The following is a 41,277-nucleotide window of genomic DNA, read 5'->3' on the forward strand; positions in this document are numbered from 1 at the left end:
GTGAACCTGTTCGTCCCCGGCCCGCGGGAGATCGACGAGGCGGCCTTCCGCCGCTACGCCCGGCAGATCGCCGCGGAGGGCGAGCCGTACGGGCTCGACCTGGCCGGGGCGCCGCTCGTGCACGACGACGACCACTGGGCCGACAAGCTCGACCTGCTGGTCCGGGACCCGGTGCCGGTCGTCAGCCTCACGTTCGGGCTGCCCGACCCGGCGGCCCTGGCCGCGTTGCGGCGCGCCGGCTCCCGGGTGCTGGTCACCGTGACCTGCGTGGACGAGGCGCGCGCCGCCCAGGACCTGGGCGTCGACGCGCTGGTCGCCCAGGGCACCGAGGCGGGCGGCCACAGCGGCACCCACACTCCGCGCCGGCCGGCCCCGCCGGTGTCCACCCGTACGCTGGTGCGCGACGTGGTCGGCGCGACCGGCCTGCCCGTGGTGGCCGCGGGCGGGGTCGCCGGCCCCGACGACGTGCGGGACCTGCTCGCCGCCGGGGCGTGCGCGGTGGCGGTCGGCACGCTGCTGCTGCGCACCGACGAGAGCGGCGCGAGCCGCACCCACCGTGACGCGCTGGCCGACCCGGCGCGCACCGCCACGGTGCTCACCCGCGCCTTCACCGGCCGTCCCGCGCGGGGTCTGCGCAACGCCTTCATCGACCGGTACGAGCCGGTGGCGCCGCTCGGCTACCCGGAGCTGCACCACCTGACCCGGCCGTTGCGCGCGGCCGCCGCCGCGGCCGGGCACCCGGACCGGGTGCACCTGTGGGCGGGCACCGGCTACCGGCAGGCCACCACCGGCCCGGCGTCCGCCGTGGTCGACCGGCTGACCGCGCCACTCTGACCAGGCCGGGACGGCCGAGTCCTCCGGCTCCGCCGTCCCGGTTCAGCGCCACGGCGGTCACGGTTGCGAGCAGCGCCCGGCCGGCCACGCCCGGAGCGGCGCGGGCCGGGAGCCGCTCCGCCCGTGCCGCGCTACGGTCGCGCCGCCCGCTTCCCGGTGCGCGGCCCGACCGTCGCCCGTCGCGCCCCTCCCTGCCCGGGCGCGTGTGTCGGCGTCCTCAGCTCGCCTCGCGCAGCTCCGCGAGCCGCGCCTCGATCTCGGCCAGCTCGGCGCGCAGTTTCTCCGCCTGGCGCTCCGCCTCGGCCCGCTCGGCGGCGAGGATCTGCTCCACCGCCTCGTGCACTCCGGGCACGTCCACGAGCGCCACCATCTTCAACGCCTCCGCCGGCTTCACCACGTACGGCTTGGCGAGAGCCTTGCTGCCCTGCTGCGCGGCGACCGTCCACTCGCCGTCGGCGTACGCCAGCGTGACCGTCAGGCCGGCCGGCCCCTTCGGCTTGGTCGCCTTCGCCGCCCGGCGTGCCGGCTTGGCCGTCTCCTCCGTCTCCACCTTCGACTCCTCCCGGGGCGCCGGGCGCGGTGCCGGCACCCGGTCCAGTACGAACTCCGGCTCCGCCGGCGTGGCCGGGGGCTCCGGTCGCGGCTCGGGCTGCGGCTCCGCCGCCCGGCGTCCCGCGCCGCGTGGGGCGATGGCCACGTCGGCGGGGGAGAAGGGCAGCTCGTCGCGCCCGAACCGCACCACCACGAACTCGTCGGAACCGGCCGGGTCGGTCAGCTCCACCACCTGACCGACCTGCCCGGCGATCTGCCCGGCCGCGGCGGTGAACACGACCTTCGGCTTGCGGCCCGCCGCCAACGCCTCCCGGATCGTGTGGACGTCGTCATCGGACAGCCCCTGGCCAGCGGCACCCATCAGCAACCTCTTCCGTACACCTGTTTGATTCCTGCCTTGATACCAGCCGGCTGCGACACCGCCACGGCGGGATCACCCACCCAGCGCCCGCAACGCGCGGTCGGCGTGCGCGGTCATGCTGACCTCACTGTGGACCACCTCGATCACCCGCCCGTCGGTGCCGATCACGAACGTCACCCGTCGGGTGCTCAACGGCCCCAACGGCAGTCGCCGCCGCACCCCGAACCGGTCGGCCACCGCACCGTCCGGGTCCGACAGCAGCGGATAGTCGAACCCGTGCAGCCGGGCGAACTCGGCCTGCCGCGCCACCGGATCCCGGCTGATCCCCACCCGCTGCGCCCCGACGGCCGCGAACTCCGCCGCCAGGTCCCGGAAGTGGCAGCTCTCCGCCGTGCAGCCCCGTGTCATCGCGGCCGGGTAGAAGAACAGCACGACCGGCCCCGCCGCCAGGAACTCCGACAGCCGCCGCACCGCGCCCGTCTGGTCCGGCAGCGCGAAGTCCTCCACCACGTCCCCGACACCCAGCACCGCACCTCACCCCTCGACATCGACGCGCGGCGAGCCTAGAGGATCAGCCCCACACCGCCCCGCCCCTCCTCGGCCACCTTCGCCGTCCGGCCCCGCCCAGCCCGCCCCGGGGGCATGTGATCTTCGCCTCCCTGACCGGGCGTGGCGGTCGCGGTAACGTCGCGGCCAGCAGCGAGGGCAGGGGAGAGGTGCGTTGAACCCGCTTACGGTCATCACGGGCGGCAGCCGTGGCATCGGCGCCGCCACCGCCCGCCGGCTCGCCCAGGCCGGCCACGACGTCGCCTTCGCCTACCGCCGCGACCACGACGCCGCGGCCGCCGTCCTCGCCGACATCCGCGCCGCCGGCCGCCGCGGCGTCGCCGTGCCCGCCGACACCACCGACCCCGACCAGGTCGCCGCCCTGTTCGACGCCGCCGCCGACCTCGGCCCGATCACCGGCCTGGTCAACAACGCCGGCGTCACCAGCCCCATCGGCCCCTTCGTCGACCTCGACGTCGCCGACCTGCGCCGGGTCGTCGACGTCAACCTCATCGGGTACGTGCTCTGCGCGCAGCAGGCCGCCCGCCGCATGGACGCCGGCGGGGCGATCGTCAACGTCTCCTCGGCGGCCGCGACGCTCGGCAGCCCCGGCGAGTACATCCACTACGCCGCCGTGAAGGCCGCCACCGACACCCTCACCGTCGGGCTGTCGAAGGAGCTCGCGCCGCGCGGCATCCGCGTCAACGGGGTCGCCCCGGGCATCATCCGCACCGACATCCACGCCGTCTCCGGCAGGCCCGACCGCCCCGACACGGCCGCCGGCCGCATCCCGCTGGGCCGCGCGGGCGAGCCCGACGAGGTCGCGGGCGCCATTGCCTGGCTGCTCGGCCCCGACGCCTCGTACACCACGGGAGCGGTGCTGCGCGTCGCCGGCGGCCTGTAGCGGCCCCGGCCCGGGGAATGCCGGGGCCGGCCGGCGCGCGTCAACTGGTGAACAGCTTCGCCGCCGTGACCGCCGTCTGCGCCACCCCGTAGCCCAGCAGCACCGACACGACCAGCCACGAGACCCACAGGCGGGCCCGCTGCCCGCGCGGTCGCACCTCGTCGTTCATCGCGTCCCGCTCCTCTCCACCGTTTCCGTCCGCGTCGCACCCGGATCCGCCCCGTCCAGATCCGTCGTGTCCGGATCCACGGTCCGCGCCGGCTCGTGGTAGCGCTGCGGCACCGGGCGGATCAGCAGGTTGGCGACGAAACCCACCGCCAGCACGGCGACCATCGTGAACAGCGCCGGCCGGTACGCCGCGGCCGTCAGCGTCCCCGGCTCGCCCTGCGCGTCGAGGAACCCGTTGACGATCAGCGGCCCGGCCACACCGGCCGCCGACCAGGCCGTCAGCAGCCGCCCGTGGATCGCGCCCACCTGGTACGTGCCGAACAGGTCCCGCAGGTACGCCGGCACGGTCGCGAACCCGCCACCGTAGAACGACAGGATCACGCACGCCAGCAGCACGAACAACGCCGTGGCCGCGTGCCCGACCAGCGCCAGCAGCGCGTACAGCACCATGCCCACGCCCAGGTACACCAGGTAGATCGGCTTACGCCCGATCACGTCCGACGTGGACGACCACGCGAACCGGCCGGCCATGTTGAACAGCGACAGCAGGCCCACGAACCCGCCCGCGGCCGCCACCGACACCGACGACACGCCGCCGTCGCGGAAGAAGTCCTGGATCATCGGGCTGGCCTGTTCGAGGATCCCGATGCCGGCGGTCACGTTGCAGAACAGCACCACCCACAGCAGCCAGAACGACCGGGTCCGCAGCGCGTTCGACGCCGACACGTTCGCCGTGGTGACCAGCGGCTTCGCCGCCACCCGCGCCGGGTCGAACCCGGCCGGCCGCCACCCCGGCCCCGGCACCCGCACGTTGACCACCCCGAACATCATGACGAGGAAGTAGCCGACGCCGAGCGTCACGAACAACCACACCAGCGCCGCGCCGGACGCCGTCGAGCCGGCGTCCGCCGGGTCGTACCCCGCGTCGTACAGCGACAGCAACTGCCGCGACAGGGGAGAGGCCACCATCGCCCCGCCCCCGAAGCCCATGATCGCCAGCCCGGTGGCCAGCCCCGGCCGGTCCGGGAACCACTTGATGAGCGTGGAGACGGGGGAGATGTAGCCGATCCCCAGGCCGATGCCGCCCAGCAGCCCGTACCCCAGGTACAGCAGCCACAACTGGCCGGTGGCGATGCCCACGGCTCCGACCAGGAACCCGGCCGCCCAGAAGCACGCCGACACGAACATGGCCTTCCGCGGCCCGTTCGCCTCCACCCACGTGCCCGCCACGGCGGCCGACAGACCCAGCATCACGATCGCGATGCTGAAGATGACACCGATCGCCGTCTGGCTCGTGTCGAAGTGGGCGATCAGGGAGTTCTTGTAGACGCTGGTCGCGTAGACCTGCCCGATGCAGAGGTGGATCGCCAACACCGCCGGCGGGATCAGCCACCGGCTGTACCCCGGCGGCGCGACGGTGTGCCGACGGTCGAGTGCGGACAGCATGCCGGTGCGTCCTTTCGGAAGGGGGACGGGTGCCTCCACCCTTCTTCCCCCTCCCGGCCGTCCGTCGGAAACCCGATCATCGCCGGACGGTCGCTGCGGTGAGCCGAACGGTCGACCCGCGCGCCGGTCGACCGGCGGTCCACACCGTGCCAGGATGGCGGCGTGAGCCTGGTCTTCGGTGAGGTCGCCGACACCTACGACGACGTACGCCCCGGCTACCCCGCCGGCGTCGCCGAGGCCATCCGCGACTACCACGGCACCACCCCGGCGCACGTCGTCGAGATCGGCGCCGGCACCGGCAAGGGCACGAGCGTGCTGCTGCGCCTCGGCGCGCCGGTCACCTGTCTGGAACCGGACCCCCGCATGGTCGCCCGGCTCGCCGCCAACCTGCCGCGGGTGACCGTACGCACCGAGACGTTCGAGCAGTGGGAGCCGCCCACCGGCGGCGTACCCCTGATCGCCGCCGCCCTGGCCTGGCACTGGCTCGACCCCGCCACCCGCAACCGGCGCGCCCACGACGCGCTCACCCCCGGCGGCACCCTCGCGGTGTTCGCCCACACCTACGGCTACGCCGACGCCGCCCAGTCCCGCGCCATCCACACCGCCCTGCGCGCCATCGACCCGGACGTCACCGACCGCCCCGCCGGCTGGTTCCACCTCGACATCACCGCCAGCGGCCTGTTCACCGACGTCCACGCCGAGACCGTCGATGCGGACCTCACCCTGACCACCGGCCGCTACCTCGACCTCGTGCGGACCTTCGGCCCGTTCCGCCAGCACACCCCCGACGAACAGACCCGCGCCCTCGCCGCCGTCGGCTCCCTCGTCGACAGCTTCGGCGGCGCCATCGTCCTGCGGCTGCGCACCACCCTCGTGCTGGCCCGCCGGCCGTGACCCCGCACCCGGCTGCCACAATCGCCTCATGCCGCTGACCGTCGCGCCCGCCGTGGCGCCCGGCACGATGGCCCGCCTGCGCCAACCGGACCTCGACGCCGACGGCGTACGCCTGCGGCCCTGGCGGCCCGACGACCGGCCGGCGGTGCTCGCCGGCTACGCCGACGCCGCCATCCGTCACTGGCACTGCCGCGCCATGACCGACGACGAGGCCCGCGCCTGGATCGACGACTGGCCGCGCCGGTGGCGGCAGGAGAGCGGCGCCGGCTGGGCCGTCGTCGACGACACCGGGGTGCTCGGCCAGATCAGCCTGCGTCGCCTGCACCTGGCCGACGGCCTCGCCGAGGTGTCGTACTGGGTCCTGCCGGCCGCCCGCGGCCGCGGCGTCGCCCCCCGCGCCCTCACCGCGCTCGCCGGCTGGTGCTTCACCACCCTCGGCCTGCACCGGATCGAACTGGCCCACTCCACGGCCAACACCGCCTCCTGCCGTGTGGCGCGGCGGGCCGGTTTCGCCGCCGAGGGCACCAAACGCGGCGAGGGCCGGCACGCCGACGGCTGGCACGACATGCACCTGCACGCCCGCCTCGCCACCGACACCCCACACATCGATAAAGACTGTTTACAGTGCGGTGGCGGGCCGGGTAGCGTGCGGAACTGATCGACAACGACCGATCAGGACGACCGCCTGGAGGTATCCGTGCGTCGCCGCCACATCCTCACCCGACTCCTCGCCACCACCGCCCTCGCCCTCCCGATCACCCTCACCGCAGCCCCCGCCACCGCCGCCCCGGCACCGGCCCGCCACCTCGACGACGTCATCCCCGCCCCCGTCGAGACCCACCCCGACGACCGGGCCACCTTCACCCTGGGCCCCCTCACCGTCATCCGCACCGCACCCGGCTCCACCACCGCCTGGCGGGTCGGCCGCCAGCTCGCCGACACCCTCCGCCCCGCCACCGGCTACCCGCTGCCCGTGCTGCCCGTCCGCGCCACACCCCTGCCCGAGATCGCCCTGCTCCTCGGCGGCGCCGACCCCCGCATCGGCCAGGAGGGCTACCAGCTCGACGTCACCCGCCACCGGGTGACCATCCGCGCCAACACGGCCGCCGGCCTCTTCGCCGGCACCCAGACGCTGCGCCAACTGCTCCCCGCCCAGATCGAGGCGTCCGAACGGCAGCGCACCCGCTGGACCGTCCCCGGCGGACGCATCGTCGACTACCCGCGCTTCGCCTACCGCGGCGCCATGCTCGACCTCGCCCGGCACTTCCACACCGTCGACGAGATCACCGCTTACGTCGACCTGCTCAGCCAGTACAAGATCAACTACCTGCACCTGCACCTGACCGACGACCAGGGATGGCGCATCCAGATCGACTCCTGGCCGCGCCTGACCACCGTCGGCGGCGGCCCCGGCACCGGCGTCGACGGCGTCGGCCCCGGATACCTCACCAAGGCCGACTACACGGCCGTCGTCCGCTACGCCGCCGCCCGCAACATCACGATCGTCCCCGAGATCGACATGCCCGGCCACACCAACGCCGCCCAGTCCACGTACGCCGAACTCAACTGCGACGGCGTCGCCCCGCCACCGCGCACCGACATCGCCGTGGGCTACAGCTCCCTGTGCATCCACGACGACCTCACGTACCGCTTCGTGGAGGACGTCATCCGCGAGGTCGCCGAGATCACCCCCGGCCCCTACCTGCACATCGGCGGCGACGAGGCCCACGCCACCACCGACGAGGACTACCGCACGTTCATGCACCGCGTCCTGCCGCTGGTCACCAAGTACGGCAAACGCCCGTTCGGCTGGAACGAGATCGCCAAGGTGGACCCGCCCACCGACGCCGTCGCCCAGTTCTGGGGCACCGGCACCACCAACGCCGACGTCGCCGAAGCCGCCGCCCGAGGCAACAAGATCGTCATGTCGCCGGCCAACAAGGCGTACCTCGACATGAAGTACGACCCCACCACCCGGCTCGGCCTCTCCTGGGCCGCCTACATCGAGGTCCGCGACGCCTACGACTGGAACCCCGCCCAACGCGTCACCGGCGTGGGGGAGAGCGCCGTGCTCGGCGTCGAGGCGCCCCTGTGGTCGGAGACCCTGCGCACCCTCGACGACATCGAGTACATGGCCTTCCCACGCCTACCCGCCATCGCCGAACTCGGCTGGTCCCCGGCCACCAGCCACGACTGGGAGTCCTTCCGCACCCGCCTGGGCGCGCAGGCCCCCCGCTGGCGCCTGCAGGACGTCGACTTCCACGCCTCACCCCAGGTGCCCTGGCAGTGACCGGCTGACCGTGTCGGGGCCGGGCCCGCCCGGCCCCGACACCGCCGCAGCGGCGCGTGAGCGCCGCCCGACCCGCTCGCCTACGGGCACATGACGAGAACTCACAAGCAGACTTGTCGGAACCCTCCAAAAAACCCGCGACCTTCTTCGTCGGCCGACCCCCTCGTCTCCCTGATCCGCACCGGCCACCATCGTCCTCATGGCACTCCTCGACAGCCTCGTCGACCAGGGACTCCGCGCCGAACCGGCGACACCCGCGCAAGCGCGCGCGATCCTCGCCACCGGCGACGACGACCTGCTCGACGTCGTCGCCGCCGCGGCCCGCGTACGGCACCGCCACTTCGGACGACGGGTGAAGCTCAACTACCTGGTCAACCTGAAGAGCGGGCGGTGCCCCGAGGACTGCGGCTACTGCTCCCAGCGGCTCGGCGCCGACACCGGCGTCCTGTCGTACACGTGGCTCAAACCCGACCAGGCCGCCGACGCCGCGTCCGCCGGCATCGCCGCCGGAGCCACGCGGGTCTGCCTGGTCGCCAGCGGGCGCGGCCCCACCGACCGCGACATCGACCGCGTCGCCGACACCATCGGCGCCATCCGCGCCCAGCACCCCGACGTCGAGGTGTGCGCCTGTCTCGGCCTCCTGCGTCAGGGCCAGGCCGAACGCCTCCACACCGCCGGCGCCGACGCCTACAACCACAACCTCAACACCGCCGAGAGCCGCTACGGCGACATCTGCACCACCCACGGCTTCACCGACCGCGTCCAGACCGTCGACCAGGCGAGGAACGCCGGCCTCTCACCCTGCTCCGGCCTCATCGCCGGCATGGGGGAGTCCGACGACGAGCTGGTCGACGTGGCCTTCGCCCTGCGCGCCCTGGACCCCGACTCGGTGCCGGTCAACTTCCTCATCCCGTTCGACGGCACCCCGCTGGCCGGCAGGTGGGACCTCACCCCGCAGCGGTGCCTGCGCATCCTCGCCATGGTGCGGTTCGTCTTCCCCGACGTGGAGGTACGGATCGCCGGCGGGCGGGAGATCCACCTACGGTCGCTGCAACCCCTGGCACTGCACATCGCCAACTCGATGTTCCTCGGCGACTACCTCACCAGCGAGGGACAGGCCGGCCGGGCCGACCTGGACATGATCGCCGACGCCGGCTACGTCGTCGAAGGCGCCGGCGAACCCACCCTGCCCGCGCACCGCCGCGACCTCGTCCGGCTCCGCCGCCGCGGCGCGGGCACCCCGATCGCCCCCAACGCCTGACCCCGCCGCGCGGCACGCGCCCCAGGGCGGACGCGCCCGCTACCGTCAGGCCGACACGCGCCAAAAAATCGTGGAACGCGGTGTCGAAAACCGCGCCGACCGTTCGACGCGTTGATGAGGGCCGGCACGGAGTCGGCCACCACGTCAGAGGGACACCGACATGCGCTACATGCTGATGCACAAGCTGGACGACAAGGACCCGGCCGCCTGGGCGCCGACCCCCGAGTTCATCGGCCGGATGGGCGCCTTCCTCGAGGAGGCGAACAAGGCCGGCGTCCTGCTCGACGGCGAGGGCCTGCGCCCGACCACCGAGGGCGCCGCGAAGATCACCTCCAGGGACGGCAAGGCGACCGTCGTCGACGGCCCGTTCGCCGAGGCCAAGGAGGTCATCGCCGGGTTCGCCATCCTCCAGGTCCGCGACCAGGCCGAGGCCGTCGAATGGGCCACCCGCTTCGGCGCGCTGTTCGACCACGTCGAGATCGAGGTCCGCCGGGTCGCGGAGATGGAGGACTTCGCCTAGCGGCTGCGCCGTCGTCCTGGCCGCCGCCCGCTGCTGTGGTGCGCCGATGGCGCTTCGCGGCGGCCAGGACGAGCAGGCGCCGACCACCGCGCGCGGGCAGGGGAGACCCTGCCGCGGGCGCCGGTCACGAGATCGCGCTCAGGCCGGTCGTCGCCGCACCGCGTTGGCGAGGACCGCCGTCACCAGCTTCCTGACGGCCGCCGTGGTCGGCGGGCCGGGCTCACGGTCCACGGACAGGAGATGGCCGCCGCCGACCAGGGAGAGGGTGAGCGAGTCGATGTCGGCGTCGGCCGCGATGCGGCCCAGTTCACGCTCGGCGGCCAGGTAGGCGGAGATCGCGGTCGTCGCCTGGGCGAGGATCGCGATGCCGCCACCCGGAGTGGCCTGCCGCAGCCGCGCGCGCAGCTCGTCCCGGAACGTGATGAGCGGGATGATCGCCACCGGGACCGGCCCGAACAGGCCGGTCAGCGCGGCGGTGAGGTTGTCGACCACCGTGCCGGTGCCGGCGGACTCGCGCAGCGCACCCGCCTGCGCCTCCAACTGCGTCGCCCGGTCGAGCACGAGTTCGGTGAGGAAGGCGTCGAAGTCGGGGAAGTGCCGGTGCAGGACGCCCTTGGCGCAGCCCGCCTCGTCGGTGACGGCCCGGCTGGTCAACCCGTTCGGCCCGTCCCGCAGAAGGACGCGCTCGGCGGCGTCGAACAGCTGCTGCCGCGCGTCGCGAAGGTGCACCCCAGTCGGCACTCACAGATCCTCTCGCATATCGACCCACCCGGCGGCCCTTGTTGAGTGGGCACGCGCCCACTAGAGTGGGCACATGCCCACTCTACCGCGTGACCAACCACCCACGCCGCAACCGCACCAGGCCCGCCGGATGGCCGAGTCGTTCGGCGTGGACCCCCACCGATACGACCGGGCCCGGCCCGCCTACCCCGACGCCCTGGTCACCCGCATCGTCGACGGGAGCCCCGGCCCCCACGTGCTCGACGTCGGCTGCGGCACTGGCATCGCCGCCCGCCAGTTCCAGGCGGCCGGCTGCACCGTCCTCGGCATCGAACCCGACGCCCGGATGGCCGACTTCGCACGAGCCCGCGGCCTCCCGGTCGAGGTCACGACCTTCGAAGCCTGGCAGCCCGCCGGCCGCACGTTCGACACCGTCATCGCCGCCCAGTCCTGGCACTGGGTGGACCCGGCCGCCGGCGCGGAGACAGCGGCACACGTGCTGCGCCCAGGGGGACGACTCGCGATCTTCGGCCACGTGTACGAGCCACCGCCCGAGGTCGCCGAACCGTTCGCCGCCGCCTTCCGGCGCGCCGCACCCGACTCCCCGCTCCACCACCAACCGGCCCGCCGCCCCCTCGACCTCTACCAGGCGGCGTACACGAAGTTCGCCGACACGATCCGGCAGACCGGACAGTTCACCGACCCCGAACAGTGGCGATTCGACTGGGAACAGCCCTACACCCGCGACCAGTGGCTCGACCTGCTCCCCACCACCGGCGGCCTCACCCACCTCCGCCCCGAACAGCTCACCGACGTGCTGGACGCCGTCGGCGACGCCATCGACTCCCTGGGCGGACGCTTCACGATGCACTACACCACCCTCGCCACGACCGCCGTACGCCGCAGCGCCTCCTGAGCCCGGCCGCCACGTCACCACCCGGAGCTATCGTGACCCGGTGACGACCACGGAGACGCACCAGACGATCGAGGCCGTCTGGCGCATCGAGGCCCCCCGCGTCATCGCCGCCGCCGCCCGACTCGTCGGCGACGTCGGCCTGGCCGAGGAACTGGCACAGGACGCCCTCGTCGCCGCCCTCGAACAATGGCCCTCCGACGGCGTACCCCGAAACCCCGGCGCCTGGCTCACCACCACCGCCAAACGCCGCGCCATCGACCAGATCCGCCGCCGCGAACGCTTCGAACGCAGCCTGCCCGACCTCGTCACCCCCGACGCGACCGAACCCACCGACCTCGACGCCATCACCGACGACCCCATCGACGACGACCTGCTGCGACTCATCTTCACCGCCTGCCACCCCGTGCTCTCACCCGAGGCACGCGTGGCCCTCACACTGCGGCTGCTCGGCGGCCTCACCACCGACGAGATCGCCCGGGCCTTCCTCGTCCCCTCACCGACCGTCGGACAGCGGATCAGCCGCGCCAAGAAGACCCTCGCCGACGCCCACGTACCGTTCGAGCTGCCCACCGGCGCCGACCGCGCCGCCCGACTCACCTCCGTCCTGGAGGTCATCTACCTCATCTTCAACGAGGGATACTCCGCCACCGCCGGCGACGACTGGATGCGCCCCGCCCTCTGCGAGGAGGCCATGCGCCTAGGCCGCGTCCTCGCCGGCCTCATGCCCGACGAGGCGGAGGTGCACGGCCTCGTCGCCCTGCTGGAGATCCAGGCCTCCCGCACCGCCGCCCGCACCGGCCCCTCCGGCGAACCCGTCACCCTCCTCGAACAGGACCGCCGCCGCTGGGACCGCCTGCTCATCCGGCGGGGACTCGCCGCCCTGGAGCGGGCCGAGGCGCTCGGCGGCGGCCCGTACACCCTCCAGGCCGCCATCGCCGCCGTCCACGCCCGCGCCCGCACCGCCGAGGACACCGACTGGGCGCGCATGGCCGACCTGTACGCCCAGCTCGCCCAGGTGGCGCCATCACCGGTCGTGGAACTCAACCGCGCCGTGGCCGTCGCGATGGGGGAGGGACCGCAGGCCGGCCTCGCCGTGCTGGAACCGCTGCGCGACGAGCCGACGCTCGCCGCCTACCACCTGCTGCCGACCGTACGCGGCGACCTGCTGGCGAAGCTGGGCCGGACGGCGGAGGCGAAGGCCGAGTTCGAACGCGCCGCGACGATGACCCGCAACGAACGCGAACGCGCACTGCTGCTCGACCGCGCCGCCGCCTGCGCCTGACCGGCCGCAGCGGTCCGTCACCGACATACGTCGCCGCGCTCACCTCGCCCTGCGAGTCGGCAACGTTGCGCTGCGTGTGCGACTGCGGCATGGTCTGCCGCCGAACAGGTGTTCGGGCCGGGGGAGAGCGGCCGGTGCGGGCCACCGGTCGCGGCCCTGCCGGAGACCCGGTTCCGGCCCGGACCGGTCAGCCCGGGCCGGAACCACCGGCCGCTCACGACCACCCGGGCGTGACAGCCGCGACTCGGCGACTCAGCCCACCGCGGCGGCGAACATGCCCGGCTCGTACGAGCCCCCGCGCTGGTGCACGATCACGGCGAGCCGGTTCGCCGCGTTGATGAGCGCGACCAGGCACACCAGCGCGGCGACCTGGTCGTCGTCGTAGTGCTTGCGCACCTGGGCCCACGTCTCGTCGGACACGCCCTCGTGGGCGTCGGCGAGCCGGGTGCCCTCCTCGGCGAGCGCGAGCGCGGCCCGCTCGGCCTCGGTGAACACGGTGGACTCCCGCCAGGCGGCGACCAGGTTGAGGCGGACGGCGCTCTCACCGGCGGCCGCGGCCTCCTTGGTGTGCATGTCGATGCACCAGCCGCAGCCGTTGATCTGGCTGGCCCGCAGGGACACCAGCTCCTGCGTGGACCTGGGCAGCGACGACTGGTGGATCACCAGGCCGCTGTTGGCGAACCGCTTGGCGAACTTCGCGCCGATCTCGTTGTGGAACATGTCGAACCGGACGTCCATGGCTCTGTCCTCACTCGTGGTGTTGCACTGGACGACCATGGGATGCCGGCGGTCCGGTCCGTGTGACAGCCCGCGGAGGTGACCCGCGCCACGTGTCCCTTCTCCCTGATCCTGACCCACCCAAGCTGCTCTGACCTGCGGTGGCTCAAGACCCCGGTGGAGCTACCGTACGTAGCCGAGCTGCCAGGCAGGTGGGTTTGACGACGACCTGCACTTGCCAGATCGGCACGATCCCGGACTGCGAGGCGACCAGGGGCATTCGATCCGCTAGTCGGCGGTGGATGCCCTGTTCCGACGCTGGCAGCGCAACGGGGCCCGGCAGCAGGTGCTCACCGCGTTGCAGCTGCCTCACCCCGGCGGTCGATGTCACACCCGTCCGGTAGATCGTTCCTACGCCGCAGCCGCGGCGGAAGGGAGACAGGTGTTGACCGTCCTACGGGGTGGCCGGCGATGATCGTCGGCGCAGGTGAATCGTCAGCAGGGTCTGCCAGCCGGCATCCATCGTCCGGCAGGCTCCATCGTCCACTCTTCGATCACGGGGGATCAGTGCGTCTTCGTCGCGCGGCGGTGGCCGCGTCCACACTGTTGCTGCTCGGTGCGACGGCTCCGGCCGCGTACGCGGCGCAGCCGTCGAGTCCGACGCCGACGGGCCAGCAGCTACCGAGGCCGGAGCGGGCGCGCCAGGCCGCGGACCGCGAGTTCGATCCGCACTCGGTGCTGGTGCGGTTCAAGAAGGGCGCCTCGGCCGCGGCCAAGGACCGCGCCCTGGCGGCCCGTGGCGCCAGCCGCACCCGTGAGGTACGCGGCACCGGGTACGTCGAGGTCCGGTCCGACGCGGCCGCGTCGGACCTGCTGCTCCGGCTGCGTGACGACCCGGCGGTGGCCGACGTGACGCTCGACTACCGGCGGCGGGCCGCGGCCACGCCGAACGACCCGTACTTCGCGGGCAGCCAGTCGTACCTGGAGACGGTGCGCCTGCCGCAGGCGTGGGATCTCGCCAAGGGCTCCACGACCCAGCTCATCGCGGTCGTCGACACCGGCGTCAACGGTCCGCACCCCGATCTGCAGGGCGTGACGGTGGACGGCTACAACGCGATCACCGGGGCGGCCGTCGCGGCCGGCGCGAACTCCGACGACAACGGTCACGGCACGATGGTGGCCGGCATCGCCGCGGCCAACACCGACAACGGCACCGGAGTCGCCGGCGCTGCCTGGACGGCACGGGTGATGCCGGTCAAGGCGCTTGACTCCCGCGGCAGCGGCTACGACTCCGACATCGCCGCCGGCATCGCGTGGGCCGCCGACCACGGCGCCACGATCGTGAACCTGTCCCTCGGCGGCCCCGCCGACAGCCCGCTGCTGCACGACGCGATCCGGTACGCCACCGACAAGGGCGCGCTGGTGGTCGTGGCCGCCGGCAACGAGGGCAGCGACCGGCCGGAGTACCCGGCCGCCTACCCCGAGGTGCTCGCCGTCGGCGCCACGGACCGGGCGGGCAACCTGACCGACTTCAGCTCCTGGGGCGACCACGTCGACGTGGCGGCTCCCGGATTCGACATCGTCTCCACCGGCCCGGAGCAGGACTACCGCGTCGGCGACGGCACGTCGTTCGCCGCGCCGATCGCCTCCGGCGTGGCGGCCCTGGTCCGGGCGGCCAACCCGTCGTGGACCCCGGCGCAGGTGAGCGACCGGCTCCGGGCGACGGCCCGGGACGCCGGCCCGCGGGGCATCGACCCCTACTACGGGCACGGGGTGCTCGACGCGTACCACGCGGTCGGCGGCAGCCAGGGCGCGGAGTTCCCGGCGCGGACGCTGGGCGCGAACGAGCCGAACGACGTGCCGGCCCGGGCAACCGCCTTCGCCACCTCGGTGACCGGCAGCCTGGCCGCCGAGGGCGACGTCGACTGGTACCGCTTCGACGCCGCCGGGCAGGAGTCCGTCCAGGTCACGGTGACGCCGCCGGCGCTCGACGCCGGCCTCGCCCAGAACGCCGACCCCGTCCTGTCCGTCTACGACCGGGACCTGCGACTGGTCGGCACGGTCGACCGGGCGTTCGCGGGTGGCGCGGAGACCCTCCGGTTCGTCGCCGACGCCGGCACCTACTACGTCTCGGTGCGCAACTACAACGGCGCGGCCGACAACCGGTCGTACACCCTCGCGGTCGCCGCCGGATCCGCATCCTCCCTGTTCCAGCCGGCCGTCTCGGTCGGCGTTGGTGGGCAGGCCAGGACCGTCGACGTGGCGGACGTGACCGGTGACGGCCGCGACGACGTGCTGCTCATGACGAGCGGCTACACCGGCTCCGACAACGACGACAAGCTGTTCGTCTTCGCGCAACGGCCGGACGGCACGCTCGCCCCGCCGGTGCGCTACGGCACCGACGCCGTGGCCAAGGCGTTCTTCGCGGTGCTCGACACCAACGGCGACGGTCGGCAGGACGTCGCGATCAACACGGTGAGCGGTATCAACGTCCTGCGGCAGACCGCTTCGGGAACGCTTCAGAGCGCCGGCCTGCTGCCGGGCAAGGGCACCCCGGTGGCCGCGGACATGGACGGCGACGGCGACAGCGACCTGGTCGCCAACGACGACGCGGCGGGACTCACCCTGCTCACCCAGGGCGACGGGGGCACCTTCACGGCGAGCCCCATCTCCAGCGACGACATCGCCGAGGTGGAGGTCGGTGACGTCGACGGTGACGGAGAGCCGGAGGTCGTCGGCGCGCCGCCGCCGTACCTGGGTGGCGCGAAGATCCGCATCTACCACGCGTCGGAGAGCGGATGGACGCGGACCGACCACACGACGGGCATGACGTCGCCGGAGACCGTCAGCGGCATCGAGGTGGCCGACGTGAGCGGGGACGGGCGCGTCGACGTCGTCGCCACGCTGGGCGGCAACAAGCCGAGTTCCCAGGTCAGCGTCCTCGTGCAGAACCCCACCGGCGGGCTCGCCGACGGTGTGCTCCACCCGGTCTGGGACGTGCCCGAGCCGGTCGAGGCGGCCGACGTCGACGGCGACTCCCGGCTGGACGTGGTCACCGTCCACGGGGGGTGGAGCGCGCTGAGCGTGCTGCCGCAGACAGCCGACGGCCACCTCGGCACCCCGATCAGGATCGACGACCTTCCGTACTCCACCAGCTACACCATGCAGGGCCTCGCGCTCGGTGACATCGACGGCGACAGCCGGACGGACGCCGTGATCGCCGACTACAACAACGGCCTCGTGATGCTGCGAAACAACAACGGCCCGACGCGGGGCGGGGCGCAGGTGTGGGTGCGCGACGCGACCCCGGCGGACTTCGCGTCGGATGTGCCGTCGACGGCGGTGCCGTCGGTGACGTTCCAGCGCGCCGTGGACGCCGCGTCGGTGTCGCCGTCGACCGTGCGGTTGGTGAACGGCCGGACGGGGGAGCCGGTGGCGACGTCGGTGTCGTACGACGCCGGCACGCGGACCGCGCGGGTCACGCCGACCGCCGCCTTGCCGGTCGACACCCCGTACCGGCTGGTCGTGGACGGGGTGCGGGACACCGCGGGCGAGACGCAGACCGCGCGGTTCAGCAGTACGTTCCGTGTCTCCGACACCGCACCCGGCCCGGTCACCGGCTTCACGGCGACCGGCGCGGTGCGCGGCGCGAGCCTGTCCTGGACGCTGCCGCCGATCGCCGACCTGGACCAGGTGATCGTGCGGCAGGCCACCGGCACCACGCCGCCGTCGTCGGTGACGTCCGGCACCGCCGTGTACGCCGGCACCGGGTCCGGCGTGACGGTGAGCGACCTGGCCGAGGGAACGACCTACACGTTCCGGGCGTGGGTGCGGGACCTGTCGGGCACGCTGAGCAGCCCCAGCACGGTGACGTTGACCGGCTCGGCGCTGACGATCGCCAGCAGTGCGAAGACCGTCAACTCCGGCCGACCGGTCTCGCTGACCGGCCAGTTGACCCGGCCGGACACCGGCGCGCCGATCGCCGGGGCGGTGGTGCGGCTGTACGCACGGCCCGCGGGCACCACCACCTGGACGCAGGTGGGGACGGCGACGAGCGGCAGCAGCGGGAACCTGTCGCTGAGCCACACGCCGAGCGTCAGCACCGACTACCAGTGGGTCTACCCCGGTTCCACGGCGTACACCGGGGCGGACTCCTCCGCGCAGACCGTGCAGGTCCGTATCCGGTGACGGCGGCGTGGACGCCGTTCCCGCCTGAGTGAGCGGTGCCGTCCGGGACGGCAGCGGGGTTCGCCGGGAGAGGAGGACGTCGAGCGGGCGGCGGCTGCCGCCGCCCGCTCGACGTCCGCGCCCACTGCCCGGGCGCGAAACGGCGCGTCCGGCCCACCTCCTGCCCCGACCGGCGTCGGGCCGCCGGGCCTGACCGCGCGGTCGGCCCCGGCCGTGGGCGCCCGGCCCCCGTCGTCGTGCTGCGCGCCGAAGGCGTCCCACTCGTGGCCTTCGCCCCGCTCGGGTAGGTGATGTCACGCCCCACCGGGCCGCGCCGGCCGCCACATCGGCCACAGCACGGGCCCGCCGTCGGGCAGGGCCAGCGGCCGACCGTGGTCGTGGAAGCCGTGGCGCAGGTAGAGCCGGCGGCTACGCCCGGTCGAGGCCTCGAGGTACGTCGGCAGGCCGTCAGCGTCCGCGGTGCGCAGTCCCTCGGCGAGGATCACCCCACCGGCACCGCAGCCGCGCAGGTCGGGCCGTACGCCGATCGACGCGAGGTAGAGGTGGGGTTCCTTGGGACGGTGGGCGGCCACCGTGTCGGTGACCGTCGCCAACCGCCGCCCTGGGAGGCCGTCCAGGGCCGCGGCCGTCGGTCGCGTGGCGGGCGCCGGTGGCGACGTGGCGTCGACCGGACGCTGCCACACCGACATCCCGGCGAGGGTGCCGCCGGGAAGCTCGGCGACGATGACCTGGCCGTCGTGGACCGCGGCGTGGAGCAGGTCGCGGAACAACGACGCCGTACGCGCGGCCCGGTCCGTCGGGTCGGGAACCACCCAGGACAGGACGGCCTCGTCGGCGAACGCGGCGAGGTAGGCGGGCACGAGAGCGTCGACGTCGGCGGGTACGGCACGTCGCGCGCGCACCGCGAGGGTGGGGGACACGGCACTCCTCGGTCCGTCCGGCGGGTTGGCGCCTTCGATGCTGGCCGTCCGCCCGACCGCCCGGGGAGTACTTTCGTCACGGCGGGTGCGGTGACGAAAAGAGGGGAGAGGCCGGTTGGTCGGGCCGCGATGTGCCGAGTGCGGCACCGAACTGCCGGCGGGCTCCGGCCGGGGACGGCCACGGCGTTACTGCTCGCGCGGCTGCCAGGCACGCGCGTACCGCCGCCGCCGGGACCGGGGCCGCACCGCGACGTCGTGGCGACGTGCGGGCACTGCGGACGGGGACCGCGCCACCGGTCGGGAGGAGCTGATCCGGACGGCGGTGCGACTGGCCGACGCCGACGGCCTCGACGCCGTGACGGTACGTGCCGTGGCGCACCGTGCCGGTCTCACCACCGACGCGGTCTACCGGTGGACACGCAACCGGGACGAGCTGCTCGCCGCGATGGCCGAGCACGTGCTCCGCGCCGGACGGCCGCGCGACCGGACGCGCCAGCCGCCGCGCGAGCGTCTCGGACGGCTGGCGCGTGCGGAGTGGTCGATGTACCGCAACCATCCGTGGCTGCTGACCGTCCTGGCGCGCACCCGGCCGCCCACCGGCCCGGCGGTGCTGGCGCTCGTCGACGCCGCCGTGGAGGTGCTCACCGCCGCCGGGTACGACGTGCCCGACGCGTTCGCCGGCTATCTCACCCTGAGCGGCTACGTGCAGGGCATGGCGCTGCTGCACGTGGCCGAGCGCGCCGAGCGCGACGCCGGTGCCGCCGCCTGGGGGACCTGGTCCGCCCGCACTCTCGCATTGCTGGAACAGACCGGGCGTACGCGTGAACGGCCCTGGCTGGCCGCCGTCGCGACCGCGACCGCGGACCCGGACCGGGAACTGGACCGCTGGTTCGAGTTCGGCCTCGCCCGCCTGCTCGACGGGCTGATCCCGGCCTGACGAGGCGCTGCGCGCCGCCGTCCCGCGCCTCCAGCGGGTCGTCGAGCAGCGGGCCGGTCGCCGCGTGCGCGCACCTCGGCCCGTCGCGTCACCCCTGGCGGACGCACCTTCCGCTCACCCCCGCTGAGGAGGAGCGCGTGGACATTGACCACCCTTGGTAGACCGAGGTCATGACGGAGGAGATGCAGGACCGGCCACCGCCGGCGCGCCGCCCCGGCGGTCGCGCCGAATCCGGAGAGGGCCGAGGCGTGAGCGCGCCGCGGCGGGCGCGGAACCGGGCACCTGTGATAGGACGCCGGGAAGGATCGTCCGAGAGAGGACCAGCCCGTGACGACGCTGAACTCGCACATCCCCCGGTTCCACCTCGCCGTACCCGTTGACGACCTCGATGCCGCCCGTCGCTTCTACGGGTCGGTCATCGGGTGCGAGCAGGGCCGGAGCGCGGAGACGTGGATCGACTGGAACCTGCGGGGTCACCAGTTCGTGACGCACCTCGTCCCCGGCCGCCGGACGTCGGCACGTAACCAGGTCGACGGCCATGACGTCCCGGTCCCGCACTTCGGGCTCCTGCTGACCGTTCCGGAGTTCCATGAGCTGGCCGAACGGCTGCGGGCCGCCGGTACGGCGTTCGTCATCGAGCCGTACCTGCGCTTCGCCGGGCAGCCGGGGGAGCAGTGGACCATGTTCCTCCTCGACCCGGCCGGGAACGCCCTGGAGTTCAAGGCGTTCGCCGACGACGACCAGGTGTTCGCCCGGTAGGCCGACGAGGGCAAGGCAGCCTCCACGATCGAGCGTGCCATGGCGGCCGTCGCCCAGGTCAGCGCCGACCTCCAAGCACCCAACACCCGACCGGCCCGCGGTCCGATCTCGGGCCTCGCCCCATGCTGGCCGCTGATTCGATAATGTACATTATGTCAAGTAGACCGGATCCGGCCCTCCCTCGGCAGGGGTCGGGACTCGACCAACCCCGGACACGACGAACAACGTGTCGAGGGCGCGCCCGTGCGGCGACGCGCGACAGACTGCTATGTGAGCACCGCGCGCCGGCACGAACGGTGCCACGGCCACGAGGACGATGCCACGCGACGAGCGGCACCCGATCCCCGCTGCGGCCGCGCCCTGTGGCCCGCGCGTCCTGGAGTGCGCCAGGACGCAGCCATCCGACCCGTCGACGCTCCGGGTTTCAGTGGCAGAGGCCGACGTCGCGCAGGGCTGGAACCTCGATCCCCCCTCCATGGTGATCGCCCGACCCCGGCCGCCATCGTGGGGTCCGCTGAGTCACGGCGGCATCCGGTTGGCCAAGGCTCGGTCGCTGACCGTCCACACGGCCGCGCGCACCCAACGCTCTCCCCTCGCTTGCCCGGGAACGCGAAAATCCTGCATAATATGCCTTATGCATGACAAAAAGGACGAATCGGTGCAGCACTGGATCGAGGAGTTCCTGACCGCCCGGGCCACCCGTAAGCCCTCCCCGCACACCCTCGAGGCGTACCGGCGGGACCTGCGGACGATCGCGGGCCTGGCCGGGGAGACGCTGACCTCTCCCCTCCCCCTCGACGCCCTGGCCGTCGCGGATCTCTCCCCCCGGGTCATGCGGGCGGCGTTCGCCCGGTTCGCCGCTCCCCGTGCCGCCGCGTCGGTCCACCGGGCCTGGTCCACCTGGAACACGTTCTTCACGTTCCTGGTCGCCGAAGGGGTCGTACCGGGCAATCCGATGCCGGCCGTGGGCCGCCCCCGCGCGCCGCTCCCCCAGCCCAAGCCGCTGCGGGGCGAGGACACGCCGGAGGAGCTGCTGGCGGCGGTGGCCCGGGAGGCGGGCCGGCAGCGGGACCCGTGGCCGGAGCGGGATCTCGCGGTGCTGGCGTTGGCGCTGTGTGCGGGGCTGCGCCTGTCGGAGCTGCTGGCGCTGCGGGTGGCGTCGCTGGGCGGCCGTGCCGGCGAGCGGCGGGTGGACGTGGCGGGCAAGGGTGGGCGGCCGCGTACGGTGCCGATCGAGGACGCCGTGGACCGGGTGCTGGTCTCCTACCTGGACAGCCGTCGGCGCCGGTTCGGGGCGCGGAGCGTACGGCCGGACTCGCCGTTGCTGGTGGACCGGCGGGGTGAGCCGCTGCGGCGGGGTGGGTTGCAGTACCTGGTGGAGTCCTGCTACCGGCGGGCGGGCATCATCGACCGGGTGCCGCGGGGGGCGCGGCTGCACGCGTTGCGGCACACGTTCGCGACGCGGCTGGCCGAGGACGGGGCGAGCGCCGCGGAGATCATGCGGTTGCTGGGGCACGCGTCGTTGGCGGCGTCGCAGACGTACATCGAGGTGACGGCGGGTCAGCAGCGGGCGGCGGTGCGGTCGAACCGCACCAACCGGGCGTTGGCCGGTCTGCTGGGCGGTGAGGTGTGAGAGGCGTGGGCCGCGGGGTCAGTGCGCGCGGTGGCCGGTGCCGTCGGCGGTGGTGGGCAGGGGGCCGAGGACGGCGTTGATGATGTGGATGCGGGTGCCCTTGGCCTGGTAGTCGGCGCAGACGGCGTCGGCGGTGTCGGCGAAGCGGGTGGTGTCGCCGGTGCGGGTGACGGTGAGTGTGGTGCCGTCGAGGGTGGTGGTGGTGCCGGCGGCGGCGAGCTGGTCGAGGCTGTGCGTGCCGGCGATGAGGTGGGCCTTGACCAGGGTGCGGAGTTTCTCGTGGTCCCGGGTCATGAGGGTGTCCCAGGTGTCGTCGGAGAACTTCTTGACGAAGGCGTCGTCGGTGGGTGCCAGCAGGGTGAGGCCGTCGGTGCCGTGCTCGTCGAGGACGCCGCTGGTGCGTACGGCCGCCTCGAAGGTGGTGAGGGTCGGCATCCAGGTGAGGGCTTCGCCGGCGGGCAGGCCGGCGAGGGCGGTGGGGTTGCCGGGTTCGCTGCCGGTGGGTAGCGCGTCGCAGAGGGGTCCGGTGACGTGGACGGCGGCGGCGAGGCTGGGGTCGGGTCCGGTGTTGTGGTTCCCGCTGGTGCAGGCGGTGGTGGTGAGCAGCAGGGCGGCCGCGAGGAGGGCGCCGGCGCGCCGCGGGTTGCGGATGCGGGGGTACGTCACGACGTCTCCTCGGGGGGTGGGGTGTGCCGGCAGGGCGGAGGCGCGGCCGCCCTGCCGGCACGGTCTCATGGGGTGGGTGTCACAGGGTGGCGCACTGCCCGGCGCGGGGGCCGGACACGCGGTTGCTGACCTCGAGGTTGCTGGGTGCGGTGGTGTTGCCGGCGCAGGCCAGCGGACCGGTGACCGTGTTGCCGACGAGCAGCGGCGCGGTGCCGGTGCGGTTGGCGGACAGGTCGACGGGGCCGGTGACGGTGAGGTCGATCAGCGAGACCGCGTCGGTGGTGCCGGTGACGCGGACCGGGCCGGTGACCTTGCTGTCGGCCAGCATGACGCCGGCGGCGCCGCTGGCGTTGACCGGGCCGGTGAAGGTGGTGCCGGTGGCGACGAGCGCGGCGCCGGGCCGGACGGTGACCGGGCCGGTGACGGTGGCGTCGTCGAGGCAGGCGAAGCCGGTGATGGTCAGCGGGCCGGTGTGCCGGCCGGTGAGGGTCGGGTAGATCCGCTGGCCGTCGGTGAGCTTCTCCACGCCCTGGCCGTCGAGCAGGAGCGGGATGAGGCCGCGCTCGGGCTGGTTGAGGGGCACGTAGTAGCCGTTGGCGGTCTTGATGACCTTCCAGCCGTGTGCGGCGATGCGCTCGGCGACGGTGGCGCCGACGCCGCCGGGTCCGTCGGTGCGGGCCCCGTGGTACTGCTCCTCGGTGAGCAGGTAGGCGCAGGGCGCGTTGTCGAGGATCAGTTCGGGGCGGGGGGCGTCGACCGGCGGCGGGCTGTCGCCGGGGTGCGGCGCCGGGTGGGCGGGGATGGGCCGGGAGCCGCGGAAGACGAGCCGGCCGGTGTTGGAGGCCTGGAGGGTGATGCCCTCGGCGCGGGCCTGCGTGATGTCGGTCAGGTTCGCGCGGTGGTAGTCGAGGAACTGCTGGAACGTCCAGAGGGCGGAGAAGGTCTTGCGGCGGCGGTTGTTGGCCGTGTTGCCCTCGTCGGGGCGGGTCTGGCCGCCGGAGCTGCGCAGTTCGAGCAGCGAGTTGACGACGTTCTTCAGGCCGAGGGTGTTGCGGAGGATGGTCTCCTCGCCGAGGCCGACGCTGCCGCCGCCCTCGCAGCCGTACGGGCAGGGCCACCAGCCGTCCTGGGCGCCTTCCCGGTACATGTGGCCTTCGATCATGTCCATGGACTCGTCGAAGATGGGCTGGGCGACGTTCTGGTGGCGCGGGGGCAGCATGGGCAGGTCGCCGGCGCGGGAGTTGCCGTACTCGTGGCCGTCGTAGCCGGCGACGGGCCGGTAGTCGCGGACCATCTTGACGTAGGCGGCGGTCTCCGGCTGGCGGATGAGCGAGTAGTCGCGGTTGAGGTCCTGGCCGGTGGAGTTGCCGCGGGTGTTGGCGGCGCGGCCGTCACCGTTGATGGTGGGGATGATCAGCACGGTGGTGTGGCTGAGCAGGTCGATGACCCGCTGGTCGGTGCTGAAGGCGAGCTGCCGGGCCATGATGAGGCAGGCTTCGCGGTCGCCGGGCTCGTTGCCGTGGACGTTGCAGTTGACGGCGACGGGTGAGGTGGCGGCGACGGCCTCGGGGGTGGCCGGCGGGGTGGGGTAGCCGATGACGAACATGTTGATCGGCCGGTCGCGTACGGTGCGGCCGATCTCGACGACGCGGACGCGGTCGGAGAGTTCGTCGATGGCGGCGGTGTAGGCGTACTCGTTGGTGTCGCTGGTGTACTGCGCGGCGTGGGTGGTCTCCCACTGGGTGCGCAGCTGCTGGCCGGGGACGTTGGGGTCGCCCCAGGGTGCGGTGGTGGTGTCGGCGACGGGCTCGGAGTAGGGCTGCTCGGCGGTGCCGATGCGGGCCCGTACGCGCCACTGGAAGCGGTCGCCGGGGTTGAAGCCGGCGTCGGCGAAGGTGGGCGACTCCTGGTTGATCTGCCGGTTGGGTCGCCAGATGCCGACGACGGTGGGGGTGCCGGTGGGGTTGCCGGCGGCGTCGACGGGGGTGCGTTCGATCTGGTAGTCGGTGGCGCCCTCGACCGGCTTCCAGGCGAGGGTGGCGTACCCGTCGCCCTGGCGGACCGTGAGGTTCGTGACCTGGTTGGGTTCGGCGGCCTGGGCGTTCGCCGGGGTGGCGATCGTGGCGAGGCTGGCCGCTAGGAGTGTGGACAGTGCGATGAGGACGGCACGATGGCGTCTCACATGGCCTCCATGGCGAGTACTGGTTGACCGTGACGCGGTTTGGAACAGCATGATCGGCATGGATGACCGGCGCAACGATCTTGAGGGAATCTTGCGGGTCGCCGGGTAAGGGGTCCGCTCCCCCGGCGTTGCTGACGGGTCAGCCGAGGTCGACCAGGAGGGGCCGGTGGTCGGAGATGGTGGACAGGGGTGTGGCCACGGCGGTGACGGGCGGGAGTCGGCGTGCGGCGTGCCGGTCGGCGAGGACGTGGTCGAGTTGCACGCGGGGCTCGCCGGCGGGGTAGGTGGGGCGGCGGCCCAGGGGTCGCCAGCCGGAGACGAGGCGGACGACGCCGGCGGGCAGGTTGAGGTCGCCGAGCAGGACGCGGGGTGGGGGCAGGGTGCGCAGCGCGCGGACGACCTGGCGTAGTTGCCGCAGGTTCCATCCGGGGACGAAGGACAGGTGGGTGGCGGCGGCGGTGAGCGGCCCGTGCGGGGTGTCGAGGACGGCGGCGAGGACGACGCGGGGTTCGTCGTGGAGGAGGACGAGGCCGCGGCCGGGGCCGGGGACGTAGACCGGGGAACGGACGGGTGCGGGGGTCAGTCGGGTGACGCGCCAGTGGCGTACGGGGTAGCGGCTGATGAGTCCGATGCCGTAGCAGGGTTCGCCGTGTCCGTCGTCGTCGCCGGTGAGGGGGCGGAACCCTTGGCCGGGGGTGCCGACGAGGGCGGCGGCGAAGCGGTGGTGGGGTGCGTGGAGGGCGCGGGCGGCGATGGCGGTGAGGTCGAGGTTGCCGCTGCGGCTCTGGTCGCGGTCGACCTCCTGGAGGGCGAGGACGTCGGCGTCGAGTGCGGTGACGGCTGCGGCGAGCCGGTCGGGGTCGACGAGCCCGTCGGTGAGTGATCGACCGTGCAGCAGGTTGAAGGTGGCCAGGCGCACTCCTGCACCCTACGACGCCGTGGCAGTCTTTCCCGGTGGTCAGGGCGTTGCTGTGTTCGATGCTGGTGTTCGTGGCGGTGGGTGCGGTGGGGGTGTGGGTGCGGCGGCGTCGCGGCCGGTGATCGCCGGGGTTGTCAGCGGCGTGCCGGGTGGCGCTCGGGTGGGTGGGCGCCGGCGGGTCGTGGCGTGGGCGGGTCGGCCGGTCGGGGTCGGCGGCGGGTCAGGGCCACGCCGGCGAGGACGACGGCCGTGCCGGTGACGGTGCGGCCGGTGAGGGGTTCGTCGAGGACGGCCGCGCCGAGGGTGACGGCGACGGCCGGTAGGAGGTAGCCGACGGCGGCGGCGGTGGTGGGGCCCTCGGTGGCGATGAGGCGGGCGTTGAGGTGGAAGGTGACGCCGGTGGCGAGGGTGCCGAGGATGATCGCGGCGGTGAGTCCGGTGGCGGTCGGTGCGGTGGGCGGGGTGGCGGCGGGCAGGGCCAGTGCGGTGAGTCCGGTGGCGGCGAGCAGTTGCGCCGCGGAGTGGGCCAGGGGCGCGTCCCGTCCGGTGAGGTGGCGGGCCATGTAGGCGTAGGCGAGCGCGTAGCTGGCGGCGGCGGCGAGCAGTGCCGTGACGCCGGCGGGGTCGAGGCGGCTGTGCGGGCCGGGGGCGAAGATGAGCAGGGTGCCGGCGAAGCCGAGGAGCAGGCCGGCGAGGCGGGCCGGGTGGGGTCGGTGTTCGCTGCCGACGGTGAGGGCGAGCAGCAGCGACCACAGGGGTGTGGTGGCGTGCAGGACGCCGGCGACGCCGCTGTCGACGCTCTGCTGGCCGATGCTGGTCAGCAGGAACGGCAGCGCGTTGCAGAGCAGGGCGGCCACGGCGAGGTGGCGCCAGGTGCGGCGGTCGCGGGGCAGGGTCTGGCGGGCGGCGCGGGCGAGGACGAGCAGGACGGCGGCGCCGAGGGCGCAGCGCAGCGTGGCGAGGTACGCGGGTGTGAGGCCGCCGTCGAGGGCGAGCCGAGTCCACAGGAAGCCGGAGCCCCACAGCAGGGCGAGGGTGGTCACGCGGACGAGCGCGCCGGTACGGGGGTGGTGCACGGTGTCCTCCTCGTCGTCTGCGTCGACGCTCCCCCACCCCGACTCATTAGACAAGCGAAAGGATCTGCACGCACCGTTAAGCTGTGCTGCATGTTGGATGTGCGGCGCCTGCAGGTGCTGCGTGCCGTGGTGGCCAGCGGGTCGGTCAGCGCGGCGGCGCGGCAGCTCGGGTACACCCCGTCGGCGGTGAGCCAGCAGTTGGCGGTCCTGGAGCGGGAGGCCGCCGTGCAGCTGCTGGAACGGTCGGGTCGTGGCGTACGGCCCACGGAGGCGGGGCGGGTGCTGTCCGGGTACGCGGCGGCGATCGGTGAGCAGGTCGCCGAGGCCGAGGCGGCGCTGGCGGATCTGCGGGCCGGGCGGGCCGGGCGTGTGGTGCTGCGCTACTTCGCCACGGCCGGCGCGAGTCTGGTCGCGCCCGCCGTGGCGCGGCTGCGCCGGGAGCTGCCCGGTGTGGGGGTGGACCTGCGGATGGCCGACCCGGAGGATCCGCTGCCGCAGGTCCGTGACGGCCGGGTCGACCTGGCGCTGGTGGTCCGCGCCGCGGACGCGCCGCCGATCGACGGGATCCGGTTGGTGCACCTGCGTGACGACGCGTACCGGGCGGTGCTGCCGGCCGGGCATCCGCTGGCGGGGCGGCGGGTGCTCGACCTGGCCGACCTGGCCGACGAGCCGTGGGTGGGCAGCGAGTGGCCCGGCCCGTGCCGGGAGGCGGTGTCCGCCGCGTGTGCGGCCGCGGGGTTCTCGCCCCGGGTGGTGGTGGAGAGTGAGGACTACGCCACCGCGCAGGGGTTCGTGGCGGCCGGGCTGGGTGTGAGCCTGCTGCCGGAGACGGGGTTGGGCGGCGTGCACCGGGGTGTGCGGGTGCGCCCGGTGCGCCGGCCTCGTCCGGTGCGGGTGATCTGGGCGGCGGTGCGGGAGTCCGCGCCCGACACGCCCGCCCTGCGTGCTCTGCTCGCGGCGCTTCAGGCGACGGCGGCGGCCACCCCGCCCCCGGCGCCCCGGTGACCGGTGGGCGCGGCGGCAGGCGGGCGACCCGGCGGGCGGCCGGGCCTCCGACCGCTGGCCGCCGGGCGGCCGCGCCCGCCGGCGCCCTGCAAGATCACGCTCGATGCGGAAAGTAGTGGCCTCCCGCAGCTCGGGAGGCCACTACTTCCGTGTTGCAGCGCGATCTTGAGGGGTTGTCCACAGGGTCAGCGGGGCGACCCGGGTCATCCGCCAGCCTGTACGGCATGCCGAAGTCCCCTCGCCGTCCACCCCAGCTGCGCGGCCGGATCTTCCGCGGCTCCGCCGCCGTATCCCGGGGGCTGCTGAGCCGCAACGATCTGCGCAGCTCGGCCTGGCGACCGCTCTTTCGCGACGTCTACGCCGACGCGCAGGTCACCGTCACGCACCGGACGAGGTGCCACGCGGTCGGGCGGCTGGTGAGCCTGGACACAGGGGCGGGCGTCGGCGGCGGGCCGGTCGGAAGAATGGCCGCCCGTGGAGCCCGCATCGTTGATCACCCTGCTCACGGCGGCCGCCATGGCCGGTTGGGTCGACGCCGTCGTGGGCGGTGGCGGGTTGCTCCTGCTGCCGGCGCTGCTGGTGGCCGCGCCCGGTGTTCCGGTGGCCACGGCGCTGGGCACGAACAAGCTCGCCGCGATCGCCGGCACCGCGACAGCCGCGGCCACGTACGCGCGGCGCACCAAGGTCGACTGGGGGGTGGCGGGGCCGGCCGCCGGGGTGGCCGTGCTCAGCGCGGGGGTGGGCGCGGCGCTGGCCGGGGCGGTGCCGGCGGGCGCGTACCGGCCGGTGGTGCTCGTGGTGCTGCTCGCGGTGGCGGTGTTCGTGCTGCTGCGCCCCCGCCTGGGCGTGGTGGCCGAGCCGCGGCGGCGGACCCGCGCCCGGGTGGCCGCCGCGGTGGGCGTGGCCGGAGTGGGCATCGCCCTGTACGACGGGCTGATCGGCCCCGGCACCGGCACGTTCCTGGTGCTGGCGTTCACGGCGCTGGTCGGCGCGGACTTCGTGCACGGGTCGGCCATGGCGAAGGTCGTGAACGCCGGCACGAACCTCGGCGCGCTCGTGGTGTTCGGGGTGACCGGGCACGTGTGGTGGCTGCTGGGCGCCGGCATGGCCCTGTGCAACATCGCCGGCGCGGTGCTCGGGGCGCGCATGGCGTTGCGCCGCGGCGCCGGGTTCGTCCGCGTCGTGCTGCTGGTCGTGGTCCTCGCGCTGATCGGCAAGCTCGGCTACGACCAGTGGCTGGCCGGCTGATGCCGGTCCGCGCCGAACACGACCGCACGGTGCTGGCCGGGCTGCTGGGCGCCGACCCGGTGCTGCACGCGTACCAGCTCGGCGACCTCGACGACTTCTTCTGGCCGTACACGTCGTGGTTCCGCCGCGGCGACCAGGTGGCCCTGCTCTACCACGGCGCGGACCCGCCGACGCTGCTGGCGTTCGCCGCCCCCGCGCGGCTGGGCGACGCGGCGGCGCTGCTCGGTGAGCTGGCCCCGGTGCTGCCGGCGCGGCTGTACGCGCACCTCTCCCCCGGCCTGGAGTCGGCCCTGGAACCGGCGTTCGACGTCGACGGCGCGGGCGCGCACCACAAGATGGCGCTCACCGACCCGGCGCGACTTTCCCGGGTCGCCGGCGCCGGGGAGCCGTTGGGCGTCGCCGACCTGCCGCAGCTGCGCGCCCTGTACGACGCCGCGTACCCGGGCAACTGGTTCGACCCGCGGATGCTGGAGACCGGGCAGTACCTGGGTGTCCGCGAGGGCGGTGAACTGGTGGCCGTGGCGGGGGTGCACGTGTGGTCCCCGGCCTACCGGGTGGCGGCGCTGGGCAACGTCACCACCCATCCGCGGGTGCGGGGACGGGGCCTGGGCACGGCGGTGGTGGCGGCGCTGTGCCGTCGGCTGCGCGCGCACGTCACCCACGTCACCCTCAACGTCCGCGCCGACAACACCCCGGCCCTGCGGTTGTACGAGCGGTTGGGCTTCACCCGGGTGGCCGACTACGGCGAGTACGCCCTGACCGCCCGCCGGTGAGGCGAGCCGGACACCCGCCGGCGCGGCCGTCGCCCGACGGCGGGTGCGGTCAGCCGCTGCGGCGGGGCGAGTCGAAGCGGCCGGCCCGGATCTCCCGCAGCGCCCGCCGCCGCGTCTCCCCGCGCAGCGTGTCCACGTAGAGCCGGCCGTGCAGGTGGTCGGTCTCGTGCTGCAACGCCCGGGCGAGGAAGCCGCTGCCGGAGATCGTCAACGGTTCGCCGTGCTGGTCGAACCCGCGGGCCGTGGCGTGCAGGGCACGCCGCGTCGGGAAGTACAGCCCGGGGATGGACAGGCAGCCCTCGTCGTCCTCCTGGGTCTCCTCGGACAGTTCGAGGGTCGGGTTGACCAGGTGTCCGCGGTGGCCGTCGGCGTCGTAGACGAACACCTGCGCGTCCACGCCGATCTGCGGGGCGGCGACACCGGCCCGGCCGGGCGCGCCGAGCAGGGTGTCCATCAGGTCGGTGACCAGGGCGCGCAGCTCGGCGTCGAAGCTGGTCACCGGCGCGCACGAGGTGCGCAGCACCGGGTCGCCGATGATCCGGATGGGGCGCATCGTCATGCCCGCAAGATTATCCGGCGGCGTCCCGGCCGCGGATGAGCACCTCGATGCCGTCGAGGATGCGGGCCAGACCGAACTCGAACGCCCTCGCCGGGTCGCTGGCGGCCTGGTACTCCTCCCCGGCGGCCGCGCCGACCCGCGCGGCGAGGGGGAACCGGCGGGCGTCCATGACCTTCTCCAGGTACGGGGCGTGCGCCCGCCACCACTGCTCCTCGGTCATCCCGGTGCGCTCGGCGGCCTGCGCCTGCTCCACGGCGCCGCGTACCGCGCCGTGGACGAACCCGCCGAGCAGGGTGACCACGGCGTCCATCTCCAGGTCGGTGAGGCCGATGCCGTCGACGGCGCGCAGTTCCCGCTCGTAGCGGGCGATCAGGTTGGGCCCCAGCGGCGGCCGGGTGGTGGCGACCTGCAACAGCCAGGGGTGGCGCACGTACAGCGTCCAGCTCTCCCGGGCGAGGTGTTCCAGGCGGGCCCGCCAGCCGCCGTCGGGCAGGTCGGTGGCCAGGGTCTCGCCGTAGACGGTGTCGAGCATGAGGTCCAGCAGCTCACCCTTGCCGGGCACGTGGGTGTAGAGGGACATGGTGCCCACGCCGAGGCGTTCGGCCACGCGGCGCATGGACAGGGCGGCGAGGCCCTCGGTGTCGGCGACCTCGACGGCGGCCCGCACGATCCGGTCCACGGTGAGGTCGGTGCGCCCCCGGCGGCTGGCCGGCTCCCGCGTGCGCCAGAGCAGGGCGAGGCTGCGGGCGGGATCCCCGGTGCCGCTGTACTCGGTGGTCACGTCCCGGACTCTATCGCCACCCTCGCCGTACGATGTACCGTACAGCATACGACGAACGAGTGGAGGGAGCGCGGATGCACACCGCGGCGATCGAGGCCGAAGGACTGCGCAAGAGATACGGCGACACGCACGCCCTGGCCGGGCTGGACCTGGCCGTGCCGGCGGGCACCGTGTGCGGGCTGCTCGGCCCCAACGGGGCGGGCAAGACCACGGCCGTGCGGATCCTCACCACGCTGCTGCGCCCCGACGGGGGGCGCGCCCGCGTGGCCGGGCACGACCTGCTGCGCCACCCCGACCGCGTCCGCGCCGCGATCGGCCTGGTCGGGCAGCACGCCGCCGTCGACGAGGTGCTCACCGGGCGGCAGAACCTCACGCTGTTCGGCCGGCTGCACCACCTGCCCCGGCGGGCGGCCCAGGCCCGCGCCGACGAGCTGCTCGACCGGTTCGGCCTGACCGACGCGGCGACCCGCCCGGTGTCCGGCTACTCCGGCGGCATGCGCCGGCGCCTCGACCTGGCCGCCAGCCTGGTCCTCGCCCCGCCGGTGCTGTTCCTCGACGAGCCCACCACCGGGCTGGACCCCCGCGCCCGCAGCGAGGTGTGGGACGCCGTGCGGGCGCTCGTCGCCGCCGGCACCACCGTCCTGCTCACCACCCAGTACCTCGACGAGGCCGACCAGCTCGCCGACACCGTGGCCGTCGTCGACGCCGGCCGGGTCGTCGCCGCCGGGAGCCCCGAGCGGCTCAAGGACGACATCGGCGGCGACCGGCTCGACCTGCTGCTGCACCACGCCGCCGACCTCGACCGGGCCGCGGCCGTGGTCGCCGCCACCACCGCCGCCACCCCCAGCGTGGACGCCACGGCGCTGCGGATCAGCGTCCCGGTCGGCGACCGGGTCAACGCCCTCGCGGCCGTGCTGCACGCCCTGCGACACGAGGCCGTCGACGTGGCCGACGTCGCGCTGCGCCGCCCCACCCTCGACGAGGTGTTCCTCCGCCTGACCGACACCACCCGGACGGTGACCGTATGAGCACGACGACCCTCGGCGCGCACCGGCTGCGGTGGGCCGTGACCGACACCCTCGTCCTGACCGGCCGGGCGCTGGCGCACTGGACCCGCCAGCCCGGGCAGCTGATCGCCGGCCTGCTCTTCCCCGTGCTGCTGGTGCTCATGTTCGGCTACCTGTTCGGCGGCGCCATGTCGGTGCCCGGTGGCGGCGACTACCGCGAGTTCCTGCTCCCCGGCATGTTCGTCATGACCATGGCCTTCGGCATCGAGGCCAGCTACGCGGCGGTGGCCAGCGACACCGCCCGCGGCGTCACCGACCGGTTCCGGTCCCTGCCCATGGCCCGCTCCGCGGTGGTCGGCGGCCGCGCCGTCGCCGATCTGCTGCACTCCGCGGCCGGGCTCGTCGTGATGCTCGGCTGCGGGTGGCTCGTCGGCTGGCGCTGGCACAACGGGCTCGCCCCGGCGCTCGTGGCCGTCGGGCTGCTCCTGCTGCTGCGCGTGGCGCTGATCTGGGCCGGCATCTACCTGGCGCTGCTGCTGCGCCGCCCGGAGTCCATCGTGGCCCTGCAGATCCTCGTCTGGCCGGTCGGGTTCACCTCCAACGCGTACGTCCCGCCCGAGACCATGCCGGGCTGGCTCGGCGCGGTCGCCGAGTGGAACCCGCTGTCGGCGACCGTCGCGGCGTGCCGGGAACTGTTCGGCAACCCCGGCTGGGGCGGCGACTCGTTCGCCGCGCAGCACGCCCTCGCCCTCGCCGTGGCCTGGCCGCTGCTGCTCGTCGCGGTCTTCCTGCCCCTGTCCGTGCGCCGGTACCGGCAGCTGGGCCGCTGACCCGTCCCGCCGGCGCCCCGGGTGCGGGGCGCCGGCGGCTCAGGGCGCCGGTGGCAGGCCGGCGTCGGCGATGCGCCGGCGCAGCGGCCGGCGGCGTACGGCGGCGAGCACCGCCCGCAACACCTCGGTCAGGGGTGCGGGCAGCTCGCCGTCGAGGTCCCGCAGGGCCGCCGCGGTGGCCGCCCACTCCGCCTCGACGACGGGCAGCAGCGCGCGGGCCCGGTCGGTCAGGTGCACGACGCGCTGCCGGGCGTCCGCCCCCGGGGCCAGCTCGACCAGGCCGGCCCGCGCCATCTGCGCCACGGTCTGGCTGGCCGCGGAGTGGGTGACCCCGACCCGGCGGGCCAGGTCGCGGATCGGCAACGGCCCGTCGGCGACGAGCACCCGCAGCGGCGGGGAGAACCGGGGCCGGTAGTCGGGGAGGCCCCGCTGTTCGTACACGGCGGCCACGTCGCCGTCGAGCACCTCCAGCACCCGCCGCAGCAGCGTCCCCACGGCCTCCCGGTCCGGCACCTCGCTCACCCCGCTAATGTAACAGCGCTGTCATAACTGAGGGAGGACGCATGTACGCACCCGCCGAGCCGTACGCGCACGGCCTGCTCGACGTCGGCGACGGCCAGCTCGTGTACTGGGAGACCTGCGGCAACCCGGACGGCACCCCGGCGGTGGTGCTGCACGGCGGCCCCGGCTCCGGCGCCACGGCGGGCTGGCGGCGCTACTTCGACCCGGCCCGCTACCGGGTGGTCCTGTTCGACCAGCGCGGCTGCGGGCGCAGCCTCCCCCACGCCGCCGACCCGGCCGTGGACCTGTCCGTCAACACGACCGGCCACCTGGTCGCCGACATCGAACGGCTGCGCGAGCACCTCGGCGTGGACCGCTGGCTGGTGCTCGGCGCCTCCTGGGGCTCGACCCTCGGCCTCGCGTACGCCCAGCGCCACCCCGACCGGGTGAGCGCACTGGTGCTGTTCAGCGTGGTCACCACGACCCGCCGGGAGGTGGAGTGGATCACCCGGGACATGGGTCGGATCTTCCCGGCCGAGTGGGCCCGCTTCCGCGACGGCGTGCCGCCGACCGACCGGGACGGCAACCTCGCCGCCGCGTACGCCCGCCTGCTGGCCGACCCGGACCCGGCGGTGCGGGAGCGGGCCGCGCGCGACTGGTGCGCCTGGGACGACACGCACGTGCGCACCGTGCCCGGCGCGGGCCCCGACCCGCGGTTCGCCGACCCCCGGTTCCGGATGCTGTCGGCGCGGCTGGTGACCCACTACTGGAGCAACGCGGCGTTCCTGCCCGACGGGCAGCTGCTGCGCGACGCCGGCCGGCTGGCCGGGATCCCCGGGGTCCTGCTGCACGGGCGGCTGGACGTCAGCAGCCCGCCGGACATCCCGTGGCAGCTCGCGCAGGCGTGGCCGGACGCCCGCCTCGAGCTAGTGGAGACCGCCGGGCACGGCGCCGGCGGCGGCATCGGCGAGCGGGTGGTCGCCGCCCTCGACGAATTCGCCGACCGGGGGTGAGCCGGCCCGCCGGGTGCCCGGCGGGGTCGTGACGTCCCGGCGGGCGCGCCGGCGGAACGGCGCGCCCGGGCCGAACTCGGCCGGCCCGGATGGCCCGGGGTGGTCGCGCGGGAGGGGTCAGCGGCCGGCGAGGGCGGCGCGCACGGGGGCGCTCTTGGCGGCGGCCTCGGCGACCTCCGCCCGCGGGTCGCTGCCCCAGGTGATGCCGCCGCCGGCCCACACGTGGACCCGGTCGGTGTCGACGGCGGCGGTGCGGATGGTCAGGCCCAGGTCGACGCGGCCGGGGGCGACCCAGCCCAGCGCGCCCATGGAGGCGCCGCGGCCGACCGGTTCGAGGGCGGCGATCTGCTCCAGCGCGGCGCGTTTCGGCGCCCCGGTGACCGACCCTCCGGGGCAGACGGCGCGCAGCAGGTCGGCCAGGCCGAGCCCGTCGGCGACCGTCGCGGAGACGGTCGACTCCGCCTGCCACAGGTCGCACCAGCGGCGCACCGCGAACAGTTCGTCGACCCGGACGCTGCCGGTGCGGGCGATCCGCGCGAGGTCGTTGCGTTCCAGGTCGACGATCATCACGTGTTCGGCGCGTTCCTTGGCGCTGGCCAGCAGCTCCCGGGCGCCGGCGGGGGTGGCGGGCCGGGTGCCCTTGATCGGGCGGGTGACGAGCCGCCCGCCGGTCAGCTCGACCAGCGTCTCCGGTGAGGCGCAGCCGACGGCCCAGCCCGCGCCGGCCAGCACGCCGCCGTAGCGGGCGCCGGGCAGCGTGCCCAGGCGGGCGAGGGCCGGCAGGGGATCCCCGGCGTACCGGGCGGCGGCGTGCCCCACGACGTTGACCTGGTAGACGTCGCCGCGGCCGATGGCGTCGCGGACCGCCTCGACGGCGCCAGCGTGCCGGGCCGGCGTCCAGCTCTCGACCCACTCGCCGAGCCGCCAGGGGCCGGCCGCCGGCCGGGGCGGCGGCGGGTCGCCGTGGCCGTAGACGACCACGGCCACCTCGGGCAGGGTGGACACCGGGTTGGGCGCGCCGGGCGGCGCGCCGGCCAGCAGCGCCCCGGCGGCGGCCGACACGTACAGGGCGGCGCCGCAGACGCCGGCCGGGTCGTGGGTGGCGGGGCGGGCGAGGTCGTGCAGCGGCAGGCCGTGCGCGGCCAGGAACTCCTGCGCGCCGTCGGCGGGGTCGCCGCCGTCGGCCGGGCGCCACTCCCAGCGGGCCCGCTCGACGAGGGTACGGCGGCAGCCGGCGGGCGCCGCCGGTGCATCGACCGAAGTCAGTTCTGGGAGCGTTTCCACGCCGTCTGGCCCTATCTGCCTCATCCGTTCAGTGGATTTCCCGACCCGCACGCGCATACCTGCTCGATGCGGGCCACTTTCGCTTGGTACTGTGCGTCACTGGTCATGTGAACCATGACACAGTGCCCCCACAGTCCGGAGAACCCGATGTGCCAGCACCAACCCACCTGCCCCTCCGCCGACGCTACCGACCGGGAGGCCGCCCGGGTCATCGCCTGCTTCCCTGAGCAGGGCTGGAGCCTGCTCTGCAACGGGGTCATCGTCTTCGAGGACACCGGCGAACTGCTCCCCGACGGCCGGTCCATCGCCCCGCACCGCGGCCCCGCCCGCCACGCCCTCGTCGCCTGACGCGACCACGCTGCGTCACCACCCACCGGTCAGCACCGGCCCGTCACCGGGGCCACCGCCGGCCGGTACGACGCGGCCGGGGCGGCCACCGGCGACCGCCCCGGCACACCCGCTCAGCTCTCGAACGCCTCCGGCGACGGGCACGAGCAGACCAGGTTCCGGTCGCCGTACGCGCCGTCGATCCGCCGCACCGGCGGCCAGTACTTCCCCGCCCGGTCCACCCCGGCCGGGTACGCGCCCACCGACCGCGGGTACGGGTGCGGCCACTCGTCCCCGCTGACCATCGCCGCCGTGTGCGGCGCGTTGGCCAGGGGGTTGTCCCCCGCCGGCCACTCACCGGACCCCACCTTGTCGATCTCCGCCCGGATCGCGATCATCGCGTCGCAGAACCGGTCCAGCTCGGCCAGGTCCTCACTCTCCGTCGGCTCCACCATGAGCGTCCCCGCCACCGGGAACGACATCGTCGGCGCGTGGAAGCCGTAGTCGATCAGCCGCTTCGCCACGTCGTCGACGCTCACCCCGGTCGCCTTCGTCAACGGCCGCAGGTCGAGGATGCACTCGTGCGCCACGAGGCCCTTGTTGCCGGCGTACAACACCGGGTAGTGGTTGCGCAGCCGCGCCGCCACGTAGTTCGCGGCCAGCACCGCCACCCCGGTGGCCCGGGTCAGCCCCGACGCGCCCATCATCCGCAGGTACGCCCACGGGATCGGCAGGATCCCCGCCGACCCGTACCGGGCCGCCGAGATCGCCGGCCGCCCCGCGGCCCGCCCGCCCAGCGGGTCACCCGGCAGGTACGGCGCCAGGTGCGCCCGCACCGCCACCGGCCCCACACCCGGCCCACCGCCGCCGTGCGGGATGCAGAACGTCTTGTGCAGGTTCAGGTGCGACACGTCGGCACCGAACTTCCCCGGCTTGGCGAACCCGACCAGCGCGTTGAGGTTCGCCCCGTCGACGTACACCTGCCCGCCGGCGTCGTGCACCTTCGCGCACAGCTGGGCGATGCCCGTCTCGTACACCCCGTGCGTCGACGGGTACGTCACCATGATCGCCGCCAGGGCGTCCCGATGCTTGTCGATCTTCGCGTCGAGGTCCACCAGGTCCACGTTGCCGTCGGCGTCGCACGCCACCACGACCACCCGCATGCCGGCCATGACGGCGCTGGCCGCGTTCGTGCCGTGCGCCGACGACGGGATCAGGCACACGTCCCGGTGCCCCTCGCCCCGGTCCCGGTGGTACGCGCGGATCGCCAGCAGCCCGGCCAGCTCCCCCTGCGACCCGGCGTTGGGCTGCACGCTCACCGCGTCGTAGCCCGTCACCTCGGCCAGCCACCCCTCCAACTGGGCGATCATCTCCCGGTAGCCGGCGGTCTGCTCGGCCGGCGCGAACGGGTGGACGTGCGCGAACTCCGCCCAGCTGATCGGCTCCATCTCGGTGGTGGCGTTCAGCTTCATCGTGCACGAGCCCAGCGGGATCATGCCGCGGTCCAGGGCGTAGTCGAAGTCGGCCAGCCGCCGCAGGTACCGCAGCATCGCCGTCTCCGAGTGGTGGCTGGTGAACACCGGGTGGGTGAGGAACTCCGACGTACGGGCCAGGCCCGCCGGCAGCGCCTCCTCCGCCCCCGCCCCCGGGGCGGGCACCCCGAACGCGGCGCACACCACGGCCAGGTGCGCGTCGGTGGTCGTCTCGTCGCACGACACACCGACGTGGTCGGCGTCGGCCAGCCGCAGGTTCACCCCCCGCTCGGCGGCGGCCGCCACGACCGCCTCCGCGCCGCCGGGCACCCGCGCCAGCACCGTGTCGAAGAACGCGTCGTGCACCACCTCGACGCCGCCGGCGCGCAGCGCCGCCGCGAGCCGCGCCGCCATCGCGTGCGTACGCCGGGCGATGCGCCGCAGCCCGTCCGGGCCGTGGTACACGGCGTACATGCCGGCCATCACCGCCAGCAGCACCTGCGCCGTGCAGATGTTGCTGGTCGCCTTCTCCCGCCGGATGTGCTGCTCGCGGGTCTGCAACGCCAGCCGGTAGGCCGGGTTGCCGTCCGCGTCGCGGGACACACCCACCAGCCGGCCGGGCAGCATCCGCTCCAGCCCCGACCGCACCGCCAGGTAGCCGGCGTGCGGGCCACCGAACCCCATCGGTACGCCGAACCGCTGCGTGGTGCCGGCGGCGATGTCCGCACCGATCTCGCCGGGCGGGCGCAGCAGCGTCAACGCCAGCAGGTCCGCGGCGACGGTCACCAGCGCGCCGGCCGCGTGCGCCGCCGCCACGAGGGCCGCGTGGTCGCGGACCGCACCGGACGCACCCGGGTACTGCAGGTGCAGACCGAAGAACTCCCCGGGCAGCTCCTCGACGTCCAGGTCGAGCACCCGCACCTCGATGCCGAGCGGCTCCGCCCGGCTGCTGATCACCGCGATGGTCTGCGGCAGCGCGTCGGCGTCGACCACGTACACCGGGCTCTTGCTCTTCGACGCCCGGCGGGCGAGGGTCATGGCCTCGGCCGCGGCGGTGCCCTCGTCGAGCATCGAGGCGTTCGCGGTGGCCAGACCGGTCAGGTCGGTCACCATCGTCTGGAAGTTCAGCAGCGCCTCCAACCGGCCCTGGCTGATCTCCGGCTGGTACGGCGTGTACGCCGTGTACCACGCCGGGTCCTCCAGCACGTTGCGGCGGATCACCGCCGGGGTGTGCGTGCCGTGGTAGCCCAGGCCGATCATGGAGACGGCGACGGTGTTGCGGGCCGCGAGGGCCCTCAGCTCGGCGAGCGCCTCGGCCTCGGTGGCCGGCTCCGGCAGGTCCAGGGTGCCGTGCCAGCGGATCACCTCGGGGATCGCCGCGTCCATCAGCTCGTCGATCGAGCTGTAGCCGACGGTCTCCAGCATCCGGCGTTCGTCGTCCGGGCCGGGGCCGATGTGACGGGTGGCGAACTGCTCTGTGGTCATGGGCTGCGCTCCCGGGGCGAGGTCGACAGTCGGCCTCCCCCTCTGTCGCGCCCGCACGGCGCTCCACAGTGCCTGCCCCACGAGGTCCTTTTGCCTGAGAGGTTCCGGGGAGGATTTGCCCCTTCGGCGCCGCCCCGGGTACTGCTGGGCGGTCTCTCCCCCGTGGGTGTTACCGGCATGGTCAACGCTACCAGCGGGAGGGTTTCCCACGGATGTCGTACCCCGGCGGCGGTGATCATGCCTGGTCCCGGGGTCGGCGGCAGCCCCGGCCGCCGGGCCCGCCCCGGCAGGGTCCCGCGCCGGTCGGCCGGCCGGCGCGGGTGCGGCTGTCGGGCCCGGCCCGGTCGGGCTCCACGCGCCGGTCAGCCGGTTGCGGCCACCACCCGGGTCGTGCCCGGCTCCGCCGCGACGGCGCGGTCGGCCAGCGCCGGCAGCACCCGGCCCAGCGGCGCGTCCACGGTCAGCGCCGCGTACGCGTCACCGCGCGTCGGACCCTGGTTGACGATCACCACGGGAATGCCGAGCTTCGCCGCCCGCAGCACGAACCGCCGCCCCGACATCACCGTCAACGACGAGCCCAGCACCAGCAGCAGCCGCGCCCGCTCCACCAGTGCGAAGCAGCGCGCCACCCGCGGCGCGGGCACGGTCTCGCCGAAGAACACCACGTCCGGTTTCAGCGTGCCCGTGCCGCAGAACGTGCAGTCGACCACCCGGAACGCCGCCTCCGCGGCCTCGTCGAGGTCTACGTCGCCGTCGGGGTTGACGGCGGCCACCCGCGCGTCGAACCCGGGGTTCGCCTCCCGCAGCCGCCGGTCCAGTTCCTCCCGCGAGGTCCGGTTGCCGCAGTCGAGGCACACCACCTCGTCGAGGCGGCCGTGCAGCTCCACCACCTCCGGGCTGCCCGCCGCCGTGTGCAAACCGTCGACGTTCTGCGTGATCACCGCGTCGACCAGGCCGCCGTGCTGCAACCGGGCCACCGCCCGGTGCCCGTCGTTCGGCTGTGCCCGCGCCATCAACCGCCACCCCAGGTGGCTGCGCGCCCAGTAGCGCCGCCGGGCCAGCGGATCCCGGGTGAACGTCTGGTACGTCATCGGGGTGTGCCGCCGCGCCGCCCCGCTGGGCCCCCGGTAGTCGGGGATGCCCGACTCGGTGGACAGACCCGCCCCGCTGAGCACCACGACACCGCCGCCGGCCACCCGCTCGACCAGCTCGTCGATCGTCTCCGTCACGGCGTCCATGCTGCCTCACCGAGCCTCGGCCGGCGAACGCGCAGCCCGTGCCGGGCCTCGCTCACAGGGCGATGGCGCGTGCTCGGGCCCTACCTCGCACCGATCGCCGCGGCGGTGGGCTCGCCCACCCGGCGACAGGGCGCGGCTCGCCCGCGCGGCGACGGGACCGGCGGCTAGGTTGCAGGTATGCGCGTCGTCATCGCCGGAGGGCACGGCAAGATCGCCCGGCTGCTGCTGCGGGAACTCGCCGGCCGCGGCGACACCGCCGTCGGCCTGATCCGCAACCCCGACCACGCCGCCGACCTGACCGCCGTCGGCGCCCAGCCGGTCCTCGCCGACCTGGAGCGCGTCGGCGTCGACGAGCTGACCGGTCACCTCGACGGCGCCGACGCGGTGGTCTTCGCCGCCGGCGCCGGGCCGGGCAGCGGCGCCGCCCGCAAGGACACCGTCGACCGGGCTGCCGCCGTGCTGCTCGCCGACGCCGCGCAACGCGCCGGCGTCCGCCGCTACCTGCTGGTCTCCTCGATGGGCGTGGAGGACGCGCCGCGCCCGGGCACCGACGAGGTGTTCGCCGCCTACCTGCGGGCGAAGAAGGCCGCCGAGGACGACGTCACCGGCCGTGACCTCGACTGGACGGTGCTACGGCCCGGCCGGCTCACCGACGACCCGCCGACCGGGCGCGTCAGCCTGCAGCGGCGCGTGCCCCGCGGCGCCGTCACCCGCGCCGACGTGGCCGGGGTGCTGGTCGCCCTTCTCGACGCCCCGGCGACCGCCGGCCTCGTCCTGGAACTCGTCAACGGCGACACCCCGGTGGCCGAAGCCGTAACGACGGCCACCCGCTGACCCCCGGTCCCCCACGTCCCCGGTCCCCGTGTCCCCGTGCGGGCGCGCGGCCCCGGTGATCGCGTGGCCCGGGTGATCATGAAGTTACCGCCATGACACGCCGGGTGGTTTCTAGGCTTCAGTGCAACTGATCTTGGTTGGGTTGGGGGTGCTGGTGGCGAGGCCGGGTGTGTTGACGTTCGGGCATCGGCAGGTGTTGGAGCATCTGTGGGGTTCAGGGCGGACGATT

38 protein-coding genes and 1 riboswitch (1 of these 39 only partly in view) are annotated in these 41,277 nt (G+C 74.3%); of the genes, 21 read left to right on the forward strand and 17 right to left on the reverse strand.

What is annotated here, in order from left to right; all coding sequences use genetic code 11:
- Window positions 1-834, forward strand: partial view of an NAD(P)H-dependent flavin oxidoreductase gene (locus tag D7I43_RS24000; RefSeq protein ID WP_240033116.1) — the 3' portion only. It extends 204 nt beyond the left edge of the window; the window shows 834 of its 1,038 coding nt (coding positions 205-1,038); its start codon lies off the left edge, out of view; the stop codon is at window positions 832-834.
- Window positions 835-1,051: 217 nt separating this feature from the next.
- On the opposite strand, the gene D7I43_RS24005 is transcribed toward D7I43_RS24000, so the two are convergent.
- Together D7I43_RS24005 and D7I43_RS24010 are read right to left on the reverse strand one after the other, a co-directional pair.
- Entirely contained in the window at window positions 1,052-1,747 is a 696-nt protein-coding gene (locus D7I43_RS24005) for a hypothetical protein (protein ID WP_120330813.1), read from the reverse strand.
- Between the two features lie 72 nt (window positions 1,748-1,819).
- Window positions 1,820-2,275 carry a peroxiredoxin gene (locus tag D7I43_RS24010; RefSeq protein WP_275670852.1) on the reverse strand — a complete coding sequence of 152 codons (456 nt, stop codon included), beginning with the start codon at window positions 2,273-2,275 and terminating at the stop codon, window positions 1,820-1,822.
- A 193-nt stretch (window positions 2,276-2,468) separates the two neighbouring features.
- Here D7I43_RS24010 and D7I43_RS24015 point away from each other — a divergent pair, with 193 nt between their 5' ends.
- Entirely contained in the window at window positions 2,469-3,197 is a 729-nt protein-coding gene (locus tag D7I43_RS24015; protein WP_120330814.1) for an SDR family NAD(P)-dependent oxidoreductase, read from the forward strand.
- Window positions 3,198-3,237: 40 nt separating this feature from the next.
- Here D7I43_RS24015 and D7I43_RS34155 read toward each other — a convergent pair whose 3' ends face one another.
- Window positions 3,238-3,366: an MFS transporter small subunit gene (locus tag D7I43_RS34155; RefSeq protein WP_275670853.1), complete on the reverse strand. Its 129-nt coding sequence runs from the start codon at window positions 3,364-3,366 to the stop codon at window positions 3,238-3,240.
- Window positions 3,363-4,811 carry an OFA family MFS transporter gene (locus tag D7I43_RS24020; RefSeq protein WP_240033117.1) on the reverse strand — a complete coding sequence of 483 codons (1,449 nt, stop codon included), beginning with the start codon at window positions 4,809-4,811 and terminating at the stop codon, window positions 3,363-3,365. The genes D7I43_RS34155 and D7I43_RS24020 overlap by 4 nt, the downstream gene beginning before the upstream one ends.
- Window positions 4,812-4,973: 162 nt before the next feature.
- On the opposite strand from D7I43_RS24020, the gene D7I43_RS24025 reads away from it, so the two are divergent.
- From D7I43_RS24025 to D7I43_RS24045, 5 genes are all read left to right on the forward strand, one after another.
- Entirely contained in the window at window positions 4,974-5,705 is a 732-nt protein-coding gene (locus D7I43_RS24025) for a class I SAM-dependent methyltransferase (RefSeq protein ID WP_120330815.1), read from the forward strand.
- A gap of 28 nt (window positions 5,706-5,733) precedes the next feature.
- Window positions 5,734-6,363, forward strand: a complete 630-nt coding sequence (locus tag D7I43_RS24030; protein ID WP_120330816.1) for a GNAT family N-acetyltransferase — start codon at window positions 5,734-5,736, stop codon at window positions 6,361-6,363.
- A gap of 39 nt (window positions 6,364-6,402) precedes the next feature.
- Window positions 6,403-7,995: a beta-N-acetylhexosaminidase gene (locus D7I43_RS24035; RefSeq protein WP_120330817.1), complete on the forward strand. Its 1,593-nt coding sequence runs from the start codon at window positions 6,403-6,405 to the stop codon at window positions 7,993-7,995.
- Window positions 7,996-8,194: 199 nt separating this feature from the next.
- Window positions 8,195-9,256 carry a biotin synthase BioB gene (gene bioB / locus D7I43_RS24040; RefSeq protein ID WP_120330818.1) on the forward strand — a complete coding sequence of 354 codons (1,062 nt, stop codon included), beginning with the start codon at window positions 8,195-8,197 and terminating at the stop codon, window positions 9,254-9,256.
- A 160-nt stretch (window positions 9,257-9,416) separates the two neighbouring features.
- Window positions 9,417-9,776: a YciI family protein gene (locus tag D7I43_RS24045; protein ID WP_120330819.1), complete on the forward strand. Its 360-nt coding sequence runs from the start codon at window positions 9,417-9,419 to the stop codon at window positions 9,774-9,776.
- A 138-nt stretch (window positions 9,777-9,914) separates the two neighbouring features.
- On the opposite strand, the gene D7I43_RS24050 is transcribed toward D7I43_RS24045, so the two are convergent.
- A complete protein-coding gene (locus D7I43_RS24050) occupies window positions 9,915-10,517 on the reverse strand; it encodes a TetR family transcriptional regulator (RefSeq protein WP_120330820.1) in 603 nt (200 codons plus the stop codon).
- 73 nt (window positions 10,518-10,590) lie between these two features.
- On the opposite strand from D7I43_RS24050, the gene D7I43_RS24055 reads away from it, so the two are divergent.
- Together D7I43_RS24055 and D7I43_RS24060 are read left to right on the forward strand one after the other, a co-directional pair.
- Entirely contained in the window at window positions 10,591-11,412 is an 822-nt protein-coding gene (locus D7I43_RS24055) for a class I SAM-dependent methyltransferase (RefSeq protein WP_120330821.1), read from the forward strand.
- Window positions 11,413-11,452: 40 nt separating this feature from the next.
- The gene (locus D7I43_RS24060) at window positions 11,453-12,694 is read left to right on the forward strand and encodes an RNA polymerase sigma factor (RefSeq protein ID WP_120330822.1); all 1,242 of its coding nucleotides are present in this window, start codon (window positions 11,453-11,455) and stop codon (window positions 12,692-12,694) included.
- Between the two features lie 252 nt (window positions 12,695-12,946).
- Here the strand turns inward: D7I43_RS24060 and D7I43_RS24065 are convergent, their stop codons facing one another.
- On the reverse strand, window positions 12,947-13,432 hold the full coding sequence (locus D7I43_RS24065) for a carboxymuconolactone decarboxylase family protein (protein ID WP_120330823.1): 486 nt from the start codon (window positions 13,430-13,432) through the stop codon (window positions 12,947-12,949).
- Between the two features lie 546 nt (window positions 13,433-13,978).
- Between D7I43_RS24065 and D7I43_RS24070 the strand changes: the two genes are divergently transcribed.
- A complete protein-coding gene (locus tag D7I43_RS24070) occupies window positions 13,979-17,599 on the forward strand; it encodes a S8 family serine peptidase (RefSeq protein WP_158610144.1) in 3,621 nt (1,206 codons plus the stop codon).
- A gap of 293 nt (window positions 17,600-17,892) precedes the next feature.
- Here D7I43_RS24070 and D7I43_RS24075 read toward each other — a convergent pair whose 3' ends face one another.
- Entirely contained in the window at window positions 17,893-18,519 is a 627-nt protein-coding gene (locus D7I43_RS24075) for a GNAT family N-acetyltransferase (RefSeq protein WP_158610145.1), read from the reverse strand.
- A 115-nt stretch (window positions 18,520-18,634) separates the two neighbouring features.
- On the opposite strand from D7I43_RS24075, the gene D7I43_RS24080 reads away from it, so the two are divergent.
- The 3 genes from D7I43_RS24080 (at window position 18,635) to D7I43_RS24090 (ending at window position 21,848) form a co-directional block, all read left to right on the forward strand.
- Window positions 18,635-19,456 (forward strand): TetR/AcrR family transcriptional regulator, encoded by an 822-nt coding sequence (locus D7I43_RS24080; protein ID WP_120330826.1) that lies wholly within the window; start codon window positions 18,635-18,637, stop codon window positions 19,454-19,456.
- A 327-nt stretch (window positions 19,457-19,783) separates the two neighbouring features.
- Complete coding sequence (locus D7I43_RS24085) at window positions 19,784-20,215, forward strand: VOC family protein (RefSeq protein ID WP_120330827.1); 432 nt, start codon at window positions 19,784-19,786, stop codon at window positions 20,213-20,215.
- Window positions 20,216-20,849: 634 nt separating this feature from the next.
- Entirely contained in the window at window positions 20,850-21,848 is a 999-nt protein-coding gene (locus D7I43_RS24090; protein WP_120330828.1) for a tyrosine-type recombinase/integrase, read from the forward strand.
- A gap of 18 nt (window positions 21,849-21,866) precedes the next feature.
- On the opposite strand, the gene D7I43_RS24095 is transcribed toward D7I43_RS24090, so the two are convergent.
- The 4 genes from D7I43_RS24095 to D7I43_RS24110 all read right to left on the reverse strand — a co-directional run bounded on the left by D7I43_RS24095 (window position 21,867) and on the right by D7I43_RS24110 (window position 26,691).
- Window positions 21,867-22,514, reverse strand: coding sequence for a fasciclin domain-containing protein (locus tag D7I43_RS24095; RefSeq protein WP_120330829.1), 648 nt, complete (start codon window positions 22,512-22,514; stop codon window positions 21,867-21,869).
- 79 nt (window positions 22,515-22,593) lie between these two features.
- Window positions 22,594-24,696 carry a M14 family zinc carboxypeptidase gene (locus D7I43_RS24100; RefSeq protein WP_240033118.1) on the reverse strand — a complete coding sequence of 701 codons (2,103 nt, stop codon included), beginning with the start codon at window positions 24,694-24,696 and terminating at the stop codon, window positions 22,594-22,596.
- 139 nt (window positions 24,697-24,835) lie between these two features.
- On the reverse strand, window positions 24,836-25,615 hold the full coding sequence (locus D7I43_RS24105) for an endonuclease/exonuclease/phosphatase family protein (RefSeq protein ID WP_120330830.1): 780 nt from the start codon (window positions 25,613-25,615) through the stop codon (window positions 24,836-24,838).
- Between the two features lie 134 nt (window positions 25,616-25,749).
- Window positions 25,750-26,691 (reverse strand): DMT family transporter, encoded by a 942-nt coding sequence (locus tag D7I43_RS24110; protein WP_204985269.1) that lies wholly within the window; start codon window positions 26,689-26,691, stop codon window positions 25,750-25,752.
- A 90-nt stretch (window positions 26,692-26,781) separates the two neighbouring features.
- Between D7I43_RS24110 and D7I43_RS24115 the strand changes: the two genes are divergently transcribed.
- The 3 genes from D7I43_RS24115 (at window position 26,782) to D7I43_RS24125 (ending at window position 29,717) form a co-directional block, all read left to right on the forward strand.
- Entirely contained in the window at window positions 26,782-27,696 is a 915-nt protein-coding gene (locus tag D7I43_RS24115; protein WP_192902253.1) for a LysR family transcriptional regulator, read from the forward strand.
- A 474-nt stretch (window positions 27,697-28,170) separates the two neighbouring features.
- Complete coding sequence (locus D7I43_RS24120) at window positions 28,171-28,944, forward strand: sulfite exporter TauE/SafE family protein (protein WP_275670854.1); 774 nt, start codon at window positions 28,171-28,173, stop codon at window positions 28,942-28,944.
- Window positions 28,929-29,717 (forward strand): GNAT family N-acetyltransferase, encoded by a 789-nt coding sequence (locus D7I43_RS24125; protein WP_240033119.1) that lies wholly within the window; start codon window positions 28,929-28,931, stop codon window positions 29,715-29,717. Before D7I43_RS24120 ends, D7I43_RS24125 begins: the two co-directional genes overlap by 16 nt.
- A 49-nt stretch (window positions 29,718-29,766) precedes the next feature.
- Here the strand turns inward: D7I43_RS24125 and def are convergent, their stop codons facing one another.
- Together def and D7I43_RS24135 are read right to left on the reverse strand one after the other, a co-directional pair.
- Window positions 29,767-30,276, reverse strand: coding sequence for a peptide deformylase (gene def, locus D7I43_RS24130; RefSeq protein ID WP_120330831.1), 510 nt, complete (start codon window positions 30,274-30,276; stop codon window positions 29,767-29,769).
- Between the two features lie 10 nt (window positions 30,277-30,286).
- Complete coding sequence (locus tag D7I43_RS24135; RefSeq protein WP_240033120.1) at window positions 30,287-31,057, reverse strand: TetR/AcrR family transcriptional regulator; 771 nt, start codon at window positions 31,055-31,057, stop codon at window positions 30,287-30,289.
- A 74-nt stretch (window positions 31,058-31,131) separates the two neighbouring features.
- Between D7I43_RS24135 and D7I43_RS24140 the strand changes: the two genes are divergently transcribed.
- Window positions 31,132-32,085, forward strand: coding sequence for an ATP-binding cassette domain-containing protein (locus D7I43_RS24140; protein WP_120330833.1), 954 nt, complete (start codon window positions 31,132-31,134; stop codon window positions 32,083-32,085).
- Window positions 32,082-32,894: an ABC transporter permease gene (locus D7I43_RS24145; protein ID WP_120330834.1), complete on the forward strand. Its 813-nt coding sequence runs from the start codon at window positions 32,082-32,084 to the stop codon at window positions 32,892-32,894. Before D7I43_RS24140 ends, D7I43_RS24145 begins: the two co-directional genes overlap by 4 nt.
- Before the next feature lie 39 nt (window positions 32,895-32,933).
- Here D7I43_RS24145 and D7I43_RS24150 read toward each other — a convergent pair whose 3' ends face one another.
- Window positions 32,934-33,416, reverse strand: coding sequence for a MarR family winged helix-turn-helix transcriptional regulator (locus D7I43_RS24150; protein WP_204985270.1), 483 nt, complete (start codon window positions 33,414-33,416; stop codon window positions 32,934-32,936).
- A gap of 41 nt (window positions 33,417-33,457) precedes the next feature.
- Here D7I43_RS24150 and pip point away from each other — a divergent pair, with 41 nt between their 5' ends.
- A complete protein-coding gene (pip, locus tag D7I43_RS24155) occupies window positions 33,458-34,408 on the forward strand; it encodes a prolyl aminopeptidase (protein ID WP_120330835.1) in 951 nt (316 codons plus the stop codon).
- A 117-nt stretch (window positions 34,409-34,525) separates the two neighbouring features.
- Here pip and D7I43_RS24160 read toward each other — a convergent pair whose 3' ends face one another.
- A complete protein-coding gene (locus D7I43_RS24160; RefSeq protein WP_120330836.1) occupies window positions 34,526-35,716 on the reverse strand; it encodes a chorismate-binding protein in 1,191 nt (396 codons plus the stop codon).
- A gap of 123 nt (window positions 35,717-35,839) precedes the next feature.
- Here D7I43_RS24160 and D7I43_RS24165 point away from each other — a divergent pair, with 123 nt between their 5' ends.
- Window positions 35,840-36,040, forward strand: coding sequence for a DUF5999 family protein (locus D7I43_RS24165; protein ID WP_120330837.1), 201 nt, complete (start codon window positions 35,840-35,842; stop codon window positions 36,038-36,040).
- Between the two features lie 113 nt (window positions 36,041-36,153).
- On the opposite strand, the gene gcvP is transcribed toward D7I43_RS24165, so the two are convergent.
- The gene (gcvP, locus tag D7I43_RS24170; protein WP_120330838.1) at window positions 36,154-38,976 is read right to left on the reverse strand and encodes an aminomethyl-transferring glycine dehydrogenase; all 2,823 of its coding nucleotides are present in this window, start codon (window positions 38,974-38,976) and stop codon (window positions 36,154-36,156) included.
- A gap of 72 nt (window positions 38,977-39,048) precedes the next feature.
- A riboswitch (glycine riboswitch) is annotated at window positions 39,049-39,147 on the reverse strand.
- Window positions 39,148-39,338: 191 nt separating this feature from the next.
- The gene (locus D7I43_RS24175; protein ID WP_120330839.1) at window positions 39,339-40,214 is read right to left on the reverse strand and encodes an NAD-dependent protein deacetylase; all 876 of its coding nucleotides are present in this window, start codon (window positions 40,212-40,214) and stop codon (window positions 39,339-39,341) included.
- A 177-nt stretch (window positions 40,215-40,391) separates the two neighbouring features.
- On the opposite strand from D7I43_RS24175, the gene D7I43_RS24180 reads away from it, so the two are divergent.
- Window positions 40,392-41,048 (forward strand): SDR family oxidoreductase, encoded by a 657-nt coding sequence (locus D7I43_RS24180; protein ID WP_120330840.1) that lies wholly within the window; start codon window positions 40,392-40,394, stop codon window positions 41,046-41,048.
- The last annotated feature ends 229 nt before the right edge of the window (window positions 41,049-41,277 follow it).

The organism is Micromonospora globbae, from assembly GCF_003610785.1.
Lineage (GTDB): Bacteria > Actinomycetota > Actinomycetes > Mycobacteriales > Micromonosporaceae > Micromonospora > Micromonospora globbae.

Bases quoted from the DNA above. Each gene is read 5' to 3' on its own strand.
- D7I43_RS24165 (WP_120330837.1), top strand. From the start codon at position 35,840: ATGTGCCAGCACCAACCCACCTGCCCCTCCGCCGACGCTACCGACCGG.
- bioB (WP_120330818.1), top strand. From the start codon at position 8,195: ATGGCACTCCTCGACAGCCTCGTCGACCAGGGACTCCGCGCCGAACCG.
- D7I43_RS24065 (WP_120330823.1), bottom strand. From the start codon at position 13,432: ATGGACGTCCGGTTCGACATGTTCCACAACGAGATCGGCGCGAAGTTC.
- D7I43_RS24020 (WP_240033117.1), bottom strand. From the start codon at position 4,811: ATGCTGTCCGCACTCGACCGTCGGCACACCGTCGCGCCGCCGGGGTAC.
- pip (WP_120330835.1), top strand. From the start codon at position 33,458: ATGTACGCACCCGCCGAGCCGTACGCGCACGGCCTGCTCGACGTCGGC.
- D7I43_RS24030 (WP_120330816.1), top strand. From the start codon at position 5,734: ATGCCGCTGACCGTCGCGCCCGCCGTGGCGCCCGGCACGATGGCCCGC.
- def (WP_120330831.1), bottom strand. From the start codon at position 30,276: ATGACGATGCGCCCCATCCGGATCATCGGCGACCCGGTGCTGCGCACC.
- D7I43_RS24115 (WP_192902253.1), top strand. From the start codon at position 26,782: ATGTTGGATGTGCGGCGCCTGCAGGTGCTGCGTGCCGTGGTGGCCAGC.
- D7I43_RS24005 (WP_120330813.1), bottom strand. From the start codon at position 1,747: ATGGGTGCCGCTGGCCAGGGGCTGTCCGATGACGACGTCCACACGATC.
- D7I43_RS24175 (WP_120330839.1), bottom strand. From the start codon at position 40,214: ATGGACGCCGTGACGGAGACGATCGACGAGCTGGTCGAGCGGGTGGCC.
- D7I43_RS24090 (WP_120330828.1), top strand. From the start codon at position 20,850: ATGCATGACAAAAAGGACGAATCGGTGCAGCACTGGATCGAGGAGTTC.
- D7I43_RS24055 (WP_120330821.1), top strand. From the start codon at position 10,591: ATGCCCACTCTACCGCGTGACCAACCACCCACGCCGCAACCGCACCAG.
- D7I43_RS24045 (WP_120330819.1), top strand. From the start codon at position 9,417: ATGCGCTACATGCTGATGCACAAGCTGGACGACAAGGACCCGGCCGCC.
- D7I43_RS24180 (WP_120330840.1), top strand. From the start codon at position 40,392: ATGCGCGTCGTCATCGCCGGAGGGCACGGCAAGATCGCCCGGCTGCTG.
- D7I43_RS24140 (WP_120330833.1), top strand. From the start codon at position 31,132: ATGCACACCGCGGCGATCGAGGCCGAAGGACTGCGCAAGAGATACGGC.
- D7I43_RS24145 (WP_120330834.1), top strand. From the start codon at position 32,082: ATGAGCACGACGACCCTCGGCGCGCACCGGCTGCGGTGGGCCGTGACC.
- gcvP (WP_120330838.1), bottom strand. From the start codon at position 38,976: ATGACCACAGAGCAGTTCGCCACCCGTCACATCGGCCCCGGCCCGGAC.
- D7I43_RS34155 (WP_275670853.1), bottom strand. From the start codon at position 3,366: ATGAACGACGAGGTGCGACCGCGCGGGCAGCGGGCCCGCCTGTGGGTC.
- D7I43_RS24160 (WP_120330836.1), bottom strand. From the start codon at position 35,716: ATGAGGCAGATAGGGCCAGACGGCGTGGAAACGCTCCCAGAACTGACT.